Source organism: Moorena sp. SIO3A2, from assembly GCF_010672265.1.
GTDB classification, from domain to species: Bacteria; Cyanobacteriota; Cyanobacteriia; order Cyanobacteriales; family Coleofasciculaceae; genus Moorena; species Moorena producens.
The window spans coordinates 1-57,671 of record NZ_JAAHHC010000015.1; the positions used below are offsets into that span (position 1 = coordinate 1).

Here is a 57,671-nt window from a genome sequence, read left to right on the forward strand (position 1 = left end):
TTTTTCTCTGTTCTCGACTCAGAATCACCTTGTCTCGTTTTCCTCTTCCCATACTTTCCGCCTCAGTTATCCTATTTCTATTGCACTATTTTAGCTGTGCCACGCCAGTAGGGTGCGTTAGGGGCGGACTTGCCCTTATTTTTCACCTCGTAGCCAGCGTTGGGATAGTCCGCCCCGTAACGCACAACCCTTGGGCGAGCCCTCATTTTCTCGGTCGCCAGTGTTAGGTTGCTGCCTGGGAAATGAAACGGGCAAGATGCCCGTTCCACGCCTGATGCCCGTTCCACGCCTGATGCCTGTGCCACGCCTGATGCCCGTTCCACGCCTGATGCCCGTTCCACGCCTGATGCCTGTGCCACGCCTGATGCCCGTTCCACGCCCGGAAAATCTTGATAACGGGCAAGATGCCCATTCCACAAAACTCTTAAAATCATTCCATTATTAAGCAACGCCCCCTCTCTTTCCCAGATCCGCTGCTCCCATCAATTCTAGTTTCACATCTGATTTTAAAACGCTATATATTTGCTGACTAATTAATAGTAATTGTGACAAAACTCAAAAAACTTATTCCTAATTTCCGATCGCCAGCCTATGTTCTGGTCGGGGAGACAGCCCGGAGAAACTGGTGGCTGATTGGGATGAACCTGATTACTAATCTCGTCAGTGCTGTCCTAGAGGGCAGCACCCTAGGTGTTATTTATCTGGCCGTGGGTTATCTAACCGGGACTGATGACCCTGGAACAGATACACCAACTAATCCCACAATAGCTCAAATCCTTGCTAAGATTCTGCCTTTGCCACCAGAGCAAATGTTTTTAATATTAATCTTTGGGGCAGTGGTGCTGCAAATCGGCTTAAGTCTGAGTAACTATCTCAATAAGGTATCCACAGCTTACCTATCGGCCAAAGCACAGCCCTATGTGACGGGCAAAGTGTTTGAACGGATTATGACCTTTAGCTATGGCTGTGTCAGCCGCTATAAGGTCGGTGACCTAGTACTTTTTACCAATGATGCGGCTTTCGCAGTCGATCAAAATATCACACAATTCAACAATCTGGTGGTGAGTGTGTCATTCTCCTTGGTGTACCTGGTTATTATCGTGGGTCTATCCCCAATCTTGGCAGGGGCGGCAACGGTGCTGATCCTGGCGGTGGCTTATGTGCAGTACAAGCTGATTCCCCGATTACGACGAGTGGTAAAGCGGGTGACCGCAAGCCAGGTGGAGTCGGCTAAGTATATTACTCAGAGCATCCAGGCATTGAGGTTGTTGCATACCTTTGGTACCCAGCCACAGACACTAACGGGGGCAAATCAGATATTAGGTAAAATCGAGAAACAACTAAAAAAGCGGGCATTGGTCTTTTACCTGCCGGAGCCAATTTTAGAGACTTTGCCCATGGTAGCCCTGGGAATTTTGGCGGCTTCCGCAGTACTATTTGAAGGGGGTAAGGCGACAATCCTACCCCTGTTGTTGACCTTTTTGCTGGCCTTGCAAAGGTTATCGGGGCGCTTGAGAGCAACTTCAAACACAATTACAGCTTTTGTGGATAACAGCGCCCGGATGGCACGGTTGGAGACGATTTTAGACCAGCGGGATAAGGTATTTGAGCACTCGGGCACGGAGCCGTTTACACGGCTAAGGGAAGATATTGAGTTTAAGTCTGTAAGCCTTTCTTATACTAACGATGATAACCTTGCCTTGAACAATCTCACCTTTACTCTGCCCCGACATCAAGTAACTGCCTTAGTCGGGGAGTCGGGGGCAGGTAAGTCTTCGATTATAGATTTGTTCATCGGACTGTATCAACCGACGGCAGGACATATTCTAGTCAATGGTCGTCCTCTAGCAGACTATTGCTTGGAAGACTGGCGGCAACAGATCGGGGTGGTCAGTCAAGATACGTTTATTTTTAATGACAGTATTTTAGAAAATTTGCGTTACGGTCGTCCCTCAGCAAGCTTGGATGAGGTGGTGGAAGCAGCGAAAGCAGCCCAAGCCCACAAGTTTATTTTAGCGTTGCCTGATCGGTACGAAACGGTGGTGGGTGAGCGGGGCTATAAACTCTCCGGTGGACAGCGGCAACGATTGGCTCTGGCACGGGCATTAATTAAGCAGCCAGAGATTTTAATCTTGGATGAAGCCACCAGTGCCTTAGATAGTGAATCAGAGAAGTTGATTCAGCAGGCATTGGAACAGTTCCAGAAGGAACGAACAGTGATTGTGGTGGCACACCGACTTTCGACCATTGCTGAGGCTGATCAAATTCTAGTGCTAGAGCGGGGACAGCTTGTAGAGCACGGTACCCATAACTCGCTTTTGCATCAAGGTGAGCGCTATGCACGCTATTGGCAGTTGCAGAGTAGCCAGGTGGCAGCTTAAAACAGTAGCTTGAGGCAGGGCTGTTTCATTCTTGACCCTAAAATTGATCAGGGAGTGGGGAGTGGCTCACAGGGGTAGGTTTTTTACATTTGGGTCGGGAATCGGGAATCGGGAATCGGGAGTCGCTCATCAGGGTAGGTTTTTAACTTTCACCTCAGGTGTGGGGTGTGGGGTATAAGAAAATGTACCATTATTGTCGTTAAAAATCATCAAGACAATAAAAGTACGTACTCGCCCCTTTGTAAAAAACCTACCCTTGTAAGGGGCATCCTGCCCGCCCGAAAATATCCGGTGCCCTTGACCCATTAAGAATTTAATTCGCTAACGGAAAGCGCACCTAAAAACTATTAAAATCATTCCATTATTAAGCAACGCCTCAGCTCCTGTATTTTTATAATCATTTTTATAATCACCCGTTCTCCCACACCCTACCAAGTTCACCAGGTTGCTTATCACCCAGTCAGGTATCTAAATGTAGGTACAGACGTGAAATAGATTCAACATTTCTGGTGTATTGTTATGTCTTGGAACACTCTCAATATTACTTCCACTGCTGAAATTGTCAGCTCTATTAGGGAAAAGGGCTATTACTTCGCAGAAAGTGCATTAGATAAGATAGAGGCTGACCGGCTCTTAGAAGAAATCGACTTTGATGAGATTCTGATCAATAAAAATGACCTAGGTGTGGTTTGTTCAGGAAATCAGAAGTTTTTGAGCCATTGCCTGGCAAAGTCGAAGCGAGCCTACGATTTGATTACGTCTCAACAGGTTTTAGATGTTTGTAATGCCTATTTAAAAGTAGGATATCAGCTGATAAATCACAGGTTCTGTCAGACCCGTCGAGGGTTTCATATGCCCTGGCACACAGACAATAATCTGCTGTACGGTAGTCAGTTTTTGGGTAAGCACCAGATGCAAGGTCTGGTATTTATTATATATCTTTCCGAGCCAAATTTAAGCCCGTTTCAGTATATTGAGGGTTCCCACCTTTGGTCATCAAAGTATGACGATGAGATTTATATCAGCGATCGCTGGGTTCAGACGCACTATCAGCAGGATATCAGAACCTTTGAAATAAAGAAGGGCGACCTCATCATCTTTGATTTGCATGGTATTCATCGAGCACGCCCGTTTAAAGACAGACATCATGTTCGAAATATTTTTCAGTTCCAGGTCGAGCAAATTAAAGATGAATATCTTGGCCATGGAGAGCAAAATCTGGTCAATGCTGGGTTTATCGATAACCCTAGTCCAGACCTTTTCAACTACTTAGGATTTGGGATTCAGCGAAACTATCCAGTCTTTCCAAATAGTTCAATCGCAACTATGGCTATGCCAGAGCTAATGAAGTTATATAAGCAGCTTTTGCTCCTGACGCTTAAGGCAATCACTAGGAACCTAGCCAAAGGGCTGCTAACTGGAGAATGGCAAGTGAGTTTAAAACGTAAACTATGGCATCCTAAATTGCCAAGTTCAAACAGCAGAAAGAGTTGATTCAGCAGGCATTGGAACAGTTCCAGAAAGAACGAACAGTGATTTTTGTGGCACACCGACTTTCGACCATTGCTGAGGCTGATCAAATTTTGGTGCTAGAGCGGGGAGAGGTTGTGGAGCAGGGTACCCATAAGTCGCTTCTGCATCAAGGTGAGCGCTATAGCAATCCTAAATCATTTGTAAAATCACTAGACTTATTAAAAACTAGCTCCAACTCCTGTCCCTTCTGCCTTCTGCCTTCTGCCTTAAAGCAGCCTATTTCTTTCACGAATCAGATAGGATTGCTATATGCCCGCTATTGGAAGTTGCAGAGTAGTCAGGTGGCAGCTTAACGGTTTAAGGGATTTTATGAAACTTTTTATTACAGGAATTTGTGGCTTTGTGGGTAGTACCCTGACTAAAGCGTTACTTGACCATAAAGCAGATTTAGCCATTACGGGTATTGATAACCTATCTCGGTCAGGCTCTTGGCTTAATCGTGAGATTTTGACTAAACAAGGGGTGAAGGTGGTTCATGGTGATATTCGTAATGCCAGCGACCTGGAAGCTAATGGTCCCTTTGACTGGGTGATTGATTGTGCGGCGAACCCTAGTGTATTGGCCGGGGTCGATGGTCAATCGAGTAGTCGTCAACTGATTGAGCATAACTTGGGTGGTACAATTAACTTGCTGGAGGTGTGCAAACGTTGGAATGCAGGTTTCATACTGCTCTCAACCAGCCGGGTATATTCGATTCCACCATTGGCACAATTAAAGGTAGAGGTGCATGACCGGGCTTTTCGACCTTGTTTAACTGACTCGTCTAGTTGGCCAGTGGGATTGAGTGAGCAGGGTATTAGTGAAGTGTTTTCAACGGCTCCGCCGGTCTCGCTGTATGGTTCGACAAAGCTAGCATCAGAAACACTGGCTCTGGAATATGGGTTAACTTTTAATTTTCCGGTGTGGATTAATCGCTGTGGAGTAATGGCTGGTGCTGGACAATTCGGTCATCCAGGACAGGGGATTTTTGCTTTTTGGATTCATAGTTTCCGCGAAAAACGAGCGCTCAAATATATTGGTTTTGGAGGTAATGGCTATCAGGTACGGGATTGTTTGCATCCTCAAGATTTAGTGTCTTTGTTAGAAAAGCAGTTTACTGAGCCGTTGGTGACGAATAAACCCCGAACTGTGAATTTAAGTGGTGGGGTGAGCAATAGTATGTCACTGCGACAATTAACTGATTGGTGTGAAGATCGGTTTGGGGCTAATACGGTGGTTCAAACTGATACGGAACGGCCTTTTGACATTGCTTGGATGGTGTTGGATTCGACAAAGGCTGCAAATGTTTGGGGTTGGAAGCCTCAGACTAGTATTTATGACGTGTTGAGAGAGATTGCTGAGTTTGCAGAAGGGCAAAAAGATTGGTGTCAAATCTCAGCTTCATGAGTATATAGAATGACATCTATCTTATTTATGAAATGAAGATGTACATACTGTTTATGTGGATTTAATGAATCATGCTAATAATTGATAGACTAAACAAAATTTTACTTCGTAGGTTATTTATTTGTGAAAGTCCACAAGTAAACCTTACTGAATTTCAATACGATTCTATTGGTAAGTTTCAGACAAAAGTGAATAAGGGAGTATATACCTTTGAGAGCATTTCTTGTCTATGTGGTGATTCAGAAGGTATTTGTTTAACTGAGCGTGATCGCTATTGTTTGTCAGTGTCAACATACTTATGTAAATCCTGTGGGATAATGCGGACAAGCCCAAGATTAGATGAGTCTAGTTTATCAAAATTTTACGATCAAGACTACCGTTCTATTTATGTTGGCCATTCTCAAGCACCAGATGATTTTTTTGAGGAACAAGAAAGTCATGGCAGATTAATTATGGATTTCCTAAAGCCAAATTTCAAGTTTCATGAAAATTTAACAGTATTTGATGTGGGTTGTGGAGCAGGGGGAGTACTGATCCCTTTCAAAAATTTAGGATGTAAGGTATTTGGTTGTGATTTAGGAAGTCAATATTTGAATCGTGGCAAAAGCATAGGACTCATTCTAGAACATGGAGATATAAAATCTTTAGACAAATACGGAAAAGCTGACCTTGTAATTCTTTGCCATGTTCTTGAACATTTTCCAAATCCTCTTGAAGAACTTGAGAAGATATATAATTCAATCACTGATAGAGGATATTTATATATTGAGCTTCCTGGTATATTTAAGATTCATAGAAATTATGTCAATCCATTAAGGTTTTTTCAAAATGCACATCTTTATCACTTTTCCTTATCAACTTTAAATTTCATTTTAGGAAAAGCTGGTTTTGAATTAGTTAAAGGAGATGAGAATATTAGAGCATTATATAGAAAAACAGACAAAAGGCATCTATCTAATTTAAACAAAAAATTGTACTTAATAATATTAATATATTTCTATTTTTCTGAAATTAACTATTCACTAGGATTGTTTCGTTTTAACATTGGTTCTATACGCTCTATTATCTCAAAAATCATTCATAAAATAATGAAGCAAGAAACTATTTACTTAATTAAAAAAAGTTTACTAATAAAGAAAACCTAACATTTTTTGATGAGTAAAACAATATAATTTTTTAGTTCAAGAAAAATTATTGTGAACATAATAGCAATCATTCCCGCTCGTGGTGGTTCTAAAGGCGTTCCCTTCAAGAATGTACGCCCATTAGGAGACAAACCATTAATCGCTCATTCTATTTTAGATGCCAAAGAATCCAATTTAATTGACAAAATTTACGTTTCCACAGACGACGCAGAAATTGCAGAAATTTCTAAAGAATATGGAGCCGAAATCATTGAGCGTCCTGAGGAATTAGCTAGCGATAAAGCTTCATCTGAATCTGCTCTTATTCACGCAACTTATGAGATTGAAAAAATTGGCATTTATCCTGAATTAATTGTATTTTTACAATGTACTTCTCCTATTAGAGCAGGTACAGATATTGACAATGCTATCAAGAAAATTCAGAGTACAAATGCTGATTCTTTATTGTCAGTTTCTCCTTCCCACAGATTTCTTTGGGAAGAAGTTAACGGTGTAGTCAAGTCCATTAATTATGATTATTGTAATCGAAAGCGCCGTCAGGACATGAATCCACAGTATGTTGAAAATGGTTCTATTTATATTTTCAAACCTTGGGTTCTCAAAGAATTTAGTAATCGTCTCGGCGGTAAAATTTCTATGTTTGTCATGAATGAAGCTGCTAGTTGGGAAATCGATTCCTTGACTGACTTTGAAATAGCAGAGTCTCTTTTGAAGAAGTATAGTTCTATTTAATTGGAGAATATAGATGATTGAATTACCTGATTTAAACCGTGCTTTTGAATACGAAAATAACTTTTATTTATCCTGCGACCCAACAAGGATAGGTAAACTACTAGCTCACTATGAATTGTATAAGATGGTTCGAGACGTACCTGGTGCAATAGTGGAATGTGGAGTTTTTAAAGGTACTTCTTTAGTTAAATTTGCAAGCTTTAGAGATTTGTTTGGAAATCCATACTCTAAAAAAATAATTGGCTTTGATACTTTTGGTAAATTTCCTGAAACTCAATTTACTCAAGATAAAGCTCCCAGAGATAAATTTATCAACAACGCTGGAGAAGAATCTATTTCAAAAGAACAATTATTAAGTATTTTAGATAATAAAGGACTTGGAAAAAATATAGAACTTATAGAAGGAGATATTCTACAGACTGTACCTCATTACTTAGAACAGCATCCAGAATTAAAAATCTCCTTATTAAATCTAGATACAGATATATATGAACCAGCGGTTGTAATATTAGAACGTCTTTTCCCAAGAATTGTCAAAGGAGGAGTTCTAATTTTAGATGACTATGGAGTTTTTCCTGGTGAAACTAAGGCTGTTGATGAGTATTTTGCTAACCAAAATATAAAAATTCAAAAATTCCCCTTCTGTATGACCCCTTGTTATGTAGTTAAAGAATAAATCTAGTAGTTATTTAAAATAGATGCTAATTGACAAAAATATTGCTCAATATATTGTCTTTACTGAAGACAGTATCATCAACGCGCTGAAAAAAATTAGCGACAACAAAAGTCGGGTTATTTTCTCGGTTACGGAATCGGGTATTGTTGAAGGTATATTAACTGATGGCGACTTTCGGCGGTGGTTGGTAAATCAAAACACTATTGAATTAAACCAGCCTGTTTCTAATATTACTAATAAAAACTTCAAATTTGCTTATTTTGAAGACGAACCAGAAAAGATTAAGTCCTACTTTTCTGAAAAAATCGAATTTCTTCCTCTGATAGATAAAAATCACCACTTAGTTGCTATTGCAAGAAAGCGACCTGGTGTTATTCAAATTGGGAACTTTACTATTGATGCAGAATCACCAGCATTCATAATTGCAGAAATTGGTAATAACCACAATGGCAGTTTGGAATTAGCCAAGAAACTGATTGACTTAGCAATAGAAGCAGAGGCTGATTGTGCTAAATTCCAGATGCGTAGTATGAAAGCTCTCTACCGTAATGCTGGTAATGCTAATGATGCGAGTGAAGATTTAGGTTCCCAATACACTTTGGATTTACTTTCTCGCTTTCAACTCACTCCAGAGGAAATGTTTGCTGCTTTTGACTACTGCAAACAACGTAGTATCTTACCACTATGTACTCCCTGGGATTTGGAAAGTCTGGCATTCTTAGAAGAATATGGAATGCAAGCCTATAAAGTAGCTTCAGCTGACTTGACAAATCATGACTTACTCGCAGCACTGGCTAAAACTGGGAAACCGTTAATTTGTTCCACTGGTATGTCAACGGAAGCTGAAATTAGTGAAGCTGCAAATTTACTAGAGCGATTGGGTGCTATGTACGTCCTGCTGCACTGTAATTCTACCTATCCTGCTCCCTTCAAGGATGTAAATCTCAACTATTTAGAACGTCTCAAAGAAATTAGCGATCGCCCTGTTGGTTATTCTGGTCACGAACGTGATATTTACATAGCTATTGCAGCGGTTGCTAAAGGTGCAAAGGTCATTGAGAAACACTTTAGCGTTGATAAATCGATGGAAGGTAACGACCACAAAGTAAGTTTGTTACCACAAGAGTTTAAAGCAATGGTGCGGGGTATTCGTCAGGTAGAAGAGGCTTTGGGTAACGCAAAAAAACGTAGACTCAGCCAAGGAGAACTAATCAACCGCGAGACTTTAGCTAAAAGTTTAGTAATAAACTGCAACCTGGAACCAGGACAAGTTATTACATCAGAAATGATTGAAGTCAAAAGTCCTGGTAAAGGTTTGCAACCAAACCGCAAAACCGAACTAATTGGACAATTAGCCAGAAGACGATTTAAAGCGGGTGACTTTTTCTTTCCCAGTGATTTAGAACGAGAGCAAATTCAAGCCCGTAATTACAAGTTTCAGCGTCCTTGGGGTATACCCGTTCGTTACCATGATTTCAAGAATATCTTGGCAAAAACAAATCCAGATTTACTAGAGTTTCACCTCAGCTACAAGGATTTGGAGCAAGATATTTACCAATACTTTGAGCAACCACTAGATTTGGATTTAGTAGTTCACAGTCCAGAATTATTTGCTGGAGATCATTTACTGGATTTATGCTCCCAGAATGAGGAGTACCGTCAGCATTCTATCCGAGAACTGCAACGAGTCATTGATATCACCCGCCTACTCAAGCCCTTCTTTAAACGCGCAACTCAACCTTGTATCGTCACCAATGTTGGTGGTTTTACCATAGACGCACCGTTGCATCAATCTCAACGGAGTGAATTATACGAATTGCTGGTTAAAAGTTTATCTGAACTTGATACAGAAGGTGTAGAAATCATTCCTCAAACCATGCCTCCCTTCCCCTGGCATTTTGGCGGTCAACGTTATCATAATTTATTTGTAGACCCAAAAGATACCGCTGAGTTTTGCAATAAATATGGCTATCGAGTTTGTTTAGATGTTTCTCACTCCAAACTTGCTTGTAATCATCATAAATGGTCTTTCAAAGAGTTTATTGAGCAAATTGGACCGTTAACAGCTCATTTACATATTGCTGATGCAGAAGGGATAGATGGTGAAGGATTGCAAATTGGCGAAGGTGAGATTGATTTTCCGGCTTTAGCGGAGGATTTGCAAAAGACTACGCCTAATGCTTCCTTTATTCCAGAAATTTGGCAAGGACATAAGAATGATGGAGAGGGATTCTGGTTCGGCTTAGAGAAATTAGAACCATATTTTGGATTGAATACAGCTATTTTATAAATATAGAACTACGGGGAAAAATTAGGATATTTATCTATTCCCTATTAACCGTTAACTATTCCCTTGTAACTGATACACTTTGTCCTAACCTAGAAGCGTACTGCTATATATTATTAAGTCATTTTTTTTCATAGTCTTGAAATACATGAAAGGAATTATTAGATCAAGCTTGAGGTCTATTGTTCAAAGATTACTTTGGTCAGAAATATGTCAAATATCTGATTTGAAAAGTAATTTTTCAACACTTGAAGATGAGTTAAATCTTCTAAAAATTAAATCGAGTGCATTATCACCTTCTATAGATGAATCATTAGTTTTTAGGAAAAATACAGATGATTTTATCTATGACGAAATATTTGTTATTGGCTCTGGTCCTAGTTTGCTGGATTTAACTCAAGAAGAAAAAAATTATATTTCTAGTAAAACATCAGTTGCCATGAATCGATATATCCTTTACTGGGATCTGATAGGTATTTGGCCACAGTTCATCTTTATGGCTGATGCAATTGGTATTGGCAAAAAGGCATTTAAACAAGTTGAATTGAAGTTGTTAAATACAGAAAAAAAACTGCCAATTTTTATTTTAGAAAACTATTTTAAATCATTTGTTCATCCTAATTTATTATCCATATTTTTTATTCGAGATACTAGCAAAGGAGAAAACTTAAAATGGGCTAACTCTTTAAATGAAAATATTTTCTACCGTCGGGGAAGTCTTACCTGTTTATTGAATGTGCTTGCTATTCTCAGGATTGCTCCAGTTATCAAATTGATTGGGATAGATCTCAATAGAGGTGGTACATTCTTTGACTCAGAATTAAATCGATATCCAGAACTGATTAATCCTTGGGATCAAGAGGCTAAGGCAAAAAATGTTCATGCTACCGTAGGAGAAGTTTATGGATGGAAAGGTTCGATGTTAGACCACTGGCCTGACTTAAATAAAAACTTGGTTAATGCAGGAATTAAGGTCTATTGTTGCAATCGGGATAGTCTATTGGTTCAATCTGACCTTTCTGAGTATCGTCCCATTATCACCTAACTTCTATAGGCGTTAACTATTCACAGATATATGAGATTTCCATACTATATATTTAATCCCAACAATTCAGCGAATCTAAAATGGCGTATCAGTGAGTGGCGTCGATATCGCATAGCTTTTCGTAATATTCCATTGATCCCAGAAAAACCCAAGGCAAACTTCAGCTATGTTACTTTAACTTGCCGTAAGGACCTGATGATGAGTCAAGTAAGCCTCGAAACACTTGCTCGACATACCCGTGCTTTACCAGATCTAGTCATCGCATATGATGAGTCACTGACTGAGTCTGAAGTAAAAGAGTTTTTTAGTTTTTGGCCAGGAAAAATATATTGTCTGGATCGCGCCAGTACAGCAGCGTTCCATGATGAACGGGGATGGCCATTGTTAGCAGATTTTTGTCGTAAACATATCTTTGGTTTTAAATTTGCAGCATGTCTCAGAATTGCTCATAAGAATCGAGTCCTCTACGCAGATAGTGATATTTTATGGTTTCGTGATGTTGTCCAGCTAATGAATTGTTACTCAAAAAAAGCAATTTATGCAGCTCAAGATTATACAAATTCTTACAATTTAAGGTTATTATCTAAGCTTCCCAATGCTCTTCAGGAAGAAATGTCGTATCCTCCCTTTATAAATGCTGGTTTTGCTATTTTTAATCGTTTTATATCTGAAATAGATAATTATCAAGAATTGCTTCTATATGCACTAACTGAAGATAAAATTCACCTTTTTAGTGAACAAACTTTGGTAGCAATTCTTGCAAAAACTGTTGGAGACACGATTCAAAAACAAGATGTGTACGTTGATAAAGACCGTCTCACTTATTGGATAGAGTCTTTTCATAATCAACCTTGGTCAGCCCGGCATTATGTTGGACCTATACGTCATCAGTTATGGATTGATGCAAACGCTGCACTTAATTGTTGATTGTCAATAAAATTTTTGATTGCCTGTATGTACTCAACTATCAAAAGTTGGCTAAAAAAAACTTACCTTATTCGTCAGGTGGAAATTACAACTAATTTACCAATTCATTACTTAATAATGGCAAGACAATTAGGACATAAATTTAGCAGGTTTAAAGCTATTATTGTTTCTGAAAAGACATTACATCCAACTGATATGCCTGTTGATATTAAGGCTTTTAGCAAATTGCTTAACTCAGTAGTTAAAAATTAATTTGATATTATATAAAATCGCCAACTGGATCGAATTTTAATGTGAATATACCTGCCTTATAAATTTGATCTATGGCAATACCTAATGAACGGTTGCAAACAAGTCCTGGGTAATTCTCGTTCAAAAGCCTACTGTAGCCTGATGAAAAATTAAATCACTATCATCTTTTTTAATGCTGATTTTGAATAAAAAACAAAAACCACGTATTCTCATTGTCAGTAACTTTTATCCGCCTGTCTTTTATGGTGGTTATGAGCTTGGCTGTGCTGAAGTTACTCAAGGATTGCGGGAGCGAGGTTTTGAAGTCGTTGTTTTGACTTCTTCCCATCGGCAGGAAGAATGTAAAGAGGAGGATAGTATTCTCCGAATTTTACCTTCCCTGTTTGGACGAAACTTGTCCCAATTTGGAGCGATTGATCGATTCAGGCAACTACTGATTCATGAATATGTGACAAAGCGTTCTTTCCTCGCTACACTGCGGGAAGTTCAGCCTCACCTCGTTTACTTTTGGAATCTCAGTGGATTATCCCGGTCTTTAGTAGAGTTCGCGCAGCTCAATCACTACTCTTGGGGCTTATTTATTTTTGACCATTTTTGGCGAGACCTCAATGTAGATGCCTGGTCGCGACATGTAACCACCCCTGCTAATAATCTGGTGCGACAGTTTAGCCGTCAATGTGTGCTTCAATTGGGAAAACTGATGGGTATACCGCCAGCACAAGCAATGATTTCTCCAGATTTTATACATTACCCGACTATTTATCTGCGCCAATACCATGAAGGCAAATCTTTGAATACTTCGGTCTGGCTCAAAACAGATTGGGGCATTAATACAGATTTATTTAAGCCACCCTCAACTCCTGCTGCCAATCCCAATCGCATACTCTATGTAGGTCAGGTCGCTGAGCATAAAGGCGTTCATGTTTTAATTCAAGCTTTGGGACAATTGCGAAAGCAGTATAACTTACAGAATCTGAAGTTGACCCTTGCAGGTCCTTGTCTTTCACCAACCTATCGAGCAAGGCTAGAAGAGCTTATTGCTAAATGTAGCTTAGGGGATGCAGTAGTTTGGTTAGGTTCGATGGAACGGTCAGCTTTGCCAGAAGTGTATGCCCAAAATTCCATCTTGGTATTTCCCAGCGTCTGGGAGGAACCCATGGGCATTGTGATTTTAGAGGCAATGACCGCTGGTTTAGCAGTTGTTGCATCCCGCACGGGAGGAGTGGCAGAACTCATTGATGATGGTACAAGTGGGTTACTATTTCAGCCTGGGGATGTGAAGGATTGTGCTGAGAAGGTGGGTCGATTGTTTGATCATCCTGGGCTACTTGCGAATCTCAGTCAGAATGCTCGTCGAACGGCCAAAACCCGGTTTCAATTTTCGCAGGTGCTTGATCGAATTAGTTCAGATCTTCTCAAACGATGCTCTATGTAGCAACCAAGATTGATATTTGAAAATTTCTCAGACTTGATGCCCTGCCTAGTGGTGGCTTCAGTCTCAGTATACTTAGAAGCGATCAAGTCGGATTGCTATCTTTTTTAATAATCTTAAGTTATTGTATATTTCTACTGGTTATGAAAATTGGTCTAACTATTAGAACGTTTTACCCAAAGTCCGGTGGACTACAAGCCCACGCAGAGAAATTAGCCCATAGATTGCGTGCTCGGGGACACGAGGTCACAATAGTGACGCGAGCCATTTCGCGCACCCCTTCTTACTGGGATACCTTTTTTTTTCTGAGTCCGTCTCTGAGCTTAAAGTGAGCGGTCTACAAGTTAACGTCCTCAGACATCCCAGAGTTGCGAATGTCATCATGTGGGTGGTTTCAAAATGCATTGGCCGTCCGAGTTTTCGCTCCCTAGGCATCGTCTTATTTGAGGCTTTATTTGCCCGACAGGCGATCGCTGCCCTAAGAGGAGTTGACGTCATCCACCACATTGGTCAGGCTCATGAGTTGATTGGGTTTGCAGCGGCGGCAGCCGCTCGCAAGTTAGGTGTGCCCTTTGTAATCCAGCCTACAGTACATCCAGGTCAATGGGGAGATTCACCCTTTGACTTCTATCTCTATCAACAGGCACAAGGTCTGTTTGCTATTACTAACTTTGAGCGTAACTTTCTAGAGTCTTGTGGTCTATCTGGTCCTTTTTTTATCGTTGGTAACGGTATCGATAATCGAACGGACGGCAATGCCAATCGGTTCCGGCAGAGCTACTCTCTTGAAGGACCCATTGTTCTATTTCTGGGCAGAAAAACACCAGATAAAGGCTATACTTTGCTCAAGCAGGCTTTTTCTCTCGTGCAGGCTCAGCGTCCGGACGCCAAGTTGGTTTGCATGGGCCCAACACCAGGGGAGCAACCGTCTCAAGTGTGTCTTGAAGTAAAGGATGGAGTTCTCGAACTGGGCTTTGGCTCGGAGCAGGATAAGCATGATGCTCTGGCAGCTTGCACAATGCTGTGTGTTCCCTCTGAAGGGGAGGCATTTGGCTTAGTTTATATGGAAGCTGGTCGTTATGCCAAACCTGTTATTGGCCGTCGGTTACCAGTTCTCGAGGAACTACTGGGGCGACAGGGTGCGGGTTTGTTAGTAGGCAGAGCCTACGGTGAGGGCAATCAGGTAGGTCTTGATGTAATAGAGCTGAAGGATGCCATACTTCAATTACTAAATGATCCTCAACTGGCTGAGCAGTTGGGTAAAAATGCTGATCAGGTTTCAGAAGCGTTTATCTGGTCTCGGGTGGTGACCCGGTTTGAAACCGCCTATCGTAATGCTGTTGCCAACAAGACAGTTAGCTTGGAGTGTCTTTCTCAGACAAATTAAGGATTTCGTGAAAATCAGTTATGCCTGATGTCAGTATTATTGTCCCTCTTTATAATAAAGCACTTTATATAGGTGCAGCAATCAATTCTGTCCTTGCACAAACCATTACTGATTGGGAACTGTGGGTCGTAGATAATAACTCTACAGATAACGGCTTAGAAATCGTCCAAAAATATTGTGACCCAAGAATCCATCTTATTTCATGTCCTAAACGTACAGGTGGGCCTGGAGCACCTCGCAACGTGGGGTTAAGGCATGCAACAGGAACCTGGGTCTTATTTCTAGATGCTGACGACACTATAGAATCGACTCATTTAGAAAATTTATTGTCGCCTGTTGAGGATCATCCTCACGCAGCTATCATTGCCGGACATTGGCAAGAATATGCTAATTCAAATCCACAACAGCGCACCTTGAAAGCACCTGCTGGCTATGATTCAACAGCTTTTGGCTTTCCTGATGGAGCAATTGCCTTTGCTTCCTGGGCAGTGCATTCAGCAATAGTTAGGCGAGATATTTTGCATACACCATTTATTTGGGTTGAAGCGCTTGACCGTTATATGAGTGAAGACACAGCCTTTTGGTTTCGCCTTACTTCTACATTCTCGGTAGCATATACTGCTAGCGCTGGTGCACTCTATCGCCAAGAAATTGAAGACAACCGAAATCAGCCAGATGTTCTGGCTTTATGGTTTCAATCTATGAAGGCAATTACTACCGCTAACATAGATTTTCTTAGTCAACAACAGCGATCGCTAACCGCAAAACATTGTGAAAGTCTCATGCGTCTCTACTCAGATATTTATCTGAAGGCACGACTACAAAATGACGCCACAACTGCTCATGAAGCAATGGAAATCGCTAAGGAATGGCTCAAAGAATGCTCAAAGCGAAAAGGTTGTAAGTCTTTGTCACTCAGGGTAAGGGAAGTACTAGGATTGCATCGATTCCTTTCTATCATGTATTGGCAACAAAATTTAGTCACAACAGTTAATCAGATTGCTATCAGCAAGGTTGGCTAACTCTCAAGCAGAAGCTACTGATTGAAGAATTAGGATTTAGCTTGGACGAAGCAAAAACACTTAACTTTAGGTAGCATCGCGGTTAAAAGATGACAAAATCATTACTAGTTGTTGAAGAAGCCCTCAGGGATCTCAAAGCCCACTGGTTTGAGTATATTAAAACCATTACTCAAGCTGCGGAAGCCCAGGGATGGCAAGTACAAGTTGCTGCTCACCACGATGTCGTTCCAGAAATTTGCCAAGAATTAAAAGTTTTTCCCCTGTTTCGTTACGCTCGATATCTAGACAACCATAAAAAAAAGTTACCGGGTGAGAGATATTATGGCTTTTTGCTTCATAGTTGGCGATGTTTAGTTGTGCTCGTGCCTCTACTAGGGAAACAGCCCCGTTATGAGCATATTTTTGTGCCTACGGTTTTGATACATCATCTGCTAGCTTGGTGGATGATTATGACATTTCATCCTCAAAGACCTCAGCATTTAACCCTATTCTTTGTGGCCAATCCAGGGATTTGGGATCGTAATACTCAGAAGTCAATCTTACCATCATCTCCTCTCCTGGGAATTCAAGGCTTCCTACTCCGCCGTTTTCAGAAGCTAGTGGCACAAGGAACAGTTACCTTGGCTGTGGAAACTAAGGGAGCAAAACGAGAGTTTGAGGAACTAACTAATTTACCGTTCCAGCTTTTTCCCCATCCTGTACCTCAGTTAATAGAATCTAGCCCACCATCACTTAGATTATCATCAAGCCAAGAGTTATCTAGTGCCCCCACCTTTGCTTGCTACGGTTTTGCGAGATATGAGAAGGGTTCTGATATGTTCAAAACAGCCCTTGAGCAACTCTTGACTAAACAGCAAGACATTCCGGTTCAATTCTGTATTCAATGGGTTGAACCTTTTAGCTTACCTGATGGCAGTATCTGTGAGCCTGGTTCCCTACTGCGCCAACATCCCCAGGTGACAATAATTGATCGCCCTCTCCAATCCCATGACTATCAGACTTTACTGAGCAAGACCGACTGCATGATTTTACCCTACCGCAATAGTTCTTACCATGGTCGTGTTTCCCGGGTAGCCATTGAGGCGGTATGTTTAGGAATTCCCCTGATTTACACTAAAGGGGGCTGGTTAGAAGAGGTGATCGGGGAATTTGGTGTAGGGATTGGTATTCAAGATGAGAGCACAGAAGAATTAACTCAAGCAGTTATAACTATGTGGAAAAACTTTAATGAGTATGCTCAACTTGCTTTCAGGAAAAGGGCAAAAGCTCAACAATACTTCTCACCAGAAAATTTCTGTCAGCAACTTTTGTCGCCAAAATATAGACCTAAAGAATGAAGTTACTTTACTATTCTCCTGCTAGCTATGGAGGACTAGCTGACTATGCCCACTATCAAGCTAATGCCCTTGTATCTGCTGGCGCACAGGTAACGTTACTGACTACGCCCAACTATCCCGTCGGTAGAGGAGAAGCCTATGAGGTTGTACCTATTTTGGATGATACCACGGCAAGTCCTGGGGTGCATAAACGAATGCCCAAGATTATTAAAGCAGGCTATCTTTCCTATAATCTGCTCAGCAATATTGCTAGATTAACCCGTTTTATTGAAGAACATCGGTTTTGTCACGTCTTAATGGGTTCTTACCTGGAATACCTTGCGCCCTTGTGGGCCCATCGCCTAAGGCAATTAGCCAATCGGGGAGTGGTATTCGGTGCAGTAGTCCATGATCCCGTGCGAGATTTTGTCCTGGGACCTCAATGGTGGCATCGTTGCTCTATTGCAGCAGGCTATTCGTTTCTGCGGGAGGCATTTGTTCATGAAGCCATTGATCTAGATACAGTTAGCCCTATGCCTCAATTGCGCACAACTGTAATTCCCCACGGTATTTATGAATTATCCAAAGCAACTCAATCCAGGGAAAAAATGCGCAACTCCCTCAACTTACCTCCAGAAGCTAAGGTGATGTTGTCCTTTGGGCATATTCGTCCGAACAAAAACCTTGACCTGGTAATTGAGGCAATGGCTCGTGTCCCTGATGTATATTTAGTAGTCGCGGGAAAAGAACAGTCTTCTAGTCAGCAACTTGCTCGTCGTTATCAAGAATTAGCTAAGGAATTAGGTGTAGCAGATCGCTGTCGGTGGCAGATTGGCTTTATTCCCCCAGGGGAAATTCCCAATTTGTTTGACATGAGTGATTTAGTTTTATTGACTTATGATCAGACATTCCACTCTGCTAGCGGTGTTTTAAGCGTTGCCACACACCATCGTAAACTTTGCTTAGCTTCCAGTGGAGAAGGACCTTTGAAAGAGATGGTGCAAAAATATCAACTGGGATTGTGGGTTGATCCTGATAGTGTAACTGCGATTGTCGAGGGCTTAAATTCATGGTTGGGAACAACAATCAAACCTTGCTGGGAAGAGTATTTTAGGGATAATTCTTGGCAGGAAAATGCCAAAATTGTTCTTAGTGTTTTAAAAACTTCAACAAATCTGCGTATAAGTCCTAATCAGTGAATCCTAAAATTATTGCAGGTAGTCTTCTCAACTATCACTACAACCATTGGCTGAGTAACTGTCCTTCCCGTAAAATCCGCATTGCTTACCTAAAGGCATATTTAGCCAGGCTAGGAAAGGAAACATCGGTTCAAATGGGCTGTCGCTTTCTTAACGGACGTAAAGTCTATTTGGGCGATCGCAACGTAATTAACTTTGGCTGTTTATTGGATGGTCGCCATTATCAAATTCACATTGGTAACGATGTTTCTATTGGTCCAGAGGCAACCATTTTAACCTTAGGGCATGACCCCCAATCCCCTAGTTTTGGGGATCGAGGTGGAGATGTCATTATTGGCGATCGCGTTTGGATTGCTTATCGAGCTATTATTTTACCTTCAGTAAAAATAGGAGAAGGTGCGGTAATTGGTGCAGGATCAGTAGTTACTAAAGATGTGGAACCATACACGATTGTGGCAGGTAATCCCGCCCGATTGATTAAGAAGCGAAATCCATACTTAGACTATCACTTATACTACCAACCATGGCTCCTGTAAAAAATACCAAAAAATCTTTCGGCTATGGTCTTGTTTTATTTCCTTGGCTCGTAATTATTTTATTTTCACCAATTTTAGGTACTTTAGCAATTAACAAATATCCACGCAATGCCATCCTAGAAACATGGTCACATTGGGTCTCTGAACAACGCAATGCTACTGCTGTATTTTGTGGTGACTCACTAGCAGCTGGAGGGGGACATTGGGGTCCAAAAATTGGCATTGGGTATTTTACAACCCGGAATCTGGCTGGGAATGGATACACCATTCGACAAACTATTTCACAAGTTAAAAAAGCCAATATATACCAACCCAAATATATTATTGTTTCAGCAGGTACAAATGATGCATTTTCTATACTCGATGAACGTCAAACTATTGAAGATTCAATATTAGATCTTAGCAAACTAATCAATTCAACTCAATCTTCTCTAATTTTGACTCTTCCACCTCCCACAAGAAGACCTGAAGTAAACGATATTCTTATGAAACTGCGTGGAAAAATGATTCGTGTTGCTCAAGAATCTAATATTAAAATTATTGATTCTTGGTCAGAATTTATTGATGATGAAGGTTTACTAAAAAAAGAACTGACAACAGATGGTACACATCTAACTGATCAAGCCTACGAGATTTGGTCACAAAAAATCCAGAATCAGATGCTCTAGAAAGATTCAAATTACTATCAAAAAAAATGGAATTATCATATTTAGAATTTTGCCCAAGTCTCAATAACATTATCGCAACGGGGAAAAGTATTGATGAAAATAACAACACTATCCCTGTGTCAGGTTTATCAAGTATTAACAATATCAAGGTGCTGCGAGAAATTATTCTCGCTAAACGTCCCCATAAAACGCTAGAAATCGGCTTAGCTTATGGAGGAAGTGCACTAGCTATTCTGGCAAGTCTTCAAGAAATTCACAAAGATAACAACTTTCTGCATACAGCCATAGACCCTTTTCAGAAAAAATCTTGGAAAAATAGTGCCCTGACTGTGTTAAAAGCAGAAAATCTAAGTCAACAATTTAGGTTTATTGAAGATTTTTCTTATTTAAGCTTGCCTCAACTAGTAAAATCAAAAGAAAAATTTTATCTGATTTATGTTGACGGATCCCATTTGTTTGAAGACGTATTTATAGATTTTTATTATTCCACACTTTTACTTGAAAAGGACGGAATTATTCTGTTTGATGATTGTGCTGATAGCCATGTCAGAAAGCTAATTAAATTTATCAAAACTAACTATTCTGATTTACTAGGGAGCTTTTCTTTAGAAAAATATACTCAGAAAAGTTTTCTGAAGAAAATAGTGAATAGATTGGGATACAGACAAATGGAGGCTTTTAAACGGATTGGGACTCCTCCAAGAGGTGCTGAAGCTTGGAATTCAAAATTGAAATCATTCTAGTCTAATTATCAATAATTTATCACAATAAACTTTGCAGGTACAAATCTTTTTCCCTCAATAATTGTGTTTAAACAATCTCATCAGTGGATCTGCTGTCAAATCGGAGCAAGAGAACATTACGCAATCCCCAGATCCCTACATCAACAGGGTAACCTATCTCACCTAATCACAGACGCCTGGATTACTCCCCAATCTCCCCTCAACTATCTACCCAAAAACCTGCTCACCAGTTTACGCGATCGCTTCCACCCAGATCTTGCTCAAGCATCCACTCACGCCTTTACCAATTCCTTAATTCAGCTAGAAATCCAGCAACGTCTGCAAAAAGTGCGTGGCTGGGAACAAATTATTGCCCGTAATCACTGGTTTCAACAAAACGCTGTCAACTATCTGGCAAAAATTGCTCCAAAATTTAATCAACCTCCCATCCTCTTTACTTACAGCTACGCAGCCTTAGATCTATTACAATTTGCCAAAGCTCAAGGGTGGCGCACTGTCCTCGGACAAATAGATCCAGGAATTGTGGAAGAAAAAATTGTTGCCCAAGCCCACCGCCAATATCCCCATTATCAATCAACCTGGCAACCAGCACCGCCGGACTATTGGACTAACTGGCAAAAAGAATGTCACTTGGCAGACCGGATTGTAGTTAACTCCACCTGGTCTAGCCAAGCCCTACAACAAGTTGGGGTACCCTCACAGAAAATTGCCGTAGTTCCCTTAGCTTACCAAGCACCTACCGCATCTCAAGGCTTTGTGCGCACCTATCCGGAACACTTTTCCCCTCAGCGTCCCCTGCGAGTGCTGTTCCTCGGACAAGTTATCCTACGTAAAGGTATCTTTCCCCTGCTGGAAGCAGCGAGATTATTACAACAGGAACCCATTGAATTTCAGATTGTAGGATCCCTAGGGATTACCCTCACCCCAGCCCAACAAAACTTGCCAAATGTGCGCTGGATTGGTTCCGTTCCCCGCAGTAGCACCAGCCAGTATTATCAACAAGCGGATGTATTTCTCTTCCCTACCCTTTCCGATGGCTTTGGTTTAACTCAACTGGAAGCTCAAGCTTGGAAATTACCCCTGATAGTGTCCCGATTTTGTGGAGAAGTGGTGAAAGATCAAGAGAATGGCTTGATCTTACCAGAGGTTTCAGGAGAAGCGATTTCTCAAACCTTGCAATGGTGTCTTAGTCACCCCCAACAATTGCAGCGCTTTTCCCACCATCAAATAAATTTCTCTCAATTTAGTTTGCTTCAACTCCAACAAAAACTGCAACATATAGGGTTTGTATCTGGGTTGTGAACATAGGATTGATGGCAAAAGGGAGCAGGGAGCAGTGAGCAGGGAGCACTATGAAAGAGCTTAGAGGATTTTTTGGTGTTATGAGAAAGCGATGCAGCGCGGTCTTGGGGGTTCCCCCCATGAGCGACTGCATCAAGACACAGCAAGATTCTTCATAACCTATTTATATAGCGTTTCTCATAGCTATGAGGTACACATTCTTTTTTCCCTCTTGCTAGCATGCCTATTGCTAGCATGCCTATTGCCTCTTACCTCTTACCTCTTACCTCTTACCTCTTGCCTCTTACCTCTTGCTAGCATGCCTATTGCTAGCATGCCTATTGCCTCTTGCCTACTCCCTACTCCCTACTCCCTACTCCCTACTCCCTACTCCCTATTCCCTACTCCCTATTCCCTGTTCCCTTTGCTAGAGTTTTGATTAATGACTGATTCTGTCGGGTTTCCCGAAGACCTTGTCCCTATTTATGTCATGGCTTCAAGCATACTTTTTATCTTAGTCATTGAAGCGTTTTTAGTCAGAGACAAACGAGCTTGGAGTATTCCCGCCCTGGGTGTGTATGCCACTATTGGAGCCTGGTATTTTGTAGAACTATTTTACACGCCTGAGAACTTTCTTCAGTTTGATTCATTAATCCTCGAAAAATGTTATTGGCAAATTATTATTTTTTTAATAAGTTTTCGCCTATTCATCCCTTCCCTTTCTCGCCGATTTATCAATAAATATCATACTGTTTTTAAATTTACTACTTTTAATCCTGAACAACTTTTAATAGTTTTAGCCTTCGTTTGGCTAGTTTTATTAGCATATGGAGTTAGCCGTGTCAACGGAAACATTGCCGCTGCTTTATTTCCGGTATTAGGTCGTCGAGGAATACAAATGTGGGGCAGGAGTGCTACTGGTGGTGGTGGTGGATTTATTGTTTCCTCTGCTGGTTATGTTTATACCCTAGTTTGTGCCTTCTTTGGTGTACTTTTGCCCCTCCCAATGAGTAAAATATTTAAATTTTTAAATATTTTACTTATCGTGATTGTACTGCCCTATTTTATTTTTCTTGGAACCCGTAACCTGCTTCTAGCAGTGATTATGCCAGGCTATTTTAGCTATGCGTTATTTTCCCGAGATTCACTTTGGAAAAAGGCATTAATTAGCATGGCTACTTTTTGGGCTATTAATGAATTGATGACGTTAATTATTACTTATCGTAACATTGGTTTTATAGGATTATTTAATCCAGATTTTGCCCCGCAATTCCAAGAAGAAGTAGAGGAAGAAGGGCACTTGGGATTAAATATGCTAGAAGAACTATGTTATATCAATCAATTTTACCAAGAAGGAAGCCTAAAATTAACTTACGGAGGTCGCTATTTCGCAGAAGCAGCTAATATAATTCCTAGAGCAATCTGGCCTAATAAACCTCTAATTGGAATTGACTATGCTATCTTACGGGGATTTGGTGGTGCTGATAATGACATTGGGGTATTTGCTACGGTTTCAACTGGATTAATTGGACAAGGTTTTTTTAATTTTGGTCCTATTTTGGGACCAATGGGTGCAGCGGTTTTAATGGCTAGCTGGGTGAGTTTTATGAGTAGGCTTTGGAAGCAGCAATATTCCACCTTGCGGTTAGGATTATTTCTGATTTGTTTAGGGCTAACGTTTAACTTAGGTCGAGAATTTACTCTACTGGTATTATGGCCTGCTTTGTTTGGATATGTTTTTGTGCTTATGGTAGAACGCTACGGATCCAAAAAAGCTAAGGGAAGATTTATGTCTACGTCGTAAGCTTTAAAAACTAAATTTAATTATCAACCAAATTCATATAAATAGATTTTTTTTTGCCAAAATGAAGCAACGATTTATTACATTAGATGCAGTTAAGGTATTTGCTGCTATTTCCATCGTCTGGCTTCACACAGTTAGTTCGCCTCAACTTGGCTTTACCTCTGTGCTAGGAAGGTTTGCTGTACCTTTTTTTACATCTACAGCTGTTTTTATTATTTTTACTAAAGTAATCCAAAAACCAACAGTTAGTTTTACTGACTACACCATTAGCCGATTCAAGAGAATTTATATTCCTTTCTTAATCTGGTCGATTTTATATTTGTTAATTAGATATTTAAATTGCTGGATTACAAATTTGTGTACAAGTATTAATATTAAGTTAGAGTTTTTATGGACAGGAACTACTCATCATCTTTGGTTTCTACCTTTTATATTAGTAGTATCTTTGGTAACATTTTTATTGGCAAAGTTCGCTTATAAGCATCCTAAAAGTAAATCTTGGTTAGCAATAATAGCATTAATTACTGGAATAGTAGTCTTAATCAAACCTAACTATAACTTAATCAATCAACTTGGCTATACAGTTTCTTTATCCTATCAGGCACTACCAGCAGCACTATGGGGTATTACAGTTGCCGTTGTGGATAATTTATTTAATCTAAGAGAAAAAAAGGATTTTAAAGTTTTGCCCCTGTAATGTATAGTTATAGCGATTGTTTTAACTATATTAATGTTACTCCAAGGTCGTCACTTTTTATGGTAAAATTTAGCAGGAATATGTCTGTTAATATTTGCTATTACTTTTAAAAATGAGCAGTTTATAGTTCTAGATAAAATTGCTGCTTTTGGTAAATACTCTTATGGAATTTATCTGATCCATATTCTGTTTGTTGAGGGTCTTCAGGATATAGCAAATTTCTTTAACATCTCAGGAACTATAGTTCTAGATCTAGGCGTATTTTTGCTATCCCTAATGCTCACCATGCAGACGATTTTCATACTGAGAAAATTAAATCTACAAGAATGGCTTGGTACCTAAGACAAAAAGTAACAGCCAATTATGCTTTAATCCATAACTAATTTAGCTTAACTCAAGTGCTCAAAATCGCAGTATTGTTTACTAACTATGGCCCCTACCATATTTCCCGTGTCAGTGCTTTACACGAGCATTGTCATAAAATAGGCTGGAATGTAGTTGGTATAGAATTGGCAAGAGCCGAAGCTGACTATGCCTGGAAAGCTAATTTACAAAATCTTCCATTTCCGCTTATTTCTGTTGTCAGCGATCGACAGCGAGAGCAGGTAAAGTTTCATCAATTACTCCCAAAACTTTACTCTACCCTAAGGAAGGTTCAGCCTGATGTGGTGGTGATTGCTGGCTATTTTGAATCAGCCATGATTGCCACTTTAGTATGGAGTTTATGGCACAGTAAACTACCAATTTTGCTTTCTGAGACTACAGAAACAGATTTTACTAGAGCCTGGTGGCGTGAAACTATAAAGCGCTGGCTACTTAACCGGTATAAATCGGCTTTAGTGGGCGGGCAACCACAAAAACGTTACTTGATCAAATTAGGACTACCTAAGGAAGCCATTTTTTGCGGCTATGATGTCGTAGGTAATGATGCTTTCCATCCCGACAAAATTAAATCTCTGGCACCTCCTTTAAACAAGCCCTACTTCCTGGCTATCAATCGCTTTATCCCTAAGAAAAATCTTCCTTTTGTAATTTCAGCCTACGCTACCTATCGCCAACTAGCCAAAGACAGGGCTTGGGAGTTAGTCCTGTGTGGGGATGGTTCAATGCGCTCTCAAATTGAGCAACAGATTAAAGACTTAGGGTTGACTAAGTTTATTCATCTAACTGGTTTTTTACAACAACAAGAACTTCTGCCTTATTTTGCTCACGCTGGCTGCTTTATCCATGCTAGTACTCACGAACAATGGGGATTAGTTGTCAACGAAGCTATGGCTGCTGGCTTGCCAGTGCTAGTGTCTAATCGCTGTGGCTGTTTTGAAGACTTAGTAGTTGAAGGGATCAATGGATTTGGTTTTAATCCCTATGATAGGGAACAGCTAACTAAGTTAATGGTTAAGGTAAGTTCAGGGGAAATTGACCTAGAAACGATGAGTCAAGCCGCCCTGGAACACATCCATAAATTCTCTCCGGACTATTTTGCTCAAGGTTTGATAAAAGCTGTTGAATACGCCTTAGCTAATCACTAAGTAAGCATTCAGCTATCAGCTATCAGCTATCAGCTATCAGCTATCAGCTAATGCGCTACTTTAGGTGCTTTTGAATAAAATAAGCACCTCAAGCAGCGTGAGTCTTGGCCTTGGCCTATGGCCACGCTGCGCGAACGCGAATAGCTGACGGCTGACAGCTGACGGCTGAATGCTTACCAGCTATCAGCTATCAACTAATGCGCTACGGCTGACAGCTGAAGGCTGAATGCTTACATCACTAAAGCGGTTTCTCGCCTAATGAGGTATAGCAGTCGAAGCAAAGCTTAGGACATATTTCTTTTCCCTGCTCCCTACTCCCTGCTCCATACTCCCTGCTCCCTGCTCCCTAAAACCTTAGGTGCGCTTTCCGTTGGCGAATTAAATTCGCCACGGGTCGCACCTCAAAAATTTGTACCTCATTTAATTTAAAACCGCTATAATTACTGATGAAACTTCTGATTGTTATTCCTGCTTTAGGGGCTGTTTATGGGGGTACATCTAAATGCGTAGTGGAACTAGCTCAAGCATTGGGTAACTTAGGCATTACTGTTGACCTAGTAGCCACTAATGCTAATGGTTCTGAGGTTATAGAAGCCCCTGTAAAAACCTGGTTGGCTAAAACTAATTATCGCCTACAGTTTTTTCCTTACAAAGGGATTGGAGACTACAAATTTAGTTTTTCTCTGAGTAAGTGGCTATTCCAACACATCGGCGATTATGACTTAGTACAAACTAATGCGATTTTTTCAGTTCCTAACCTGGCTGCTTACTGGGCTTGTCAATGGTATAATATCCCTTATGTTATTATACCACACGGGATGCTTGACCCTTGGGCACTTTCCTATAAAGCCTTAAAAAAGCGCATCTACTACACTCTGTTAGAAAAGCCTGCTCTCCAAAACGCTAGCGCACTGCAAATGCTAGCCTCTACGGAAGCGGAACAAATTAAACCCCTCAACCTCAAAACTCCTATTACTATTGCCCCTAACGGCATCCACCGTCAAGACTTTGAACAACTCCCTAATCCTGAACTTTTTTATCAACAGTTTCCAGCTACTCGTAACAAAACTCTGATTATTTTCTTAGGACGTATCGACCCCAAAAAAGGATTAGACTTGCTAGCAACAGCCTTTGGTAAAATACACTCTAAATTTTCCGACACTCACCTAATTCTTGCTGGTCCTGATAACATTGGCTTTCTACCTACAGCTAAAGACTACTTTGCCAATGCAGGTTGTCTGGATGCTGTTACCTTTACAGGGATGCTAACAGGCTCTCTCAAATATGCTGCCCTTGCTGCTGCTAGTATTTATGTTGCCCCTTCCTATTCTGAAGGGTTTAGTATGTCTGTGCTGGAAGGTATGGCTTCAGGTTTACCTTGTGTTATTACCACAGGCTGTAATTTTCCAGAAGCTGCTGCTGCAAACGTTGCCCATGTAGTTGATATTGATGCTGAGGCTATTGCCAATGCTTTAACCCAGTGTTTGCAATTTCCCCAACAAGCCAAAGAAATGGGAACTCGCGCTCGTCAACTCATCTTTGAACAATACACCTGGGACTCCATAGCCAAAAAATTGATTCAAGTTTATACAGCTATCATCCATAATCAACCTATATAGCGTTTCTCGCAGTTATGAGGTACGCTTCTCAACCTCAAAGTCCCCCTTATTAAGGGGGATTTAGGGGGATCAATTTGTACCTTATGGGATATATAATTGCTATATCTAATTTCAAATAACTACAATAATTAGTGATTGATCCAATGAAATTAAAAACAAAAAAATAAGAATATTTTTATAAAAATAGTAACCATTTACATCATCATGCTTATTTAATAAAATCTCTGATGGAGATGATAAATGAAACCGTCCCCCCCCACATAATCAACAAAAAACTCGTATTTTAGACATTGGTTGTGGTAACGGAAGTCTCACTAATTTTATTGCACAACAAGGCTATGAAGTAGTTGGTGTAGAAGAATCAGAATCAGGAATTAAATTAGCTAGCGATAATTTCACTGATTGCCAATTTATTCAAGGAAGTATCTACAATCTCCCTTATGCAGAATTATCAGATAAGTTTGATATTGTTATTTCCTTGGAAGTAATTGAACATTTATTTTATCCCAAAGAATTGGTGCGAGCAGCAAAAAAAGTCCTCAAACCACACGGACGTTTAATTATTACCACGCCTTATCATGGCTATCTCAAAAATCTCATGCTCGCCGTCACAGGAAAAATGGATAAACACTTCACCGCTCTATGGGATTGCGGACATATAAAATTCTTTTATGTAAAAACCTTAACCACTTTACTCGAATCAGAAAACTATACAGATATCAATTTTAAATTTGCAGGTAGATATCCCTATCTCTGGAAATCAATGTTGTGTTCTAGCAGATTAAGTCAGCTAGAATCAACTTAATTAAGTTACAGCATTTTTCATAGCTATCAGGTACACAGTATTTTTTACCTCTTATCTCTTACCTGCTCCCTGCTCCCTGCTCCCTAAAACCCAATAATTTGTACCTCAACCAACTGAGAACTGCTGTATATAAAATGCTAGAAAAAACTACCCCACTCATTCTCACCTACAACGAAGCGCCCAATATCCAACGTACCCTTCAACAGCTTACCTGGGCAAAGACAATTGTTGTAATTGATAGTTACAGCACAGATGAAACATTAGAAATTCTTAAATTATATCCTCAAGTTCAAGTATTTCAGCGAAAATTTGACACCCACGCAACACAATGGAATTACGGTTTAGAACAAGTAACCTCTGAATGGGTACTGTCATTAGATGCTGATTACAGTGTCACCAATGAGTTAATAGCTGAAATCAAAGCTTTACAAACGGATACAGAAATAAATGGCTATTTTGCCAAATTCAAATATTGTGTTTTTGGCAAACCCCTTAGAGGAACGATACTTCCCCCTCGTCAAGTTTTATTTCGCAAAGACAAATCAACATATATTGATGATGGTCACACCCAGCTTTTGCAAGTTAATGGCAAATCAGCAATACTCTCTGCCTATATCCATCACGATGACCGCAAACCCTTAACTCGTTGGTTGTGGGCCCAAGACCGATACATGATAATTGAAGTCAAAAAACTAACCCAGACCCCAGATAATGAAATTAGTATAGGTGACATAATTCGCAAACAAAAAATTATTGCTCCCTTTATTATCCTATTTTACTGTCTGATTCTTAAGGGCGGAATTTTCGATGGTTGGCATGGTTGGTATTATGCATTTCAACGGATGCTGGCGGAAACTCTGTTATCGATTAGGCTGATTGAATTTGAAAAATTACAGAAGCAGTAAATATAAACTTTAAGAATTGTCAAATAGGGAATCGGGAATCGGAACCCACCCCTAACCCCTCCCAGGAGGGGAACGGGAATCGGGAATCGGGAGTCGGGAGTCGGGAATCGGGAATCGGGAATCGGGAATCGGGAGTGTGGGAAGTGTGGGGAGATGGGGGGAACCCTCAAGACGGGACTGGATCCCTAAGACTGTGCTGCTCCCTACTCCCTACTCCCTACTCCCTACAACTAACCCTACGGGAAAATCCTTGTATTGACCCATGAAACGAAACTTATCGTCACGCGGACGTTTCACCAATAAACCTGGTTTTGGCTACCCTCGCAAAACCCTACGGAAAATGCGGGTGGTATTTACCGTTACCATCCTATTGATTGCTCTTAGTTTTATTCCCATTCGCTTAGGGCTCGCCCATCTCCAATCCCCCACTCCTGAGGTGATTCTGACCCTCGGTGGAGATATTACACGGGAAAAATTTACAGCTGAGTTTGCTCAGCAACATCCTAACCTTGATATTTGGGTCTCTTCTGGACAGCCCACCCCACAAGCCCAAAAGGTCTTTCGGGAAGCAGGTATTCCTGATCAGCAAGTACATATTGATCGGCGTGCTATCGATACGGTCACCAACTTTACCTCCCTAGTTCAAGATTTCCAAACCCATGACATCCACCATGTCTATCTAATCACCTCAGACTTTCACATGCGTCGGTCGATTGCGATCGCCTTCTTTGTTTTCGGCAGTCACGGTATTGCCTTCACCCCTGTGGCCATTCCTTCCCAGCGGCCTGAGGAATCCTGGCTGCGAGTGGCACGGGATGTAGGGCGCTCAGTGGTTTGGATTATCACTGGTCATACTGGAGCGAGTCTTCATTATTATTTGAGAGCATGATACTTGGGGGGAATAGGGAATCGGGAATCGGGAATCGGGAGTCGGGAATCGGGAATCGGGAATCGGGAATCGGGAATCGGGAATCGGGAGTCGGGAATCGGGAATCGGGAGTCGGGAATCGGGAGTCGGGTGCAGGTTGGCCGGTTGACGCTTAAAACCTTCAACATTCAACCTACCCTACGGGAACGCCAAAGGCGAACAAGCTACCCTTCACCGAACCCCAAAGGCGAACAACCTTCAACCTTAAACCACCCAACCTTCAACCTTCAACCACCCAACCTTCAACCACCCAACCTTCAACCACCCAACCTTCAACCTTCAACCAAATCAATAGATGACTACTGACTTAAGTAAACTACCAGCTTTAGATTTAGCCCCCTTAGTTGATTTACGCAAATACGACTCATCTCGATTTGACCGAGGGCGTCCCAGCTGGTTAATCTTAATCTGGTGGTTGGTGCAAGCGATCGCTTTTCCCTTAAGTCTTCATAACTTCAACGGCTTCCGCCGATGGCTGCTCCAATTATTTGGAGCCAAGATTGGTACTAATGTCGTCATTCGACCCACTGCTCGTTTTACTTACCCGTGGAAAGTAGAAATTGGTGACTACAGTTGGATTGGCGATGATGTGGTTTTCTACAGCGTCGATCGGATTCGCATTGGTAGTCACTGCATTATTTCGCAAAAATGTTACCTCTGTACCGGTAGTCACGATATCAAAGACCCAGCCTTTGGTTTAATCACATCTGAGATAAATGTTGGTAACGGAGCCTGGATTGCCACCGATTGCTTCGTTGCTCCCGGTGTCCAAATTGGAGCGAATGCCGTCATTGGTGCTCGCAGCAGTGTGTTTAGTAATATCCCAGAGCAGCAAGTATGCTGGGGAACACCAGCACGTGCTCGGTATCGACGGGAGGTAGGGAATGTAGAATGTAGAATTTAGAATTTAGAATTGGGAGTCGGGAGTCGGGAGTCGGGAGTCGGGAGTCGGGAGTCGGGAGTCGGGAGTCGGGAAGGCTAATCTGACTCCTCATCTCCCCATGGCATAATGACTATAGAAAATAATGATGTGATTAACATGAGCCAGGTTGTGTTTTTGGTTGAGGAAGATCCGGACGAGGGCTATACCGCCAGGGCTTTGGGAGAATCTATCTTTACTCAAGCAGACACCTTGGATCAGCTGACAGCGATGGTTCGAGATGCTGTTCAGTGTCATTTTGAAGAAGCGAACCGTCCTAACGTTATTCTGCTCCGAACGCGCCCCGCGTGGCCTACGGCCTCAGCTCCCTATTCCCTGCTCCCTTTGCCAAAGTGTTTATTTAGCATAAGAAGTACGGAAGAGCCAAAGATACTGAAAAACCCTAAATTCTTAATTCTTAATTCTTAATTCTTAATTCTTAATTCTACATTCTACATTCTACATTCTACATTCTACATTCTAAATTCTGAGTTCCCTATTCCCCACAACTCAACCCACCGCAAAATCACTATACTGACGCATAAACGGAGTGTGAAAGGCTAATACAATATCATACTTAGGAATTCCCAAATCAGTAAGCTCATTCGCTACACCATATTCCGTCCCATCATATTGAATCCAAATCTTGTCATTGATAATATCAATGTGAATCAAGCAACCATAGACACGACGATGCTCTTCCCAACCCACACTGAATATTTGATAGTGGTCGTTTTCTAGATCAAAGGAAGTATAGCGGTCTATATCACCAAACGAAGGTTTTATTTTACTGTAATCGGTTAATATTTTCTTAATCGCTTCACGATACTGGTTTAATTTATCCATTGCACAATTACCTCCTGGTTAGGATCGAATACTAACAGGTTAACTTGATACTCTTTAATACTAAGTTGAGGGAGTTCTTCACCAAAAAAATCGTCGTAAATCGATAAAGGAACAGCCAAATAAAGTACTCGTTGTGGTTGTTTGAGGCGTAGTACAATCCGGTAATTCAAAAACTGCCCTAACGCTAAATGAAATTGAAAGACACTAGAAGATGAAATAAAGCTTTTAATTTCAACGGCAATTTGCTGATTCTCCTTCTGTGCAGCAATTAGCCTTTCGGCACCTAAGTCGATATGCAATTGGCGATCGCGTAAATCTAACGTTAACGGGTCGTGAGTAATTACCCAATTATCTTGGACAAGCGCTTTTTTGACAACATCATGAAATATATCCTGAGCAGGCATTGCTACATTTGCTTTTTATAATGATTCAAAAATCAATAGATCTACTATAGCGGTTTTCAATTTGGTGAGGTACAGATTTAATGGTTTTAGGGAACAGGGAACAGGGAACAGGGAATAGGGAATAGGGAAGAGAGAAGAGGGAAGGAAGAGAGAATAGGAAACAGGGCAAAAATTCTGTGTACCTCATTAGGCGAAAAACCGCTATATTCCATAAAATATTATAACGGTTAGTCAAAATCATCTGAAATTTTGACTAGCCCCTTAGCGCTGCCAAACTTAGGGGTTGCTTGTACTGCAATCATTGGCACAATTCTAAAAGATTTCCCATCACTACCGAGGATGACAACCTCTTCCCCTGCTGCTGCTTCAAGTAGTTCCGCCAGTTTAGTCTCTGCTTCCTTCAAGTGAATTTGGTGCATGATGATGGTTCCAGAGGCAACGCTTTGAGTATAGCAATTAGAAGGGAGCAGGGAATAGGGAATCGGGAGCAGGGAATAGGGAATCGGGAATAGGCATGCTAGCAATAGGCAACAGTGTCGGAACTGTGCGGCCAGTGCAATGGTTTTCTGAAGTGTGCGCTCAGTGCAAAGGTTTTCTGAAGTGTGCGTTCAGTGCAACGGTTTTCTGATCACTATTGATAGGAAAAGGAACTTCCAAGCAAGGGGAGTGTCCCAAGTGTCGGAAGTGTGCGGCCAGTGCAACGGTTTTTTCAAGTGTGCGCTCAGTGCAACGGTTTTTTGATCAAAATTGATCTAAAAAGGGACTTCGGGGGGGAGTGTCGGAACTATGTGCTCAGTGCAACGGTTTTCTCAACTGTCGAAAGTGTGGGGAGATCGGGAGTCAGCTCAGCGTTCCCTCTTGCCTCTTGCCTCTTGCCTTTTGCCTCTTGCCTGTTCCCTACTCCCTACTCCCTACTCCCTACTCCCAGCTAGAATAAAGTGGACTATAGTTTAAGGTAATAAATCATGGATGCTCCTACTGCAACTAGGGAAGAGCTGTTTGTTAAATGGCAAGCGCTACCACCTGTATTCCAGCAGCAGGTATTAGACTTCATTGATTTTCTGTTGGGCAAGTATGGACAGCAGCAGTCTGAAACTACTCCTCAAAAGCAGTTACGTCCATTTGGACTCTGTCTCGGCCAGTTTAAAGTCCCTGATGATTTTGATGCCCCGTTGCCAGATGAGATTCTAGACGGGTTTGAGCAATAGTGAAAATTCTGTTAGATACGCATATTTTCCTATGGTTCATCAGTGGCGACACTCGGCTATCAACAGATGTTCGAGACATCATCCGCGACCCAGATAACGAAGTCTACTTGAGTGTTGTTTCAGTTTGGGAGGCAATAGTCAAGTATCAACTGGGTAAGCTACCATTGCCAGAGCCACCAGAGAAGTTTTTGCCAAAGCAGCGTGAACTTCACCAAATTGCTAGTCTCGATCTTGATGAAGGTAGTGTTACTCAGTTATCAAAATTGCCCCTGCTCCATCGCGATCCCTTTGATAGGATGCTGATCAGCCAGGCTTTGGAGAAAGGTTTGACAGTGGCAACTGTGGATCGAGAAATCCGCGCCTACCAAAAAAACTTGCAGTTGAAAGTCCTCGACGTTAAGTAGAGGGATGATAATAAATGACCGGATTGATCCGGTTGTCTTTTTGATTGCTAACTTTTCTAAAGTATCTGATCAACCCTAGCATTTTCAGTTGAGATGTGAAACAATGAAAATGCTAGAGAGGTATCTGTGTAATTAAAGCATACACAAAGCGAGCAGTATATTGGATATTTGTGTCAATTTTTCCTGGGCGAATGATTAATCAGGAGGGAACAGGGAATCGGGAATTTAGAATTTAGAATTTAGAATTTAGAATTTAGAATTTAGAATTTAGAATCGGGAATCGGGAATCGGGAATCGGGAATCGGGAATACAGAATAGGCAAGAAGCAAGAGGCAAAAGGGAAAACTGATCTGACTCCCCTACTCCCTACTCCCTACTCCCTACTCCCTACTCCCTACTCCCTACTCCCTATGCCCTAGTAACGACGCCGGGAGACACTAGCTTCACCCAACTTACGCCAGGTATGCCAGCCAACTACTCCATCCACTTTCAAACGGTTGTTGCGTTGGAATTGAGTCACACCTAGGTAGGTATATCGGTCAAAATTGGCGTTAAATTTAACAATGGTGTAGCCCAAGCTGATTAGGATCTGCTGCAAAAATCGTACGGCGTCACCATTGTTACCAGGAGTCAGCACTGGCATAGTCACAGTAGTAATTGTGTCAAGGGTTAGGGATGGTGGGTTATAGGGAGGATAGGGAGGATAGGAATGTTGGGCGTCAACGTTGATCACTTCTTTTGGGCTTTCCATGGATGGGGCGGTTGCCATCCCTAGGTCTTGATTGTCCATAGTTTCTGGTGAATTGGTCATGGATTGGTCATCCGCCATCATGGTTTGGGCGGGATTTGGGATTGGTATTTCTGAGTTTTTCATGATTTGTGCTGAAGTTGTGAATAGGTTTTGGTTAACAAGCGACTATTCAAGGTTTTCAATTGGGTAGGAATTAGGGAGTAGGGAGCAGGGAGTAGGGAGTAGGGAGGTAAGCATTCAGCTATCAGCCCTCAGCCGTCAGCTAATCAACGGTCGGTAGTAACCCATCACCGAGTCAAACTTTAATGAGATGCACGCGATTGACCTTTGGTCACGCTACGCGAACGCGTTTTTGATAGCGATCCTGTGGTTATAGGGTTTTTCAGATCGTAAGTATTCAGCTAAAGGCCTTTGGCCACGCTACCGAAACAGTTTATGCCCATAGCGCACGCTACACCGAACAACTTGTGAATAAAATAAGCTGACGGCTGACGGCTGACGGCTGAATGCTTACCTCATACCTATGAAGTACACAGGATTTTTTCCCTGTTCCCTCTTGCCTTTTGCCTAAACTCCAAAATCTACCTCAACCAATTGAGAACTGCGATAGATCTAGTCCAGACCGATTGAGCAACCGAAAAAAGATGGAACAATTATTGGTTTGTTTTTCCGTTATACTCAATTAAGCTGTCTGATCTTCAATTTATAACCGCTATTGTATGCTTCAGGAATTGCAGGTGGTATTTCGGCAAAAGCTTCCTTTGTTTTTCTGTTGAATAACCCGTGATCATAACAATTTTCAATCCTAAGCGAAAAATACCTCTCTAGACAGTGGATACTACAGGAAATTGAGAATTGAGAATTGAGAATTGAGAATTGAGAATTGGGAATCGGGAATCGGGAGGTGGGAATCGGGAATCGGGAATCGGTTGTGGTGGGAAAATGCGATCGCAGATGGCTGTGGTGGGAAAATGCGATCGCAGATGGCTGTGGTGGGAAAATGCGATCGCAGATGGCTGTGGTGGGAAAATGCGATCGCAGATGGCTGTGGTAGGAAAATGCGATCGCAGATGGCTGTGGTGGGAAAATGCGATCGCAGATGGCTGTGGTGGGAAAATGCGATCACAGATGGCTGTGGTAGGAAAATGCGATCGCAGATGGCTGTGGTAGGAAAATGCGATCGACATCGACGAAGAAGAATCTTAGAGGTGGCCGGGAGTAGGGGTTGGAAAAGTTGTTCGCCTTTGGCGTTCGGTGAAGGGTAGGTTGAAAGTTGTCAAGTTGTTCGCGTAGCGTGGCCGAAAGGCCAAGGTTGTTCGCCCTTGGCGTCCCTTGTAGGCTAGGTTAGTTGGTTGTTCGCCCTTGCCGTCCCTTGTAGGGTAGGTTGGCAGGTTGAATGTTGAATGTTGCCTCTTGCCGATTCCCACCTCCCGATTCCCACCTCCCGATTCCCACCTCCCGATTCCCTAAAACCCAAGATGCTAAGCTCAAACTATCAGGCTCAACAGAGGATCATGTACCAAACTGACCCACCCCGTCCTCCCAGGGAAACCATGCCCACTATGTATGACCTACCTAGTGAAGACCCAGACGAAGAGGAATTAGATCCAACTGTTCATCCCCGTCCAGTGTGGGAAACCATGCCCACTATGTATGACCTACCTAGTGAAGACCCGGAGGAGCCTGGTTTGCCTGACGAATTTCATGACTTCCAACCCCAGCTATTGCGGGAAACCTGCCAACCTCCCAACTATCCCAGGGAGGAAATGTTTATTGGTACAGACCTCAATTTATATTACGATAGTCATCATTTGTTGTGGCACAAACGACCAGATTGGTTTCTGGTACTGGGTGTGACTCCCGCTCAACAACAAAAAGACCTTCGCTGGAGTTATGTGGTTTGGCAGGAAGGAAGAGCGCCATTTTTGGTAGTGGAACTCCTATCACCAGGTACGGAAGCTGAAGATTTAGGACAAACCCTAAGGTCTGCCAACAAGCCACCCACCAAATGGCAAGCATATGAACAATATATGCGGATTCCTTACTATGTGGTCTTTGACCGTTATCAAAACCAGTTGCGGGTGTTTCAATTAATGCCCGCCCAGTATCAGGAAGTAGAGCTTTCTGAACCCAAATTTTGGATTCGAGAACTGGAATTAGGGTTAGGAGTCTGGCTTGGGAAATATCAAGAAACAGAAGGGTTGTGGCTGCGTTGGTATGATGAAGCTGGTAATTGGATTGAGACTTTAAAAGAACACGCTCAACAGGAATCCCAACGGGCAGAACAGGAATCCCAACGGGCAGAACAGGAATCCCAACGGGCAGAACAGGAATCCCAACGGGCAGAACAGGAACGCCAACGGGCAGAACGATTGGCAGAAAAATTGCGTACCCTTGGCATCAATCCCGATGATTTGTAAGGGGGGTCTAAGCTGTTGTGCATTTAAATTGCAAAACAGCAAGGCAGAAGGCAGAAGGCAGAAGGCAGAAGGGAAAAGAGTTTCAGGGTTTTTTTCCTGATTTCATAAAGCGATGCAGCAAGGGAACAGGGGGTTTCCCCCACTCGCTATTGCATCAAGACAAGGGAGTTTAAATGGGTAACAGCTTATGGCAACATCAACATCACAACCGATGCTAATTCCCATTCTGGAAAACGGCGATCGCTTAACTCGGGTGGAATTTGAACGACGATACCAGGCAATGCCTGATACCAAGAAAGCAGAATTGATTGAAGGAGTCGTTTACGTGGCATCTCCCGTCAGGATCACTAAACATGCCAATCCCCATGGAAAAATCATTACCTGGCTAGGGGTCTATGAAGCCGCTACCCCTGGTGTCATGTTGGGAGACAATCCTACGGTGCGGTTAGATTTTGATAATGAGCCCCAACCGGATGCAATTCTGCGCATTGATCAACAAAAGGGTGGACAGTCCCGCATTACTGACGATGACTATATAGAAGGAGCACCGGAGTTGATTGTCGGGATTGCAGCCAGTAGTGCTTCCTACGACCTCCATGACAAGCTACGGGCTTACCGGCGCAATGGAGTAAAGGAGTATCTAGTTTGGCTGGTGCAAGAGCAACAGTTTCGCTGGTATGAATTGGATGCAGGGGAGTATCTCCAGCAGCAGCCAGATCAGTTGGGGGTGCTGAGCAGTAACGTGTTTCCAGGATTGCAGTTGGCAGTAGAGCCGTTACTAGCTGGGGAAATGCAACGGGTATTGGCAGTGCTTCAGGAGGGGATAGACTCAAAGGCACATAAAGACTTTGTGGCTCGATTGGCTCAGTAGCTGATACTGGGGAGATGGCTATTGCGATTGACCTTCGGTCACGCTTCGCGAACGCAAACAGCAACAAACCCACTGCTGGGACCCTAGGTGACTTACCCAAGTGCTACCCTCAAACTATCAGGTTCAACAGAAGATCATGTACCAAACTGACCCACCGCTTTCTCCCAGCGAAACTATGCCGACTATGTATGACTTACCTAGTGAAGACCCAGAGGAGCCTGGTTTGCCTGACGAATTTCACGACTTCCAACCCCAGCTATTGCGGGAAACCTGCCAACCTCCTAACTATCCCAGGGAGGAGATGTTCATTGGTACAGACCTAAATTTATATTACGATAGCCATCATTTATTGTGGCACAAACGACCGGATTGGTTCCTGGTATTGGGTATCACTCCTGCTCAACAACAACAAGACCTGCGCTGGAGTTATGTGGTTTGGCAGGAAGGAAGAGCGCCATTTTTGGTAGTGGAACTCTTATCACCAGGTACCGAAGCGGAAGATTTAGGACAAACCCTAAGGTCTGCCAACAAGCCACCCACTAAATGGCAAGCCTATGAACAATATATGCGCATTCCTTACTATGTTGTCTTTGACCGTGTCTTGATGCAGTCGCTCATGGGGGAAACCCCAAGACCGCGCTGCATCGCTTATGAAAACCAGTTGCGGGTGTTTCAATTAATTGTCACCCAGTATCAGGAAGTAGAGCTTTCTGAGCCCAAATTTTGGATTCCAGAACTGGAATTAGGGTTAGGAGTATGGCAAGGTAAATATCAAGACACAGAAGGGTTGTGGCTGCGTTGGTATGATGGAGCTGGTAATTGGATTGAGACTTCAGCAGAACGGGCAGAACGGCAAAAGCAACGGGCAGAACAGGAATCCCAACGGGCAGAAAGATTGGCAGAAAAATTGCGTACCCTTGGCATCAATCCCGATGATTTGTAAGGGGGGTGATCCAACTTCCCGACTCCCGACTCCCGATTCCCGACTCCCGATTACCGATTCCCTACTCCCATCAACCCATGACATGGAAGAATTAACCTTATTACGTCAACTAATTGAAGAAAAAAAGTATCATAAAGCCTTAGAAATTGTTGATGAACTAGAAGAAATGTCAAGGGAGGATAAACTAAATAAAATTTATAGCTATGCAGTCATATTACTATTACATTTAATCAAGCAAGAAGTAGAAAAACGCACGACCCGCTCTTGGGAATTTTCTATTTATAATGCCAGCAAAAATATTAAACGAGTTAACAAACGGCGAAAATCAGGAGGATATTATGCAAATCAAGACGAATTATTAGAAATTTTAACCGATGCCTTTGAGACAGCCCTAAAAAAAGCAGCATTAGAAGCCTTAGAAGGCAGATATACAGATAGTGAACTGAAAGAAAAGATTGACGAAGAGCAAATTAAAGAGAAAGCTTTAGGTTTAATTTGTTAACAAGAGGGAGTAGGGAGCAGGGAGTAGGGAGTAGGGAGTAGGGAGTAGGGTGTGGGCTAAGGGGGTGACAAGCATCATTAATTAGCCTTTGGTTTTATGATCTTCCCTCTCCCCACACTTACCACACTTACCACATTTACAACACTCTTAACCCTCTTGCCTCTTGCCTCTTGCCTCTTGCCTCTTGCCTACTCCCTACTCCCGATTCCCGATTCCCTCTTCCCTACTCCCTATTCCCTCTCACCACTACCATCAAAAACTCTGCCAAGGTCCCCCCATCGACCCCCAACTCACTCCGCTCCTGAGCCGCTAAAATGCCAGCTTGGGCATGCCACCAGGCTGCCGTTGCCACTATTGCCTCCAAAGGATGCTCAGACAGAACTGGCTGAGCCATCAAACCTCCCACTAGTCCAGTGAGCACATCGCCACTCCCCCCTCGGGCTAGAGCTGGTGTACTTTCAGGAATCAGCCACACCGAGCCCCTGGGATTTGCGATCGCACTCCTGGCTCCTTTTAACAACACCACAGAGCGACTCAATTGGGATGCCTTCTGCACAGCCTTGACTCGATCCGGTAACAGTTCTGCAGAATCGGGAAATAAACGTCGGAACTCTCCAACATGAGGGGTTAACACTGTCTGGCCTCGACGCTTCAACAAAGTGGGAATAGTGATCAGTTCCGCCAGGATATTTAAACCATCCGCATCCAAAACAATTGGGCATTGGGCAGCTAAAACCCCTTGCACTATATCCTTAGCATCCTTTGTTAAACCAGGACCACATGCGATCGCATTATAAGTATGATAGCTACCAGAATCACTACCAGAGGGTTGGTTTAACTTCTCTAACACTAACTCAGGCAAAAATCCGTTGGCGTAGCGTGACCTTAGGTCAATCGCACCCGCCGTCGTTTCTGGGCAACCAATTACCACAGCTTCTGGCAAGTGACTGACCACTAGCAGTTTGATAGACTCCGGCACTGCCATTGAAAGCATCCCCACCCCACTAGCACGAGCCCCTAATCCCGCCAAAATTGCTGCCCCTGAATACTGTTTAGAGCCACAAATCAGCAACAGATGGCCCTGTTGGTACTTATGCGTTACCTTAGGGCGAGGTAAAGGCAAAAACTGTTTCGCAACAGTTTCGGTAACTCGGAGCAAATCTGGTGGCTCACCTAAAATGGACCAAATATCCTTGAGGGGAATACCAAAATCAATTAACTGAGCTTCACCAATATAATCCAACCCTTGGTCTTGCAGAAACCCCAACTTCCACAACCCTAAGCATAATGTCCGGGTAGCCCGAACCGCGATGCCCAACACTTCCCCAGTATCAGTGTGTAATCCCGAAGGCAAATCAATACTCACCACCGGTTGTGACCATTGATTCAACAGCTCAACCGCCTCAGCGATACTACCAGAAAGCGATCGCGTCAGTCCAAATCCGAACAAACCATCAATAATCAGGTCACACTCATACAGCGCTTCAATCTCGTCATAAAAAGGAATCCCCAAGCTAACCGCATACCGAGCATGGTAGTCAGTCAATTCCTTCAGTTTCGACAAAGGACGGTAAATGTGGATCTCATACCCCTGTAAATAAAGTTCACGAGCAACAACTAACCCATCGCCCCCATTATGACCAGGACCAACTAACACACCCACTCGCCTATTCTCAGCACAGGGATAAAGACCTTGAATAGAGCGAGTAATCAATCCTGCCACCTTTTCCATCAAAGCTGCTACAGGCATCCCCGCCTCAAAGATGCGCCCTTCAATCTCACGCATCTGCTCAGCAGTTACCACCACTTGTTCAATTAGTTCTCGCCGATTCTGAGACTGCATCAATTCTTAATTCTGCCTTCTTAATTCTTAATTCTTAATTCTGCATTCTACATTCTGCCCCTACCGACCAAAATACACCCGTGCATCCCAACCAGCAGAGCGCAAACGATTACTCCAACGTTCTGCCTCCCCCCGCTTTTTAAACGGACCAACAGCAACATGTTTACCTCTTGGAGCATCTCGTTGGCTGACTAAATCCTGGGCAATCCCAATTTTAACCAATTCCGTTACCATCTCTGGTAACCTCTGAGCATTTCCAGGAATAGCAACAAAATAGCTCCTACCCCTGGATTCTCCTGAATCCCCTGGATTAGAACCAGAACTCACAGAACGACGGTTCGCCAAATTTAATCCTGTTTCTGGATACACCAAACGGGAGCCATAGGTGATCGAGCCATCGGATGAAAAAGTTGGTATGTTGCTCAGGTTTGTAGCACCACCATCAAATGCTTGTTGTGCAATGGTTGTGATTCGGGCTGGAATTCCCAAAGCTTCCAAAGCCCGGAGACGGGACTGAGCATTGTAGCGATCCATAAATGTACCTACTTGAATCACACCCTCTCCCTCGCGCACAAACGCTTGTGGTTCAATTTCTTGTACTTGGGATAACAACAAATAACTATCACCCACCACATCAACCCGATAGAGATTAGCGATGGGTATTGATCTATTCGTTATGGATCGATTAGTGTCGTTGACCTTTAACTCAGGTGGATTAAGAGTATTGCTTGACCGGTTGGGTGAGGCGGTCGGCAAAAATAAAGGGGGAGTGTTAACCGATGGTAGAGAAGATGGGGTCATAGTTGGTAGAGGCTCCCCAAAAAATCTCGGTTCTGATGAAGTTTGGGCAGTAGCTGGCCTCAGATCCACCATCACTGTTTGCCCAGTCAGTAGCAACAGTAGCCAACCAGTTACCTTAATCAGTGTTTTAGGATTTTTGAATTGGTCAGACAGTCTGCTCATAATCGGTATTGCACTCTAGTAGAATTAGTAGGTTATATCAATTTAAATTTACCCGTCAACCCTAAACAAATGACTAAAATCCTGTCAAAATGGGTAATCTTACCGCTGATAATTCTCTGCATTATAGCCTGTGGCAGCAGTAACCTAGATGGAGTAACCACCGTCACTCTCGGTGGTTGGCAAAGCAGCCCTACTGAAAAACAATTACTAGAGCAAGTACTAAAAGAATTTGAAGCTAAACATCCCAAGGTAAAGGTTAAGCTTGAAGTCATCACTGGTCAATACATGGATGTGATCAAAACCCGATTAATTGGTGATGCAGCTCCAGATATCTTTTATTTAGATGCCTATGAAGCCCCATTACTAATGATTCATGATGTTTTGGAGCCTTTGGATGACTACATTAAGCGCACTGATAATTTTGATGTAGCTGACTTTGAACCCTCTCTGTTTAAAGCATTCCAATATAATGGAATAATCTACGGATTGCCTAAAGATTTTTCCACCCTTGCCCTTTTTTACAATAAGCAATTATTCAAACAAGCTAATTTAACTCAACCACCCCAAACTTGGGAAGAATTACGGGATTATTCCCAAAAACTCACCGTTGATAAGAATCGCGATGGCAGAAATGAACGCTATGGTTTGGGAATTAATCAGGAGCTGGCTCGTCTCTATTTTTTCATTAAAGCTTTTGGAGCTAACTTAGTTGACAAAAACGGCTACGCTACCTTTGCCACTCCTGAAAGTTTTAAAAGTCTTAAAACTGTCATTGACCTATACCGAAACTACCAGTCTGCTGCCTTACCTTCAGACGTTGGGGCTAGTTCTGGTAGCGAAATGTTTGGTCAGGGTAAAACCGCAATGGTCATCGAAGGTAGCTGGGCGATTCCTTATCTCAAAGACACATTTCCTAAAATTAAATTCGCCACCGCTGAAGTTCCCTCCTTAGGTAGTAAAAAAGGAACAATGGCTTATACCGTTGCTTATGTGATGAACAAGCAAGCTCAACATAAAGAAGCAGCTTGGCAACTAATTTCCTATCTAACCGGCAAAGAAGGAATGAAAGCTTGGGGAAAAGCCGGACTAGTACTACCTTCTCGGCTATCTGTGTTATCGGAACTAGGCTATCAAAAAAATCCCCTCTATGCTCCTTTTATTAAAGGAGCCGCCTATGCAACCATTTGGCAGGCTGGGGAAACCTTGCCAACCATTCAAACCCATTTCGATAATCAATTTCTGAGTGCCTTACTGGGTGAGCAATCCTTAGAAAGTGCTATGAAGAAAGCCCAAGAATCAGCTAATGAAGAGATTCGAGCAGGTGATTACTAACTAAGTTTTAGGGGTGGGTTCCGATTCCCGATTCCCGATTCCCAATTTCCTAACTTAAAATAAATCCTCAGTTCCCCATCCTGGTCCTTTCTGTGCAGCTCTGATCACAAATGCCGCTAACTTCTCGATTTTTTCCTGTGATAGCCAACTCTCTGGAACTTCACGGCACCAGAAGCTTTCGTCTTCACCATCATAGGTCATCGGTTGCCTCATAAAAGCAACTAAACCATTGAGATTATCCCGAGGTGGTTTTGCCCCAGCTAGCTTCTCCAGAGATAGAGAAACAGTGGGATCAATGAGATTAGCTCCTCCCACATGACATCTCTGGCAATTTTGGGAAAACAATTTTATACCAACGGACAAGTCTTCGCCGTCAAACAGCTTAGTCTCTCCCTTGCCATCTACAGCAATCGGTACAGGTTCTGCCACATCTAGGTAGTGCCTGACGTAGTCGTTAACCGCAGCGTGGGCTGGTGAACTAACCGTCCATGTCCCTAGGCAGAACACCAGAACCACTAGCAAATAACGGATTGATACTAATAGACCTCTTGCGAAAGTAGTGTTTTGATACTGTTCCCCTGAATTGTTCTCCAGTGTTCCCGTCTTGATGCAATAGCGAGTGGGGGAAACCCACGGCAGTCGCTCATGGGGGGAACCCCCAAGACCGCGCTGCCTCCCCAAGACCGCGCTGCATCGCTGTTCCCTGTTCCCTGTTCCCGACTTCTCACAGAAGTCTAATAATCTACGGAGCATTGAGTATTATTGAGTATTTAACGTGATATGTACTGATTGAGCAACAGGACAGACGCTTCTTCTATTAGCGAATCAGGTCTAGTTAAAGAAGCTAGGGTTATTGATTTTGGTTAACCCCTAACCCCTAACCCCTAACCCCTAACTGCCAACAGAAGAAGCCTCTGCCCTTGCTGCTTAAATTAAGCATAAAGCGTTTCGCTTCGTGCTTCTTAACCTCTCTACAAACAAACGTAATTAGTTACAGACCTTACCACAACCCCACGTTTCGCTTTTAGTGTTGACCTCATAGAGAATATAACCAGCAATATCAACGAGTTCATCTGTGGTGACATTCCTCATATACCGAAAAATATCAGCACTATCAGTGCTTGGATGAAATATAGAAATATCAATTTCCCCGTCGTAGGAGGTAGGATGCTTGAGGTAGTCTACTAAAGCCTCCAGGTTATCACGGGGTGGCGTTGCGTACTTTAAGTCTTCAGCAGCAAGAGTAACGTTAGGGTCAGTTTTACTGTAACCTCCTTTGTGACATTGAGAACACTTATCGTTAAACAAGCGTAAGCCCTCAGTGACCTCTTCGTTACTCAGAACCACCATGTCACCTGCTTCATTTAAAGGTACGGTGCGGTCCTTTTCAAGCAGATCGAGGGCTGCTGAACTGCCCACTGCAATATGAAAGGCAAAGAATAGGGTTGCCGTGATCAGCAAGATAAATCGCTTCATTGTTGATTCTCCTCTAAAAATGTGGCTCATATGGGATTAGTTTTTCAAAACAGCATTAACTGATTCCCTGCACATTCTCTCGCTGAGGGGGATCCGAGTCAACCAATCACGGCTATCTAACTCAGGTATTAATGATTACCCTTTGTTTCAGACAAAATCTTTAGTATAACAGCCTTGGCATCTTCTAGAGGCAGATGGGTGTCTTGATTTTTGTAAGCAATGCCCAACTGCTGGCATAGATCGAATACCTCTTCTACTCGAAGGTCATACTCGGCGGCAATTTCCACAATTGACAAGTCTGCAAAGCCCATGATAATTAAACGCGATCATAACTAAGGAACAGTTTGGGAAGTGTGGGGGTTGTGGGGGCAAGGGGCAAAAGGCAAAAGGCAAGAGGCAAGAGGCAAGAGGCAAGAGGCAAGAGGCAAGAGGCAAGAGGCAAGAGGCAAGAGGCAAGAGGCAAGAGGCAAGAGGCAAGAGGGAATATTATGAAACCATCTGAGTCCCCATCTCCCCATCTCCCCACACTACCCGACTCCCGACTCCCGACTCCCGACTCCCGACTCCCGATTCCCTACGGTGCGCTCTTACCATTAAGAATTAAATTCGCCACGGGTCGCACCGCTCCCGACTCCCGATTCCCTACTCCCGACTCCCGACTCCCGACTCCCTACTGCCTACTCCCAGCTCCGAAGTCCCTACTGCTTCTGGGAAGGAAACCGCTACCGGTATAGTAGCCTGGGGTTGATGCAGGCGAATCAGCTGGGCTAGGGTTTTTTTCAACTGGGTGCGAGGTACAATGGCATCAACGAAGCCGTGGTCTAGCAGATATTCAGAGGTCTGGAAATTATCGGGGAGCTTTTCTCTTAGGGTCTGCTCAATCACTCGTCGTCCAGCAAATCCAATTAATGCTTTCGGTTCCGCTATGATAATATCTCCTAACATCGCAAAACTGGCGGTCACCCCACCAGTGGTAGGATGAGTAAGAACTGGAATGTAGAGTAGTCTGGCTTGACGATGGCGTTCCAAGGCACCAGAGATTTTGGCCATTTGCATCAGGCTTAACATCCCTTCCTGCATTCTGGCTCCACCAGATGCACAAACAATTACAACCGGTAGCTGTCGCTTGGTTGCTTCTTCTATCAAACGAGTCAGTTTTTCCCCAACTACCGAACCCATACTACCGCCCATGAACCGGAAGTCCATCACTCCCAAAGCAATAGGCAAATTCTCTAGCTTACCGGTGCCAGTTTGTACCGCATCTGTGAGCTTGGTTTTTTCTTGGCTGTCTCGCAAACGATCACTATAGGCTTTGCGATCGCAAAACTTCAGGGGATCCGTCGGATGTAGGTGTTCATCCAGTGAGATCCAGGTCTGAGGGTCAATCAGCTGGCGGATCCGCTCGTCACTAGGGACTCGCATATGATGCTCACATTCAGTGCAAACCATTTGATTAGCTTGCAGGTCTCTGGCGTAGGATAGCACTCCGCAAGCTTCACACTTTTTCCATAGCCCATCAGCAATCTCCCGTTCTTGAGGTTGTTTAGGGCTTGGTTTAGGTTTTCTATTTGCAAACCAATCCAATAGAGACATAAAAATTTATTATCCTGTTAACGTATTATCTAAATTTTTTTAGCTATAATTTTATCTTTATGATTGTCCTGCCTGCTCTTCCTCTGGGGAACTCAACAACAGTAAGGCTGTCCATTGATCTGGTGAGCGAACTTGTAAAGCCGCAGGACTACCTGCACCTAAATAAGACATGATCCCAATATCAAGAATCCGACTTGGGATATCATGAGCAGCTAGCACCTGCTGCATCAGCTCGGCTTCCCAGCGAAGATTGGTAGTTCTGATTGTTATCCAAGACACAGGCCAATACCAATAGCACCAATAGTATAGTTTTCAGAGCCGTTGAATTTGTTATTGCTATTTCATCTATAGTAGTTTTATTTATAGGTTATACTTAGTTATACTTATTGTGATTAGTAGACAATTAGCTAAAATTTTAGACTAGGTTAATTTTTATAGGTTTCCTATTATATACTAAGTCTGAGTTTATCGGTTTCAACCTCTAAATTTAGAGAGTGAGGGAACATTATTCAACAGGTGCGACCCGAACGCGCCCCGCGTCTGCTTTGCCGAAAGGTGCCACCCAAGGGCGATTTACTCGCCCTTGGAGGCGCGACAATCGCGCGAATTTAATTCTTAATGGGTCAAGGAAACCTAATATAACTTTTAGCTCAATGGGAAAAATAGTTCTAGGTAAGTGGACACTATTAATTTACCCCACAGTAGAGTCAATCCTGCTCCCAACCCTAGAAAAGGACCAAAGGGCATGGGCTGTTTGCGATTGATCCAACCGAGGGCAATGGCTGCGCCACCAGCAAAAGCACCTACACCACAAGCGATGAAACTAGCCAAGAGCAAATACTTCCAGCCTAACCAAGCTCCCATCATCGCCGCTAGTTTAGCATCTCCTCCCCCCATAGCAGATTGACCAAAGGCAATCGAACCCCCAAAGGCAATCAGGTCAAACAACCAAATCCCTAGCACTGCACCTACCACCCCAGTCATTAATTGAGGAATTATTGCTATGGGTTGAGACCCCTGCAAAAAACCAGTAGTTCCTTGAAATACTAAACCAGCCACTAATCCAGACTGAGTTAGGGAATTCGGTAGGGTCATAGTATCGATATCAATCAGAGCCAGAGTCAACAGCCAGCTCAAAAACGCCCAATATCCTAGGGTTTGCCAACCCCAACCATACATCCAGAAAACTAGTAAAAACAGTAAACCTGTTATGGCCTCTACTAGGGGATAGCGGCTGGAAATCTTGGTACTACAGTGACGGCAACGTCCTTTTAACCACAGCCAGCCCATTACCGGAACATTTTCTCGCTTTCCCAGCTTATGCAGACAATTGGGACAGCGCGAAGGGGGCCAAAGGATGGATAAACCAGCAGGTAGTCGATAAACGACTACATTGAGGAAACTGCCAATAGATACACCACTAGCGAAAACTATTGCGCAAACTATCAACGTTGTCAAGGCAGCGGATACTCCAACCATATCCTGTATCACTACTTGCTAATTTCTATCGGTTACTACCATAAAACTAAGTCCAATGACCGATTTACTTAATATTTATTAATAAAAGTCCCCTTCTAGTTGACTCAAAGGCACAAAGCATTCAGTTGGTAGAAGGATAGGTTTATCACTAAAGATTAACTTTCCTCTGAGGGTATATCTGTCAATGGCTACACCAGATGGCTGTTCATCTTGGTATGGATGAACTTCGTAGTAAACCCGGTAGATGTGCTTAGCTGCTCTCAAAACCGTAGGATCTATCAGCTTCGGTAGCTCAAGCCGAGTTTGGTAGTTTTCTTGTCTTTGTTGTGATGTATACACCACACTTTTTACCCTATTATTTCAGTTTGACTGTAATCCAATCACGCCCTAACAGCAAGGGGGTATTTCCGCAAAAGGGCACTGATTAACCAGGGGAAACCAACAGATTTTCCTGAGTTATTATAAGTAACAGCAGGTTTACCCGATCAAATCAAGGGATAATATCAAGGGATAAGATCAAGATTGTTCTAGGCACTGAATTAGAGAATCTCCCATAGCACGACAACCTAAGAGATTCATGCCTTCTGAGATGATATCTCCTGTGCGATCGCCTTTATCTAAAACCTTTACAACTGCTTGTTCAATGGAATCTGCTGCTTGGGGCTGGTTCAAGCCGTAACGTAACATCATCGCAGCACTGAGTACCATCGCTAAGGGATTAGCTTTATCTTGACCGGCAATATCTGGAGCCGAGCCATGAACAGGTTCAAAGACTCCAGGGCTAGATTCACTTAAACTGGCAGAGGGTAACATGCCGATACTACCGGTAAGCATAGCAGCAGCATCCGATAAAATATCCCCGAACATATTACCGGTAACAATGGTATCAAATTGTTTGGGAGCTCTGACCAATTGCATAGCAGCATTATCCACGTATAGGTGAGACAGTTCCACATCGGGATATTCTGCTGCTAGGGTTGTAATGCGATCGCGCCACAACTGGGACACATCCAACACATTAGCTTTATCCACCGAACAAAGTTTACCACCACGTTTTTTAGCCGTTTCAAACCCTACTCTAGCAATGCGGTCAATTTCGGCTTCGGTGTAAGCCATAGTATTGACTCCCCGTTTTTCCCCAGTTTCCTGAGAAAAAATTCCTTTAGGTTGTCCAAAGTAGATCCCACCAGTCAGTTCTCTAACCACCATAATATCTACCCCTTCAACCACATTTCGTTTCAAGGTCGAGGCATCAATCAGTTGGGGGAATATTGTCGCTGGTCGGAGATTAGCAAACAATCCTAACCCTGCTCTTAATCCCAACAATCCGGTTTCTGGTCGTTGGTGGCGGGGGAGATTATCCCACTTGTAACCCCCAATGGCAGCGAGTAAAACCGCATCACTATTGCGACATAGTTCTAGTGTATCAGTAGGTAGGGGTTCATTAGTAGCATCAATAGCTACGCCACCGATTAGGGCCTCGGTAAATTTAAAATTAATATCGAATCGCTTGCCAACGAGGTTCAATACATCTACAGCTACTGCCATGATTTCTGGGCCAATCCCGTCACCAGGTAGCAGGGTAATGCGGTAGGAGTAAGTCATAGTATTTTGGTCGATGCTTAAGTATGAGGTGTCGTGGGTATAAGTTATAGCGTTGTCTTGATGCAGTCGCTCATGGGGGAAACCCCCAAGACCGCGCTGCATCGCTCGATACTATAGCATCTGGCCGGTGTATGAGGGTAATTTTTTGATCAGCAGAGTTGGCAAGGGATAGGTTAAGGGATGTCACCGATGTAACTGATAGACTCAGACTTCGCCACAAAAGAAAAGTCCGGAAGGAATCCCTAAGCTAGGGATAACTGATACAAATCAATAACTCAAATAATTGATCAATAATTCCAATAAATCTAGGCAAGCTCAAGCGCCCTAGGTCAACTGATAGATCGAAACCGATAGATCTAAACCGATAGATCAAGAATAAAGCGCTAGGCTGGAAAAAAAACCAACATCTGAATTTACCCTTGCGGTGCGACCCCGCGCTTTTTCACAGGGCTAGGGAACGCCCACCAATAGAAGGCTTTGGTATTGTCCTTTATTGGCCCAGACAGACCTTAGTCTTAGGTAATTGAAATAACTAAAACCAGACTCTGATGGTAAAAGAACTGGCTATTGATACCCGTGGACTAACCAAGCAATTCGACCGGCATGTGGCTGTGCATGAGGTGGATTTGCAAGTGGAAAGCGGTGAAGTTTACGGCTTAATTGGACCGAATGGTGCTGGAAAAACCACCCTGATCCGGATGTTAGCTGCAGCGGAAGAACCTACCACTGGTGAGATTTACATCAATGGTCAGCGTTTGCTAAGAGATCAAAGCAATCCTAGGCTAAAACAGCGTTTAGGCTATCTACCTGATGATTTTCCCCTCTATGAAGATTTGACGGTTTGGGACTACCTAGACTACTTCGCACGTCTATATAAATTAAGAGGCTCAAAACGCCGACAACGCTTATACGATGTTCTGGAACTGATTGAATTAACCAACAAGCGTAATAGTTTGATTTCTACCCTCTCCCGGGGGATGAAACAGCGCCTTAGCCTGGCTCGAACTATTATTCATGAACCGATTTTACTGCTGCTGGATGAGCCAGTCTCTGGTCTTGACCCCATTGCTAGAATGAAGTTTCGGGAAATTATTAAGGTTCTCCAAGAAGCGGGGATGACCATTCTAATTTCCTCCCATGTCTTGAGTGATTTAGCCCAACTGTGTAGCTCAGTAGGCATCATGGAACTAGGGTATCTGCTAGAAAGCGCACCCCTAGATGAGTTTTACCAGCGTCTTGGTCGCCAGCAAATTCTGTTGTCAAGCCTAGGTCAGCTGGATGTACTTAAAGGGGAATTGAAAAATAATCCCCTTGTAGAAGACTGGGAGATATTACCAGAACCAGGTCGGATGCGGATTCATTTTTCAGGAGGTCAAGAGGATTGTGCACAGCTATTGCGATCGCTGGTTAAGGCTGGGATTCCCTTGACAGAATTCCAGTGCTCTCAAGAAGACTTAGAAACAATTTTCCTTAAATTAGGTCATCAGCAAGCATCATAGCTCGATCATAGCTGCATGATAACTAGAGGTGCGACCCAAGGCCGGGTTCCCCGGCCATTGGAAAGCGCACCTAAGTGCAGGTTTGAGCAGGTTAAATCTTGTTGCACAAGTTTCTGAACAAGGAGACTACAAGGAGACTAATAGCGATATGGCACTTAATAATTTAGTTAACCAACTTGGGGAATTGAATCCCCAGGTGTTTCGAGAACTCAAAGGGAGTTTCAAACAGCGCAATGTCCTGATTACAGTGGCAATATCCTTGGTTGGTCAGTTAGTGATGCTGATCGGTTTTGGAAGTCAGCTACCAGTAGCTGATGGTGATCGTACCATTTATAACCGATATTGCACTGGTGTCAAAGACTATTCCAACCTTACTTGCCTACCAAATGGCTTGGGAGGTTTTGAGATTAACTGGTCTCTGTGGTGGCAAGATGTATTTGTCTGGCTGAGTCTTATCGGTATCTTCAGCTTGTTGGTGGTTGGCACCTATATGCTAATCAGTGACCTCTCCAAAGAAGAAAGTCGTGGCACCCTCAACTTTCTGCGCCTGACACCTCAGTCAAGCCGGAGCATCCTAGGTGGCAAACTACTGGGGGTACCAGCATTGCTTTATCTAGCAGTTGCTTTTGCCCTACCATTGCATTTTTGGGCAGCTATTGCTGGTAAAATCCATTTGCTTGAGCTTTTAGGATTTTACACCGTTCTCGGTACCAGTTGCCTATTTTGCTATAGTATGGCGCTACTATTTGGCTTAGTTAGTAGATCTCTAGGAGGTTTCCAAGCTTGGTTAGGTTCTGGTGCTGTACTCATCTTTGTGTGGATCACGACCATGGTGATTCATGACAGTGGTGTCAGCCATTACCCAGCCGATTGGCTAACGTTGTTTAATCCTACCATTGTCTTACCGTACCTGATTGATTCTAATTCCTTTGATGGGAGTAGGATTTCTACTTATCACCGTAGTTTCCAAGATTTGCGCTGGTTTGGTATCCATATCGGTGCCAGTTTCTGGACTATGGCTGGTTTTATTGTCCTCAACTACGGTGTTGGGACCTACTGGCTTGGGCAAGGGCTAAATCGTTGTTTCCATAACCCTAAAGCTACCCTGATTAACAAGCAACAGAGTTACTGGCTGACCGCTAGCTTGCAAGCAGTGATTTTAGGATTTGCCCTCAACCCTCAAGTCAAAAACTGGCGTGGTTATACCCATGGCTTGGAAGAGAATTCACAGATGCTGCTGGTCTTCAACCTGGTGCTGTTTTTAGCTCTGATTGCTGCCTTGAGTCCCCATCGACAAACCTTACAAGATTGGGCCCGTTACCGACATCAGGATCGGACTTTCCGCAAAAAAGGAGGGGTGATAGCTGACTTAATCTGGGGTGACAAAAGTCCAGCTGTGGTAGCAGTGGCAATAAATTGTGCGATCGCATCGGCGATGTTGCTGCCCTGGATCCTACTTTGGCCTGGCAATGAGTACAAGATACCTGCCCTGTTCGCACTGTTGCTCAATAGCACTATTATCATGATTTACGCCACAGTTGCTCAGTTAATGCTGTTGATGAAAGCAAAGAAGCGAGCTGCTGGTGCTGTGATAACGGTAGGAGGATTGATTCTCTTACCCCCCATCCTTTTCTCGATTGGGTCGATGCATCCCTATGATACTCCTGCTTTATGGCTATTTTCCGCATTCCATTGGAGTAGTTTGGAGTATGCTACTGCAAGTAGTGTTTTCTTGGCCATCATTGGTCAGTCCCTAGCCCTAACGTTATTGAACGTACAGCTAGGACGACAATTGCAACAAGCAGGAGAATCAACAACCAAAGCCTTGCTTTCTGGAAAAACCCAATTACCAGTGACTGTTGATTAAGTTTTTTAGTTTACCTAAGGGTTTAAACGACCCTTAGGTCGCCCTTGATCAAGGACTAGATTATCAAAGGAGTTTTTATCCTAATTATCGCGAAATATTTTAACAAAACATCTACCTTGGAGTGTTTAGCGTTATCCCAATGCTTCGCTCCTATTTTTTTATAATTAAATAAGCATTCAACTCGACTAACAACCAATGGGAAATCTTAAAGTCGAAGCTCAGCTATCCTACGACCAGTTACTTAGAGCTGTCGAGCAACTCAGTTTATCTGAACTGGAGAAAGTTGGAGCATACATCATATCCCTCCAGGCACAACGGAAAGCCCCCAGTCTTTCTTCATATCAGGCTAGGTTGCTAATAACTATTAATCAAGGTGTACCACCAGACCTTCAAAACCGCTACGATGAACTGATTCAAAAACGAAGAATGGAGATGCTGACACCTGATGAGTATAGGCAACTTTTGGCTTTAAGTGATCAAGTGGAAACTATCGAAGCTAAACGTGTCGAAGCCATGGCAGAATTAGCTCGTTTACGTCAAATATCCTTAAGCACCCTGATGGCAGATTTGGATATGCATCTCCCTGGCAATGTCTGAGAAATCAATTAAAGCAAAACATAGACAAGCAGTTGAATCACGAGCTCAAGGATGTTGTGAATATTGTCGGAGCCAAGCTCGCTTTGCCACGCAATCTTTTTCGATCGAACATATCCAACGTCTAAGTCGAGAGGTAAAAACTGAACTCGATAACTTAGCCCTAGCATGAGGTTCGAAAAATAATTAGATTTTGCAAAACGATCTAAAATCCTACTGGTTTAATTTGGAACTTTATTCACCATTAAAATTAGTCCTTACTTATTTAGTACTAAAATAATAGAATAAATTAAATTATAAATTTTTCCTAAAGCATAACTAGTTAGAGTTACCACTGGCATACAATCTTAAACTGATTTATCTATTTGATGCTTCTAGCTGATAACTAGACCCAGAGTGCTCAACCGAAAAATCCTGCCAAGTTGTCTGGACAGTTCCATATATTAAGAGTAAACTGAAACACAAAACCCCTACTGTAGTAAAATTAACAGTTATTCTAAAATTCTGCTCAGCTATTATCAGCAATCTAACACCATTAACAGCATAGGTGTTCTTGACCTTGGCGAATTTAATTCGCCACGGGTCGCACCGAAGGAACCGATCTACCACTAGAGGTGATAAGCGTGCAATCCCAAGTAATCTCAAAAACCCCAGGCTCATCAACTACCCCCACTCGCCGCACAGGAGCATTTGCTCTAATGGATAGTCTCCACCGTCACGGTGTGACCCATATCTTTGGCTATCCCGGTGGAGCAATTTTACCTATCTATGACGAACTATACCACTGGGAAACTGCTGGTAAAATACAGCACATCTTAGTCCGACACGAGCAAGGAGCATCCCACGCTGCTGATGGTTATGCTCGTGCTACTGGCAAAGTCGGTGTGTGTTTTGCTACATCTGGTCCAGGAGCCACTAACCTAGTTACCGGTATAGCTACCGCTCACATGGACTCAATTCCTCTAATTTGTGTAACCGGTCAAGTCGCCCGTCCTGCCATTGGTTCTGATGCCTTCCAGGAAACCGATATCTATGGGATTACTTTGCCCGTTGTCAAACACTCTTATGTGGTGCGTGACCCTGCTGATATGGCGCGGATTGTTGCCGAAGCTTTCCACATCGCTAGCACCGGACGTCCTGGACCAGTCCTGATTGACATACCCAAAGACGTGGGTTTAGAGGAATGTGACTACGTACCTGTGGAAGCCAATACACTCAAGTTGGTGGGCTATCGTCCCACACTAAAGGGCAATCCCCGCCAAATTAACCAAGCCCTAAATTTAATTCGGCAAGCACGACGACCTCTGCTTTACGTTGGTGGTGGAACCATTGCTGCTGGTGCCCATGATGAACTGCGCCAACTAGCAGAAATCTTCCAAATTCCGGTAACTACGACGTTGATGGGTAAGGGAGCATTTGATGAATCCCATCCCCTATCCCTAAAAATGCTGGGGATGCATGGCACTGCCTATGCTAACTTTGCTGTTAGTGAGTGTGACCTGCTGATTGCTGTAGGGGCGCGATTTGATGACCGGGTGACCGGGAAACTGGATCAGTTTGCCTCTCACGCTCAAGTGATTCACATCGACATTGATCCCGCTGAGGTGGGTAAAAACCGCTCTCCCCAAGTACCGATTGTAGGGGATGTGCGCCGGGTTTTGCAAGATATGTTGCGCCGTTACCAGGAAATGAATATCTCAGCAGAACCTAATCAAACCCAAGAATGGCTAGCACGGATTAACCGTTGGCGTGAGGACTATCCCTTGCATGTGCCTGAATACCCCGATAGTCTATCTCCCCAAGAAGTGATTGTAGAGGTAGGGCGTCAAGCACCTAAAGCTTACTACACCACGGATGTCGGTCAACATCAGATGTGGGCAGCTCAATTTCTTAATAATGGACCGCGCCAGTGGATTTCCAGTGGGGGATTGGGAACTATGGGCTATGGCATGCCAGCAGCCATGGGAGTCCAGGTAGCATTACCCGATCAGCAAGTGATTTGTATTGCTGGTGATGCTAGTATCCAGATGAATATTCAGGAGCTGGGTACCCTCGCCCAATATGGCATCAATGTTAAGACCGTGATCATTAACAACGGTTGGCAGGGAATGGTGCGCCAGTGGCAACAAGCATTCTTTGGGCAGCGTTATTCCTCTTCCAATATGGAAGTCGGGATGCCGGATTTTGTGCAACTGGCTCAGGCTTACGAGGTTAAGGGCATGATAGTTACTAGTCGGGATGAACTACAGGATGCGATCGCACAAATGCTAGCCTACGATGGTCCTGTCTTGTTAGATGTTCATGTCACCAAAGACGAGAATTGTTACCCAATGGTAGCCCCTGGTAAGAGTAATGCCCAAATGATCGGTTTACCAGAAAAAGCATTACTTAAGAATGCTACGGAGCTAATCTATTGCAGTAACTGTGGTGCCAAGAATGTAGCAAGTAACAATTTTTGTCCTGAGTGCGGCACCAAGCTTTAATCTTTGGCCTTGCTGATTAATGGCATGATTTATGGAAATCGGTAATGGATAATAGTCATGAATAATTGGTAATTCACTATTGGCTAACTACCCAAATCTAATTCCTATCATTCATTAGTTCAGCAAAGCTGATAATTTCTAATTTAACCTTACTTACTTCGCTCACCAGCGGAGTTTTTTTTTGGCAAGTATCCTCATCAGTTTTTATTCAACAGCTGTTTCCGTAGCTTGCCCAAGCGCCCATAAACTGATAGCACCTCAAGAAGCACCATATGTTATGTAGCTTATTAGCTGATACCTTACCTCATACCTAATTCTAAATTACCTGCCAGATTGGTAATCCTTGAGTGTAATCATACATAAGTTAGACATTCGTATACGTTATCCCATACATTAGTCTCCGATAATCATAACATAAGCAACCTAGAAGAGCTATTTAGGAATCAAGATTCTAGTGATAAGTGTTAATAGTGAATCCTATTGACTACCCAAGAATCTGCTACTCGTTTGAAAAGGCTGTGTGTGCATCTACATTAGTGATTTGGGATTGGCACAACAAGCACTAATCAACCCTGAGTGAGACTAAGATTACTACATTGGTATTCTAGAGGTGCGACCCGTGGCGAATTAAATTCGCCAAGTAAGAGCGCACCTAAACGCTTTTTAAGCCTGGAACATGAAATTTTTGGAGCCATTGGTAATCGTAATACAATTATAAATTACCAAAAGGTAAGATTTATTCGTTACAGGCATTGCTAATAATTGTAATAACTAAAAATCACTCTTAAGTCAACATTAATTCAAACGCTTATTGCTATTGTATATGATTAATACTAAGATAGTTCGTAATGGCCTAGCTCTCCTAGCTAGTAGCTTACTATTCACCCCCACTGCTGGTTTGGCTAGCTCTGCTCGTCAGGGGCAAGTTGAAACTAAATTAATCGCAGCAGCAAAGTATTTAAGAAACAGCGAGTATATGCCAACTCATCCACCGTTAGTCAATAGACTTTCCCGGAACCAAGTCGATGCATTTACCCTGGAGCTAGAAGCTGGTAAATCTTATACCTTAGTAAGTTTTTGTGATGATGCTTGTCTTGATATTGACCTAGGTCTGTATGATAACAATGGCCAAACCGTTGACTATGATACTGACTATGGTCAATATCCCATTGTTCAAGTTACCCCTCGCGGCAGTGGGAAATTTATGGTTAAAGTGGGTATGCCCCACTGTGTAAGCTCTTCATGCTATTACGGGGTGGGGATATTCGCGAAATAGATCAAGACGATTGATCTTCCTTCCCATTTTGAAAAATTCATGCTATTATAATATGTGGTTCGGATCGACGCGATCGCAACGCCCAAACCTTGTCAGGACCGGAAGGTAGCAGCAATAAGGGATGCTTACGATAGGCGTAGACTCCGAGCCACTCTCGT

General features: G+C 42.8%; 64 protein-coding genes, 1 other RNA gene and 2 pseudogenes. 47 read left to right on the forward strand and 20 right to left on the reverse strand.

Going from position 1 to position 57,671, the window contains the following annotated elements; all coding sequences use genetic code 11:
• Positions 1-77 precede the first annotated feature (77 nt).
• Positions 78-434, reverse strand: a complete 357-nt coding sequence (locus F6K64_RS17320; protein ID WP_009149823.1) for a hypothetical protein — start codon at positions 432-434, stop codon at positions 78-80.
• A 111-nt stretch (positions 435-545) separates the two neighbouring features.
• On the opposite strand from F6K64_RS17320, the gene F6K64_RS17325 reads away from it, so the two are divergent.
• From F6K64_RS17325 to F6K64_RS17450, 27 genes and pseudogenes are all read left to right on the forward strand, one after another.
• The gene (locus F6K64_RS17325; RefSeq protein ID WP_009149824.1) at positions 546-2,381 is read left to right on the forward strand and encodes an ABC transporter ATP-binding protein; all 1,836 of its coding nucleotides are present in this window, start codon (positions 546-548) and stop codon (positions 2,379-2,381) included.
• 519 nt (positions 2,382-2,900) lie between these two features.
• Entirely contained in the window at positions 2,901-3,875 is a 975-nt protein-coding gene (locus F6K64_RS17330; protein ID WP_009149825.1) for a phytanoyl-CoA dioxygenase family protein, read from the forward strand.
• On the forward strand, positions 3,872-4,207 hold the full coding sequence (locus F6K64_RS17335) for a hypothetical protein (protein ID WP_009149826.1): 336 nt from the start codon (positions 3,872-3,874) through the stop codon (positions 4,205-4,207). Before F6K64_RS17330 ends, F6K64_RS17335 begins: the two co-directional genes overlap by 4 nt.
• A 16-nt stretch (positions 4,208-4,223) precedes the next feature.
• Entirely contained in the window at positions 4,224-5,300 is a 1,077-nt protein-coding gene (locus tag F6K64_RS17340; RefSeq protein WP_009149827.1) for an NAD-dependent epimerase/dehydratase family protein, read from the forward strand.
• A gap of 71 nt (positions 5,301-5,371) precedes the next feature.
• A complete protein-coding gene (locus tag F6K64_RS17345) occupies positions 5,372-6,445 on the forward strand; it encodes a class I SAM-dependent methyltransferase (protein WP_009149828.1) in 1,074 nt (357 codons plus the stop codon).
• A gap of 51 nt (positions 6,446-6,496) precedes the next feature.
• On the forward strand, positions 6,497-7,177 hold the full coding sequence (locus tag F6K64_RS17350) for an acylneuraminate cytidylyltransferase family protein (RefSeq protein ID WP_009149829.1): 681 nt from the start codon (positions 6,497-6,499) through the stop codon (positions 7,175-7,177).
• 13 nt (positions 7,178-7,190) lie between these two features.
• Complete coding sequence (locus F6K64_RS17355) at positions 7,191-7,853, forward strand: TylF/MycF/NovP-related O-methyltransferase (protein WP_009149830.1); 663 nt, start codon at positions 7,191-7,193, stop codon at positions 7,851-7,853.
• 22 nt (positions 7,854-7,875) lie between these two features.
• A complete protein-coding gene (locus F6K64_RS17360; RefSeq protein ID WP_009149831.1) occupies positions 7,876-10,143 on the forward strand; it encodes an N-acetylneuraminate synthase family protein in 2,268 nt (755 codons plus the stop codon).
• 136 nt (positions 10,144-10,279) lie between these two features.
• A complete protein-coding gene (locus tag F6K64_RS17365) occupies positions 10,280-11,185 on the forward strand; it encodes a hypothetical protein (RefSeq protein WP_143764230.1) in 906 nt (301 codons plus the stop codon).
• 30 nt (positions 11,186-11,215) lie between these two features.
• Complete coding sequence (locus F6K64_RS17370) at positions 11,216-12,112, forward strand: hypothetical protein (protein WP_009149834.1); 897 nt, start codon at positions 11,216-11,218, stop codon at positions 12,110-12,112.
• Positions 12,113-12,536: 424 nt separating this feature from the next.
• Positions 12,537-13,799, forward strand: a complete 1,263-nt coding sequence (locus tag F6K64_RS17375; RefSeq protein ID WP_009149839.1) for a glycosyltransferase family 4 protein — start codon at positions 12,537-12,539, stop codon at positions 13,797-13,799.
• 325 nt (positions 13,800-14,124) lie between these two features.
• A complete protein-coding gene (locus tag F6K64_RS17380; RefSeq protein WP_161603183.1) occupies positions 14,125-15,183 on the forward strand; it encodes a glycosyltransferase family 4 protein in 1,059 nt (352 codons plus the stop codon).
• 20 nt (positions 15,184-15,203) lie between these two features.
• Positions 15,204-16,205 carry a glycosyltransferase family 2 protein gene (locus F6K64_RS17385; protein WP_009149843.1) on the forward strand — a complete coding sequence of 334 codons (1,002 nt, stop codon included), beginning with the start codon at positions 15,204-15,206 and terminating at the stop codon, positions 16,203-16,205.
• A gap of 89 nt (positions 16,206-16,294) precedes the next feature.
• Positions 16,295-17,542 carry a glycosyltransferase gene (locus F6K64_RS17390; protein WP_287265901.1) on the forward strand — a complete coding sequence of 416 codons (1,248 nt, stop codon included), beginning with the start codon at positions 16,295-16,297 and terminating at the stop codon, positions 17,540-17,542.
• Positions 17,539-18,720, forward strand: a complete 1,182-nt coding sequence (locus F6K64_RS17395) for a glycosyltransferase family 4 protein (RefSeq protein WP_287265903.1) — start codon at positions 17,539-17,541, stop codon at positions 18,718-18,720. Before F6K64_RS17390 ends, F6K64_RS17395 begins: the two co-directional genes overlap by 4 nt.
• A complete protein-coding gene (locus F6K64_RS17400) occupies positions 18,717-19,256 on the forward strand; it encodes an acyltransferase (RefSeq protein WP_287251267.1) in 540 nt (179 codons plus the stop codon). The genes F6K64_RS17395 and F6K64_RS17400 overlap by 4 nt, the downstream gene beginning before the upstream one ends.
• On the forward strand, positions 19,244-19,924 hold the full coding sequence (locus F6K64_RS17405; RefSeq protein WP_287251266.1) for an SGNH/GDSL hydrolase family protein: 681 nt from the start codon (positions 19,244-19,246) through the stop codon (positions 19,922-19,924). Before F6K64_RS17400 ends, F6K64_RS17405 begins: the two co-directional genes overlap by 13 nt.
• Entirely contained in the window at positions 19,891-20,667 is a 777-nt protein-coding gene (locus F6K64_RS17410) for a class I SAM-dependent methyltransferase (RefSeq protein ID WP_287251265.1), read from the forward strand. Before F6K64_RS17405 ends, F6K64_RS17410 begins: the two co-directional genes overlap by 34 nt.
• A 63-nt stretch (positions 20,668-20,730) precedes the next feature.
• A complete protein-coding gene (locus F6K64_RS17415) occupies positions 20,731-21,969 on the forward strand; it encodes a glycosyltransferase family 4 protein (RefSeq protein ID WP_009149861.1) in 1,239 nt (412 codons plus the stop codon).
• A 91-nt stretch (positions 21,970-22,060) separates the two neighbouring features.
• Complete coding sequence (locus F6K64_RS17420) at positions 22,061-22,387, forward strand: hypothetical protein (RefSeq protein WP_131827257.1); 327 nt, start codon at positions 22,061-22,063, stop codon at positions 22,385-22,387.
• Between the two features lie 3 nt (positions 22,388-22,390).
• Positions 22,391-23,752: a hypothetical protein gene (locus F6K64_RS17425; RefSeq protein WP_287265904.1), complete on the forward strand. Its 1,362-nt coding sequence runs from the start codon at positions 22,391-22,393 to the stop codon at positions 23,750-23,752.
• 61 nt (positions 23,753-23,813) lie between these two features.
• Positions 23,814-24,449 carry an acyltransferase family protein gene (locus tag F6K64_RS17430; RefSeq protein ID WP_009149866.1) on the forward strand — a complete coding sequence of 212 codons (636 nt, stop codon included), beginning with the start codon at positions 23,814-23,816 and terminating at the stop codon, positions 24,447-24,449.
• A 90-nt stretch (positions 24,450-24,539) separates the two neighbouring features.
• Complete coding sequence (locus F6K64_RS38270; RefSeq protein ID WP_353814536.1) at positions 24,540-24,791, forward strand: hypothetical protein; 252 nt, start codon at positions 24,540-24,542, stop codon at positions 24,789-24,791.
• 56 nt (positions 24,792-24,847) lie between these two features.
• The gene (locus F6K64_RS17435; RefSeq protein WP_009149868.1) at positions 24,848-25,978 is read left to right on the forward strand and encodes a glycosyltransferase family 4 protein; all 1,131 of its coding nucleotides are present in this window, start codon (positions 24,848-24,850) and stop codon (positions 25,976-25,978) included.
• A 446-nt stretch (positions 25,979-26,424) separates the two neighbouring features.
• Complete coding sequence (locus F6K64_RS17440) at positions 26,425-27,597, forward strand: glycosyltransferase (RefSeq protein ID WP_009149870.1); 1,173 nt, start codon at positions 26,425-26,427, stop codon at positions 27,595-27,597.
• 227 nt (positions 27,598-27,824) lie between these two features.
• A pseudogene (locus F6K64_RS17445) lies at positions 27,825-28,402 on the forward strand (class I SAM-dependent methyltransferase).
• Positions 28,403-28,536: 134 nt separating this feature from the next.
• Entirely contained in the window at positions 28,537-29,307 is a 771-nt protein-coding gene (locus tag F6K64_RS17450) for a glycosyltransferase family 2 protein (RefSeq protein ID WP_009149875.1), read from the forward strand.
• Here F6K64_RS17450 and F6K64_RS17455 read toward each other — a convergent pair.
• Positions 29,238-29,477, reverse strand: a complete 240-nt coding sequence (locus tag F6K64_RS17455; protein ID WP_131827256.1) for a hypothetical protein — start codon at positions 29,475-29,477, stop codon at positions 29,238-29,240. The two genes, F6K64_RS17450 and F6K64_RS17455, sit on opposite strands and share 70 nt — an antisense overlap.
• Positions 29,478-29,569: 92 nt before the next feature.
• On the opposite strand from F6K64_RS17455, the gene F6K64_RS17460 reads away from it, so the two are divergent.
• Positions 29,570-30,196: a YdcF family protein gene (locus F6K64_RS17460; RefSeq protein WP_009149877.1), complete on the forward strand. Its 627-nt coding sequence runs from the start codon at positions 29,570-29,572 to the stop codon at positions 30,194-30,196.
• Here the strand turns inward: F6K64_RS17460 and F6K64_RS17465 are convergent.
• Positions 30,181-30,363, reverse strand: coding sequence for a hypothetical protein (locus F6K64_RS17465; RefSeq protein ID WP_154659901.1), 183 nt, complete (start codon positions 30,361-30,363; stop codon positions 30,181-30,183). The two genes, F6K64_RS17460 and F6K64_RS17465, sit on opposite strands and share 16 nt — an antisense overlap.
• Between F6K64_RS17465 and F6K64_RS17470 the strand changes: the two genes are divergently transcribed.
• The 3 genes and pseudogenes from F6K64_RS17470 to F6K64_RS38935 form a co-directional block, all read left to right on the forward strand.
• Positions 30,341-30,541 carry a hypothetical protein gene (locus F6K64_RS17470; protein ID WP_044494532.1) on the forward strand — a complete coding sequence of 67 codons (201 nt, stop codon included), beginning with the start codon at positions 30,341-30,343 and terminating at the stop codon, positions 30,539-30,541. The two genes, F6K64_RS17465 and F6K64_RS17470, sit on opposite strands and share 23 nt — an antisense overlap.
• Positions 30,531-31,139 (forward strand): hormogonium polysaccharide biosynthesis acetyltransferase HpsU, encoded by a 609-nt coding sequence (gene hpsU / locus F6K64_RS17475; protein ID WP_009149883.1) that lies wholly within the window; start codon positions 30,531-30,533, stop codon positions 31,137-31,139. Before F6K64_RS17470 ends, hpsU begins: the two co-directional genes overlap by 11 nt.
• Positions 31,140-31,274: 135 nt before the next feature.
• Positions 31,275-31,448: pseudogene (locus F6K64_RS38935) on the forward strand (type II toxin-antitoxin system HicB family antitoxin); the annotation flags it as partial.
• 216 nt (positions 31,449-31,664) lie between these two features.
• Here F6K64_RS38935 and F6K64_RS17485 read toward each other — a convergent pair.
• Genes F6K64_RS17485 through F6K64_RS17500 form a run of 4 tightly spaced genes read right to left on the reverse strand, consistent with a single transcriptional unit; the run spans position 31,665 to position 32,928 of the window.
• Complete coding sequence (locus tag F6K64_RS17485) at positions 31,665-32,000, reverse strand: XisI protein (RefSeq protein WP_009149888.1); 336 nt, start codon at positions 31,998-32,000, stop codon at positions 31,665-31,667.
• Complete coding sequence (locus F6K64_RS17490) at positions 31,988-32,404, reverse strand: element excision factor XisH family protein (RefSeq protein WP_009149891.1); 417 nt, start codon at positions 32,402-32,404, stop codon at positions 31,988-31,990. The genes F6K64_RS17485 and F6K64_RS17490 overlap by 13 nt, the downstream gene beginning before the upstream one ends.
• Before the next feature lie 25 nt (positions 32,405-32,429).
• Positions 32,430-32,591, reverse strand: coding sequence for a hypothetical protein (locus F6K64_RS17495; protein ID WP_154659902.1), 162 nt, complete (start codon positions 32,589-32,591; stop codon positions 32,430-32,432).
• Positions 32,592-32,631: 40 nt separating this feature from the next.
• A complete protein-coding gene (locus tag F6K64_RS17500) occupies positions 32,632-32,928 on the reverse strand; it encodes a type II toxin-antitoxin system Phd/YefM family antitoxin (RefSeq protein ID WP_009149893.1) in 297 nt (98 codons plus the stop codon).
• A gap of 271 nt (positions 32,929-33,199) precedes the next feature.
• Between F6K64_RS17500 and F6K64_RS17505 the strand changes: the two genes are divergently transcribed.
• From F6K64_RS17505 to F6K64_RS17515, 3 genes are read left to right on the forward strand one after another with little or no spacing between them, the layout of a single operon-like run.
• The gene (locus F6K64_RS17505; RefSeq protein ID WP_287263157.1) at positions 33,200-33,358 is read left to right on the forward strand and encodes a hypothetical protein; all 159 of its coding nucleotides are present in this window, start codon (positions 33,200-33,202) and stop codon (positions 33,356-33,358) included.
• 11 nt (positions 33,359-33,369) lie between these two features.
• Entirely contained in the window at positions 33,370-33,612 is a 243-nt protein-coding gene (vapB, locus tag F6K64_RS17510; RefSeq protein ID WP_009149896.1) for a type II toxin-antitoxin system VapB family antitoxin, read from the forward strand.
• On the forward strand, positions 33,612-34,016 hold the full coding sequence (locus F6K64_RS17515; protein ID WP_009149899.1) for a type II toxin-antitoxin system VapC family toxin: 405 nt from the start codon (positions 33,612-33,614) through the stop codon (positions 34,014-34,016). The genes vapB and F6K64_RS17515 overlap by 1 nt, the downstream gene beginning before the upstream one ends.
• Before the next feature lie 415 nt (positions 34,017-34,431).
• Here F6K64_RS17515 and F6K64_RS17520 read toward each other — a convergent pair whose 3' ends face one another.
• The 3 genes from F6K64_RS17520 to F6K64_RS17530 all read right to left on the reverse strand — a co-directional run bounded on the left by F6K64_RS17520 (position 34,432) and on the right by F6K64_RS17530 (position 36,194).
• A complete protein-coding gene (locus F6K64_RS17520; RefSeq protein ID WP_009149902.1) occupies positions 34,432-34,890 on the reverse strand; it encodes a peptidoglycan-binding domain-containing protein in 459 nt (152 codons plus the stop codon).
• A 701-nt stretch (positions 34,891-35,591) separates the two neighbouring features.
• Positions 35,592-35,954: a hypothetical protein gene (locus F6K64_RS17525; protein WP_287263156.1), complete on the reverse strand. Its 363-nt coding sequence runs from the start codon at positions 35,952-35,954 to the stop codon at positions 35,592-35,594.
• 15 nt (positions 35,955-35,969) lie between these two features.
• The gene (locus F6K64_RS17530; protein ID WP_154659904.1) at positions 35,970-36,194 is read right to left on the reverse strand and encodes a hypothetical protein; all 225 of its coding nucleotides are present in this window, start codon (positions 36,192-36,194) and stop codon (positions 35,970-35,972) included.
• Between the two features lie 87 nt (positions 36,195-36,281).
• On the opposite strand from F6K64_RS17530, the gene F6K64_RS17535 reads away from it, so the two are divergent.
• The 4 genes from F6K64_RS17535 (at position 36,282) to F6K64_RS17550 (ending at position 39,503) form a co-directional block, all read left to right on the forward strand.
• Positions 36,282-37,187 (forward strand): Uma2 family endonuclease, encoded by a 906-nt coding sequence (locus F6K64_RS17535; protein WP_071108098.1) that lies wholly within the window; start codon positions 36,282-36,284, stop codon positions 37,185-37,187.
• A gap of 187 nt (positions 37,188-37,374) precedes the next feature.
• Complete coding sequence (locus F6K64_RS17540; protein WP_229420279.1) at positions 37,375-38,058, forward strand: Uma2 family endonuclease; 684 nt, start codon at positions 37,375-37,377, stop codon at positions 38,056-38,058.
• A 136-nt stretch (positions 38,059-38,194) separates the two neighbouring features.
• Positions 38,195-39,001, forward strand: a complete 807-nt coding sequence (locus F6K64_RS17545) for a Uma2 family endonuclease (RefSeq protein WP_287265906.1) — start codon at positions 38,195-38,197, stop codon at positions 38,999-39,001.
• Positions 39,002-39,083: 82 nt separating this feature from the next.
• Positions 39,084-39,503 carry a DUF29 family protein gene (locus F6K64_RS17550; RefSeq protein WP_287266021.1) on the forward strand — a complete coding sequence of 140 codons (420 nt, stop codon included), beginning with the start codon at positions 39,084-39,086 and terminating at the stop codon, positions 39,501-39,503.
• Between the two features lie 223 nt (positions 39,504-39,726).
• Here the strand turns inward: F6K64_RS17550 and F6K64_RS17555 are convergent, their stop codons facing one another.
• Both F6K64_RS17555 and F6K64_RS17560 read right to left on the reverse strand, forming a co-directional pair.
• Positions 39,727-41,346 (reverse strand): bifunctional ADP-dependent NAD(P)H-hydrate dehydratase/NAD(P)H-hydrate epimerase, encoded by a 1,620-nt coding sequence (locus F6K64_RS17555; RefSeq protein WP_009149916.1) that lies wholly within the window; start codon positions 41,344-41,346, stop codon positions 39,727-39,729.
• A 60-nt stretch (positions 41,347-41,406) separates the two neighbouring features.
• Positions 41,407-42,309 (reverse strand): hypothetical protein, encoded by a 903-nt coding sequence (locus F6K64_RS17560; RefSeq protein ID WP_044494537.1) that lies wholly within the window; start codon positions 42,307-42,309, stop codon positions 41,407-41,409.
• Between the two features lie 69 nt (positions 42,310-42,378).
• Between F6K64_RS17560 and F6K64_RS17565 the strand changes: the two genes are divergently transcribed.
• Positions 42,379-43,641: an ABC transporter substrate-binding protein gene (locus F6K64_RS17565; protein ID WP_287251249.1), complete on the forward strand. Its 1,263-nt coding sequence runs from the start codon at positions 42,379-42,381 to the stop codon at positions 43,639-43,641.
• 54 nt (positions 43,642-43,695) lie between these two features.
• Here the strand turns inward: F6K64_RS17565 and psbV2 are convergent, their stop codons facing one another.
• The 3 genes from psbV2 to F6K64_RS17580 form a co-directional block, all read right to left on the reverse strand.
• Positions 43,696-44,394, reverse strand: coding sequence for a photosystem II cytochrome PsbV2 (gene psbV2, locus F6K64_RS17570; RefSeq protein WP_009149924.1), 699 nt, complete (start codon positions 44,392-44,394; stop codon positions 43,696-43,698).
• Between the two features lie 234 nt (positions 44,395-44,628).
• On the reverse strand, positions 44,629-45,117 hold the full coding sequence (gene psbV, locus F6K64_RS17575) for a photosystem II cytochrome c-550 (RefSeq protein ID WP_009149926.1): 489 nt from the start codon (positions 45,115-45,117) through the stop codon (positions 44,629-44,631).
• A gap of 128 nt (positions 45,118-45,245) precedes the next feature.
• Positions 45,246-45,428 carry a translation initiation factor IF-2 gene (locus tag F6K64_RS17580; protein WP_287265908.1) on the reverse strand — a complete coding sequence of 61 codons (183 nt, stop codon included), beginning with the start codon at positions 45,426-45,428 and terminating at the stop codon, positions 45,246-45,248.
• A gap of 33 nt (positions 45,429-45,461) precedes the next feature.
• On the opposite strand from F6K64_RS17580, the gene F6K64_RS17585 reads away from it, so the two are divergent.
• Positions 45,462-45,851 (forward strand): CsbD family protein, encoded by a 390-nt coding sequence (locus F6K64_RS17585; protein WP_287265909.1) that lies wholly within the window; start codon positions 45,462-45,464, stop codon positions 45,849-45,851.
• Here the strand turns inward: F6K64_RS17585 and accD are convergent.
• From accD to leuB, 5 genes are all read right to left on the reverse strand, one after another.
• Positions 45,760-46,710, reverse strand: coding sequence for an acetyl-CoA carboxylase, carboxyltransferase subunit beta (gene accD, locus F6K64_RS17590; RefSeq protein WP_287265910.1), 951 nt, complete (start codon positions 46,708-46,710; stop codon positions 45,760-45,762). The two genes, F6K64_RS17585 and accD, sit on opposite strands and share 92 nt — an antisense overlap.
• Before the next feature lie 57 nt (positions 46,711-46,767).
• Positions 46,768-46,989 (reverse strand): hypothetical protein, encoded by a 222-nt coding sequence (locus F6K64_RS17595; RefSeq protein WP_009149933.1) that lies wholly within the window; start codon positions 46,987-46,989, stop codon positions 46,768-46,770.
• A 366-nt stretch (positions 46,990-47,355) separates the two neighbouring features.
• Entirely contained in the window at positions 47,356-48,189 is an 834-nt protein-coding gene (locus F6K64_RS17600) for a prepilin peptidase (protein ID WP_009149935.1), read from the reverse strand.
• Between the two features lie 78 nt (positions 48,190-48,267).
• Complete coding sequence (locus F6K64_RS17605; protein WP_009149937.1) at positions 48,268-48,528, reverse strand: hypothetical protein; 261 nt, start codon at positions 48,526-48,528, stop codon at positions 48,268-48,270.
• A 177-nt stretch (positions 48,529-48,705) separates the two neighbouring features.
• Entirely contained in the window at positions 48,706-49,794 is a 1,089-nt protein-coding gene (gene leuB / locus F6K64_RS17610; protein ID WP_044494583.1) for a 3-isopropylmalate dehydrogenase, read from the reverse strand.
• A 548-nt stretch (positions 49,795-50,342) separates the two neighbouring features.
• Here leuB and F6K64_RS17615 point away from each other — a divergent pair.
• The 7 genes from F6K64_RS17615 (at position 50,343) to ffs (ending at position 57,666) form a co-directional block, all read left to right on the forward strand.
• Positions 50,343-51,293 (forward strand): ABC transporter ATP-binding protein, encoded by a 951-nt coding sequence (locus tag F6K64_RS17615; RefSeq protein ID WP_009149944.1) that lies wholly within the window; start codon positions 50,343-50,345, stop codon positions 51,291-51,293.
• A 148-nt stretch (positions 51,294-51,441) separates the two neighbouring features.
• The gene (locus tag F6K64_RS17620) at positions 51,442-53,160 is read left to right on the forward strand and encodes an ABC transporter permease (RefSeq protein ID WP_287265911.1); all 1,719 of its coding nucleotides are present in this window, start codon (positions 51,442-51,444) and stop codon (positions 53,158-53,160) included.
• 195 nt (positions 53,161-53,355) lie between these two features.
• Complete coding sequence (locus F6K64_RS17625; RefSeq protein ID WP_287265913.1) at positions 53,356-53,757, forward strand: STAS/SEC14 domain-containing protein; 402 nt, start codon at positions 53,356-53,358, stop codon at positions 53,755-53,757.
• Positions 53,750-53,926 carry an HNH endonuclease gene (locus F6K64_RS17630; RefSeq protein WP_137985801.1) on the forward strand — a complete coding sequence of 59 codons (177 nt, stop codon included), beginning with the start codon at positions 53,750-53,752 and terminating at the stop codon, positions 53,924-53,926. The genes F6K64_RS17625 and F6K64_RS17630 overlap by 8 nt, the downstream gene beginning before the upstream one ends.
• A gap of 451 nt (positions 53,927-54,377) precedes the next feature.
• Positions 54,378-56,237, forward strand: a complete 1,860-nt coding sequence (gene ilvB / locus F6K64_RS17635; protein WP_287265916.1) for a biosynthetic-type acetolactate synthase large subunit — start codon at positions 54,378-54,380, stop codon at positions 56,235-56,237.
• Between the two features lie 823 nt (positions 56,238-57,060).
• Entirely contained in the window at positions 57,061-57,513 is a 453-nt protein-coding gene (locus tag F6K64_RS17640; protein WP_287265918.1) for a hypothetical protein, read from the forward strand.
• 56 nt (positions 57,514-57,569) lie between these two features.
• An RNA gene (gene ffs, locus F6K64_RS17645) (signal recognition particle sRNA small type) lies at positions 57,570-57,666 on the forward strand.
• The last annotated feature ends 5 nt before the right edge of the window (positions 57,667-57,671 follow it).

Bases quoted from the DNA above. Each gene is read 5' to 3' on its own strand.
- F6K64_RS17320 (WP_009149823.1), bottom strand. From the start codon at position 434: ATGATTTTAAGAGTTTTGTGGAATGGGCATCTTGCCCGTTATCAAGAT.
- F6K64_RS17330 (WP_009149825.1), top strand. From the start codon at position 2,901: ATGTCTTGGAACACTCTCAATATTACTTCCACTGCTGAAATTGTCAGC.
- F6K64_RS17340 (WP_009149827.1), top strand. From the start codon at position 4,224: ATGAAACTTTTTATTACAGGAATTTGTGGCTTTGTGGGTAGTACCCTG.
- F6K64_RS17345 (WP_009149828.1), top strand. From the start codon at position 5,372: ATGCTAATAATTGATAGACTAAACAAAATTTTACTTCGTAGGTTATTT.
- F6K64_RS17355 (WP_009149830.1), top strand. From the start codon at position 7,191: ATGATTGAATTACCTGATTTAAACCGTGCTTTTGAATACGAAAATAAC.
- F6K64_RS17360 (WP_009149831.1), top strand. From the start codon at position 7,876: ATGCTAATTGACAAAAATATTGCTCAATATATTGTCTTTACTGAAGAC.
- F6K64_RS17370 (WP_009149834.1), top strand. From the start codon at position 11,216: ATGAGATTTCCATACTATATATTTAATCCCAACAATTCAGCGAATCTA.
- F6K64_RS17375 (WP_009149839.1), top strand. From the start codon at position 12,537: ATGCTGATTTTGAATAAAAAACAAAAACCACGTATTCTCATTGTCAGT.
- F6K64_RS17385 (WP_009149843.1), top strand. From the start codon at position 15,204: ATGCCTGATGTCAGTATTATTGTCCCTCTTTATAATAAAGCACTTTAT.
- F6K64_RS17390 (WP_287265901.1), top strand. From the start codon at position 16,295: ATGACAAAATCATTACTAGTTGTTGAAGAAGCCCTCAGGGATCTCAAA.
- F6K64_RS17395 (WP_287265903.1), top strand. From the start codon at position 17,539: ATGAAGTTACTTTACTATTCTCCTGCTAGCTATGGAGGACTAGCTGAC.
- F6K64_RS17405 (WP_287251266.1), top strand. From the start codon at position 19,244: ATGGCTCCTGTAAAAAATACCAAAAAATCTTTCGGCTATGGTCTTGTT.
- F6K64_RS17420 (WP_131827257.1), top strand. From the start codon at position 22,061: ATGCAGCGCGGTCTTGGGGGTTCCCCCCATGAGCGACTGCATCAAGAC.
- F6K64_RS17425 (WP_287265904.1), top strand. From the start codon at position 22,391: ATGACTGATTCTGTCGGGTTTCCCGAAGACCTTGTCCCTATTTATGTC.
- F6K64_RS17430 (WP_009149866.1), top strand. From the start codon at position 23,814: ATGAAGCAACGATTTATTACATTAGATGCAGTTAAGGTATTTGCTGCT.
- F6K64_RS17440 (WP_009149870.1), top strand. From the start codon at position 26,425: ATGAAACTTCTGATTGTTATTCCTGCTTTAGGGGCTGTTTATGGGGGT.
- F6K64_RS17450 (WP_009149875.1), top strand. From the start codon at position 28,537: ATGCTAGAAAAAACTACCCCACTCATTCTCACCTACAACGAAGCGCCC.
- F6K64_RS17460 (WP_009149877.1), top strand. From the start codon at position 29,570: ATGAAACGAAACTTATCGTCACGCGGACGTTTCACCAATAAACCTGGT.
- F6K64_RS17465 (WP_154659901.1), bottom strand. From the start codon at position 30,363: ATGTTGAAGGTTTTAAGCGTCAACCGGCCAACCTGCACCCGACTCCCG.
- hpsU (WP_009149883.1), top strand. From the start codon at position 30,531: ATGACTACTGACTTAAGTAAACTACCAGCTTTAGATTTAGCCCCCTTA.
- F6K64_RS17485 (WP_009149888.1), bottom strand. From the start codon at position 32,000: ATGGATAAATTAAACCAGTATCGTGAAGCGATTAAGAAAATATTAACC.
- F6K64_RS17490 (WP_009149891.1), bottom strand. From the start codon at position 32,404: ATGCCTGCTCAGGATATATTTCATGATGTTGTCAAAAAAGCGCTTGTC.
- F6K64_RS17495 (WP_154659902.1), bottom strand. From the start codon at position 32,591: ATGAGGTACACAGAATTTTTGCCCTGTTTCCTATTCTCTCTTCCTTCC.
- vapB (WP_009149896.1), top strand. From the start codon at position 33,370: ATGGATGCTCCTACTGCAACTAGGGAAGAGCTGTTTGTTAAATGGCAA.
- F6K64_RS17520 (WP_009149902.1), bottom strand. From the start codon at position 34,890: ATGAAAAACTCAGAAATACCAATCCCAAATCCCGCCCAAACCATGATG.
- F6K64_RS17525 (WP_287263156.1), bottom strand. From the start codon at position 35,954: ATGTCGATCGCATTTTCCTACCACAGCCATCTGCGATCGCATTTTCCT.
- F6K64_RS17535 (WP_071108098.1), top strand. From the start codon at position 36,282: ATGTACCAAACTGACCCACCCCGTCCTCCCAGGGAAACCATGCCCACT.
- F6K64_RS17540 (WP_229420279.1), top strand. From the start codon at position 37,375: ATGGCAACATCAACATCACAACCGATGCTAATTCCCATTCTGGAAAAC.
- F6K64_RS17545 (WP_287265906.1), top strand. From the start codon at position 38,195: ATGTACCAAACTGACCCACCGCTTTCTCCCAGCGAAACTATGCCGACT.
- F6K64_RS17550 (WP_287266021.1), top strand. From the start codon at position 39,084: ATGGAAGAATTAACCTTATTACGTCAACTAATTGAAGAAAAAAAGTAT.
- F6K64_RS17555 (WP_009149916.1), bottom strand. From the start codon at position 41,346: ATGCAGTCTCAGAATCGGCGAGAACTAATTGAACAAGTGGTGGTAACT.
- F6K64_RS17560 (WP_044494537.1), bottom strand. From the start codon at position 42,309: ATGAGCAGACTGTCTGACCAATTCAAAAATCCTAAAACACTGATTAAG.
- F6K64_RS17565 (WP_287251249.1), top strand. From the start codon at position 42,379: ATGACTAAAATCCTGTCAAAATGGGTAATCTTACCGCTGATAATTCTC.
- psbV2 (WP_009149924.1), bottom strand. From the start codon at position 44,394: ATGCTCCGTAGATTATTAGACTTCTGTGAGAAGTCGGGAACAGGGAAC.
- psbV (WP_009149926.1), bottom strand. From the start codon at position 45,117: ATGAAGCGATTTATCTTGCTGATCACGGCAACCCTATTCTTTGCCTTT.
- F6K64_RS17580 (WP_287265908.1), bottom strand. From the start codon at position 45,428: ATGGGCTTTGCAGACTTGTCAATTGTGGAAATTGCCGCCGAGTATGAC.
- accD (WP_287265910.1), bottom strand. From the start codon at position 46,710: ATGTCTCTATTGGATTGGTTTGCAAATAGAAAACCTAAACCAAGCCCT.
- F6K64_RS17600 (WP_009149935.1), bottom strand. From the start codon at position 48,189: ATGGTTGGAGTATCCGCTGCCTTGACAACGTTGATAGTTTGCGCAATA.
- leuB (WP_044494583.1), bottom strand. From the start codon at position 49,794: ATGACTTACTCCTACCGCATTACCCTGCTACCTGGTGACGGGATTGGC.
- F6K64_RS17615 (WP_009149944.1), top strand. From the start codon at position 50,343: ATGGTAAAAGAACTGGCTATTGATACCCGTGGACTAACCAAGCAATTC.
- F6K64_RS17620 (WP_287265911.1), top strand. From the start codon at position 51,442: ATGGCACTTAATAATTTAGTTAACCAACTTGGGGAATTGAATCCCCAG.
- F6K64_RS17625 (WP_287265913.1), top strand. From the start codon at position 53,356: ATGGGAAATCTTAAAGTCGAAGCTCAGCTATCCTACGACCAGTTACTT.
- F6K64_RS17630 (WP_137985801.1), top strand. From the start codon at position 53,750: ATGTCTGAGAAATCAATTAAAGCAAAACATAGACAAGCAGTTGAATCA.
- F6K64_RS17640 (WP_287265918.1), top strand. From the start codon at position 57,061: ATGATTAATACTAAGATAGTTCGTAATGGCCTAGCTCTCCTAGCTAGT.